General features: G+C 66.3%; 53 protein-coding genes. 35 read left to right on the forward strand and 18 right to left on the reverse strand.

All coding sequences use genetic code 11. The features are described from left to right. The 5 genes from ACIQ09_RS07200 to ACIQ09_RS07220 form a co-directional block, all read right to left on the reverse strand. A partial coding sequence (locus tag ACIQ09_RS07200; protein WP_398307771.1) for a biotin carboxylase N-terminal domain-containing protein occupies positions 1 to 320 on the reverse strand: 320 nt, incomplete at its 3' end. 9 nt (positions 321 to 329) lie between these two features. Then, complete coding sequence (gene accB, locus ACIQ09_RS07205) at positions 330 to 782, reverse strand: acetyl-CoA carboxylase biotin carboxyl carrier protein (protein ID WP_398307676.1); 453 nt, start codon at positions 780 to 782, stop codon at positions 330 to 332. Between the two features lie 58 nt (positions 783 to 840). After that, positions 841 to 1,338, reverse strand: a complete 498-nt coding sequence (aroQ, locus tag ACIQ09_RS07210) for a type II 3-dehydroquinate dehydratase (protein ID WP_398307678.1) — start codon at positions 1,336 to 1,338, stop codon at positions 841 to 843. Positions 1,339 to 1,398: 60 nt separating this feature from the next. Further along, complete coding sequence (locus tag ACIQ09_RS07215) at positions 1,399 to 1,944, reverse strand: TlpA family protein disulfide reductase (protein WP_398307680.1); 546 nt, start codon at positions 1,942 to 1,944, stop codon at positions 1,399 to 1,401. Next, positions 1,941 to 2,501, reverse strand: a complete 561-nt coding sequence (locus ACIQ09_RS07220; protein ID WP_398307773.1) for a hypothetical protein — start codon at positions 2,499 to 2,501, stop codon at positions 1,941 to 1,943. The genes ACIQ09_RS07215 and ACIQ09_RS07220 overlap by 4 nt, the downstream gene beginning before the upstream one ends. 148 nt (positions 2,502 to 2,649) lie before the next feature. On the opposite strand from ACIQ09_RS07220, the gene mpl reads away from it, so the two are divergent. Continuing rightward, complete coding sequence (gene mpl, locus ACIQ09_RS07225) at positions 2,650 to 3,996, forward strand: UDP-N-acetylmuramate:L-alanyl-gamma-D-glutamyl-meso-diaminopimelate ligase (protein ID WP_398307682.1); 1,347 nt, start codon at positions 2,650 to 2,652, stop codon at positions 3,994 to 3,996. Between the two features lie 6 nt (positions 3,997 to 4,002). Here the strand turns inward: mpl and ACIQ09_RS07230 are convergent, their stop codons facing one another. Continuing rightward, entirely contained in the window at positions 4,003 to 5,937 is a 1,935-nt protein-coding gene (locus ACIQ09_RS07230; protein ID WP_398307684.1) for a sigma-54-dependent Fis family transcriptional regulator, read from the reverse strand. 265 nt (positions 5,938 to 6,202) lie between these two features. Between ACIQ09_RS07230 and ACIQ09_RS07235 the strand changes: the two genes are divergently transcribed. From ACIQ09_RS07235 to ACIQ09_RS07245, 3 genes are all read left to right on the forward strand, one after another. Beyond that, positions 6,203 to 8,329, forward strand: coding sequence for a PQQ-dependent dehydrogenase, methanol/ethanol family (locus ACIQ09_RS07235; RefSeq protein ID WP_398307686.1), 2,127 nt, complete (start codon positions 6,203 to 6,205; stop codon positions 8,327 to 8,329). Between the two features lie 150 nt (positions 8,330 to 8,479). After that, positions 8,480 to 9,337 carry a transporter gene (locus tag ACIQ09_RS07240; protein WP_398307688.1) on the forward strand — a complete coding sequence of 286 codons (858 nt, stop codon included), beginning with the start codon at positions 8,480 to 8,482 and terminating at the stop codon, positions 9,335 to 9,337. Between the two features lie 21 nt (positions 9,338 to 9,358). Then, entirely contained in the window at positions 9,359 to 10,861 is a 1,503-nt protein-coding gene (locus ACIQ09_RS07245) for an aldehyde dehydrogenase family protein (protein WP_398307690.1), read from the forward strand. A gap of 12 nt (positions 10,862 to 10,873) precedes the next feature. Here ACIQ09_RS07245 and ACIQ09_RS07250 read toward each other — a convergent pair whose 3' ends face one another. From ACIQ09_RS07250 to ACIQ09_RS07265, 4 genes are read right to left on the reverse strand one after another with little or no spacing between them, the layout of a single operon-like run. Continuing rightward, the gene (locus tag ACIQ09_RS07250; RefSeq protein WP_398307692.1) at positions 10,874 to 11,914 is read right to left on the reverse strand and encodes a heme A synthase; all 1,041 of its coding nucleotides are present in this window, start codon (positions 11,912 to 11,914) and stop codon (positions 10,874 to 10,876) included. Positions 11,915 to 11,936: 22 nt separating this feature from the next. Continuing rightward, the gene (gene cyoE / locus ACIQ09_RS07255; RefSeq protein WP_398307694.1) at positions 11,937 to 12,836 is read right to left on the reverse strand and encodes a heme o synthase; all 900 of its coding nucleotides are present in this window, start codon (positions 12,834 to 12,836) and stop codon (positions 11,937 to 11,939) included. Positions 12,837 to 12,870: 34 nt separating this feature from the next. Further along, complete coding sequence (locus tag ACIQ09_RS07260; RefSeq protein ID WP_398307696.1) at positions 12,871 to 13,422, reverse strand: hypothetical protein; 552 nt, start codon at positions 13,420 to 13,422, stop codon at positions 12,871 to 12,873. Next, on the reverse strand, positions 13,422 to 14,156 hold the full coding sequence (locus ACIQ09_RS07265) for an SURF1 family protein (protein WP_398307698.1): 735 nt from the start codon (positions 14,154 to 14,156) through the stop codon (positions 13,422 to 13,424). The genes ACIQ09_RS07260 and ACIQ09_RS07265 overlap by 1 nt, the downstream gene beginning before the upstream one ends. A gap of 28 nt (positions 14,157 to 14,184) precedes the next feature. Between ACIQ09_RS07265 and ACIQ09_RS07270 the strand changes: the two genes are divergently transcribed. Then, entirely contained in the window at positions 14,185 to 14,379 is a 195-nt protein-coding gene (locus ACIQ09_RS07270; RefSeq protein ID WP_398307700.1) for a twin transmembrane helix small protein, read from the forward strand. A 16-nt stretch (positions 14,380 to 14,395) separates the two neighbouring features. Here the strand turns inward: ACIQ09_RS07270 and ACIQ09_RS07275 are convergent, their stop codons facing one another. The 5 genes from ACIQ09_RS07275 to ACIQ09_RS07295 all read right to left on the reverse strand — a co-directional run bounded on the left by ACIQ09_RS07275 (position 14,396) and on the right by ACIQ09_RS07295 (position 19,294). Then, a complete protein-coding gene (locus ACIQ09_RS07275) occupies positions 14,396 to 15,268 on the reverse strand; it encodes a cytochrome c oxidase subunit 3 (protein ID WP_398307702.1) in 873 nt (290 codons plus the stop codon). A 28-nt stretch (positions 15,269 to 15,296) separates the two neighbouring features. Continuing rightward, positions 15,297 to 15,851 (reverse strand): cytochrome c oxidase assembly protein, encoded by a 555-nt coding sequence (locus ACIQ09_RS07280; protein ID WP_398307704.1) that lies wholly within the window; start codon positions 15,849 to 15,851, stop codon positions 15,297 to 15,299. Between the two features lie 135 nt (positions 15,852 to 15,986). Beyond that, positions 15,987 to 17,594: a cytochrome c oxidase subunit I gene (gene ctaD / locus ACIQ09_RS07285; RefSeq protein ID WP_398307706.1), complete on the reverse strand. Its 1,608-nt coding sequence runs from the start codon at positions 17,592 to 17,594 to the stop codon at positions 15,987 to 15,989. A 10-nt stretch (positions 17,595 to 17,604) separates the two neighbouring features. Then, positions 17,605 to 18,780: a cytochrome c oxidase subunit II gene (gene coxB, locus ACIQ09_RS07290; protein ID WP_398307708.1), complete on the reverse strand. Its 1,176-nt coding sequence runs from the start codon at positions 18,778 to 18,780 to the stop codon at positions 17,605 to 17,607. Between the two features lie 46 nt (positions 18,781 to 18,826). Next, a complete protein-coding gene (locus tag ACIQ09_RS07295; RefSeq protein WP_398307710.1) occupies positions 18,827 to 19,294 on the reverse strand; it encodes a DUF2244 domain-containing protein in 468 nt (155 codons plus the stop codon). A 130-nt stretch (positions 19,295 to 19,424) separates the two neighbouring features. Between ACIQ09_RS07295 and ACIQ09_RS07300 the strand changes: the two genes are divergently transcribed. After that, a complete protein-coding gene (locus tag ACIQ09_RS07300) occupies positions 19,425 to 20,045 on the forward strand; it encodes an SCO family protein (protein WP_398307712.1) in 621 nt (206 codons plus the stop codon). Between the two features lie 66 nt (positions 20,046 to 20,111). Here the strand turns inward: ACIQ09_RS07300 and rpoH are convergent, their stop codons facing one another. Both rpoH and ACIQ09_RS07310 read right to left on the reverse strand, forming a co-directional pair. After that, on the reverse strand, positions 20,112 to 20,966 hold the full coding sequence (gene rpoH / locus ACIQ09_RS07305) for an RNA polymerase sigma factor RpoH (protein ID WP_398307714.1): 855 nt from the start codon (positions 20,964 to 20,966) through the stop codon (positions 20,112 to 20,114). A gap of 132 nt (positions 20,967 to 21,098) precedes the next feature. Next, on the reverse strand, positions 21,099 to 21,935 hold the full coding sequence (locus ACIQ09_RS07310; RefSeq protein WP_398307716.1) for a class I SAM-dependent methyltransferase: 837 nt from the start codon (positions 21,933 to 21,935) through the stop codon (positions 21,099 to 21,101). A gap of 435 nt (positions 21,936 to 22,370) precedes the next feature. Between ACIQ09_RS07310 and ACIQ09_RS07315 the strand changes: the two genes are divergently transcribed. The 23 genes from ACIQ09_RS07315 to ACIQ09_RS07425 all read left to right on the forward strand — a co-directional run bounded on the left by ACIQ09_RS07315 (position 22,371) and on the right by ACIQ09_RS07425 (position 44,118). Then, positions 22,371 to 23,138 carry a GntR family transcriptional regulator gene (locus ACIQ09_RS07315; protein WP_398307718.1) on the forward strand — a complete coding sequence of 256 codons (768 nt, stop codon included), beginning with the start codon at positions 22,371 to 22,373 and terminating at the stop codon, positions 23,136 to 23,138. A 3-nt stretch (positions 23,139 to 23,141) separates the two neighbouring features. Further along, positions 23,142 to 24,902, forward strand: a complete 1,761-nt coding sequence (locus tag ACIQ09_RS07320) for a fumarate reductase/succinate dehydrogenase flavoprotein subunit (RefSeq protein WP_398307720.1) — start codon at positions 23,142 to 23,144, stop codon at positions 24,900 to 24,902. A 15-nt stretch (positions 24,903 to 24,917) separates the two neighbouring features. Then, the gene (locus tag ACIQ09_RS07325; protein ID WP_299869445.1) at positions 24,918 to 25,163 is read left to right on the forward strand and encodes a ferredoxin family protein; all 246 of its coding nucleotides are present in this window, start codon (positions 24,918 to 24,920) and stop codon (positions 25,161 to 25,163) included. A 40-nt stretch (positions 25,164 to 25,203) separates the two neighbouring features. Continuing rightward, positions 25,204 to 26,619 carry an ABC transporter substrate-binding protein gene (locus ACIQ09_RS07330; protein WP_398307723.1) on the forward strand — a complete coding sequence of 472 codons (1,416 nt, stop codon included), beginning with the start codon at positions 25,204 to 25,206 and terminating at the stop codon, positions 26,617 to 26,619. Further along, positions 26,616 to 27,410 (forward strand): ABC transporter permease, encoded by a 795-nt coding sequence (locus tag ACIQ09_RS07335; RefSeq protein WP_398307725.1) that lies wholly within the window; start codon positions 26,616 to 26,618, stop codon positions 27,408 to 27,410. Before ACIQ09_RS07330 ends, ACIQ09_RS07335 begins: the two co-directional genes overlap by 4 nt. After that, positions 27,407 to 28,288: an ABC transporter ATP-binding protein gene (locus ACIQ09_RS07340; RefSeq protein ID WP_398307727.1), complete on the forward strand. Its 882-nt coding sequence runs from the start codon at positions 27,407 to 27,409 to the stop codon at positions 28,286 to 28,288. The genes ACIQ09_RS07335 and ACIQ09_RS07340 overlap by 4 nt, the downstream gene beginning before the upstream one ends. A 27-nt stretch (positions 28,289 to 28,315) precedes the next feature. After that, the gene (locus ACIQ09_RS07345) at positions 28,316 to 29,302 is read left to right on the forward strand and encodes a HEAT repeat domain-containing protein (RefSeq protein ID WP_398307729.1); all 987 of its coding nucleotides are present in this window, start codon (positions 28,316 to 28,318) and stop codon (positions 29,300 to 29,302) included. A gap of 447 nt (positions 29,303 to 29,749) precedes the next feature. Beyond that, positions 29,750 to 30,859, forward strand: coding sequence for an amidase (locus ACIQ09_RS07350; protein ID WP_398307731.1), 1,110 nt, complete (start codon positions 29,750 to 29,752; stop codon positions 30,857 to 30,859). A gap of 25 nt (positions 30,860 to 30,884) precedes the next feature. Then, positions 30,885 to 32,048: an acyl-CoA dehydrogenase family protein gene (locus ACIQ09_RS07355; RefSeq protein WP_398307733.1), complete on the forward strand. Its 1,164-nt coding sequence runs from the start codon at positions 30,885 to 30,887 to the stop codon at positions 32,046 to 32,048. A 26-nt stretch (positions 32,049 to 32,074) separates the two neighbouring features. Continuing rightward, positions 32,075 to 32,434: a hypothetical protein gene (locus tag ACIQ09_RS07360; protein WP_296406707.1), complete on the forward strand. Its 360-nt coding sequence runs from the start codon at positions 32,075 to 32,077 to the stop codon at positions 32,432 to 32,434. 19 nt (positions 32,435 to 32,453) lie between these two features. Then, positions 32,454 to 32,975, forward strand: a complete 522-nt coding sequence (locus tag ACIQ09_RS07365) for a nuclear transport factor 2 family protein (protein ID WP_324461440.1) — start codon at positions 32,454 to 32,456, stop codon at positions 32,973 to 32,975. 45 nt (positions 32,976 to 33,020) lie between these two features. After that, positions 33,021 to 34,286, forward strand: coding sequence for a Rieske 2Fe-2S domain-containing protein (locus ACIQ09_RS07370; protein ID WP_398307736.1), 1,266 nt, complete (start codon positions 33,021 to 33,023; stop codon positions 34,284 to 34,286). Between the two features lie 16 nt (positions 34,287 to 34,302). Next, complete coding sequence (locus tag ACIQ09_RS07375; RefSeq protein ID WP_398307738.1) at positions 34,303 to 34,791, forward strand: aromatic-ring-hydroxylating dioxygenase subunit beta; 489 nt, start codon at positions 34,303 to 34,305, stop codon at positions 34,789 to 34,791. A gap of 10 nt (positions 34,792 to 34,801) precedes the next feature. Continuing rightward, positions 34,802 to 35,542 carry an SDR family NAD(P)-dependent oxidoreductase gene (locus ACIQ09_RS07380; RefSeq protein ID WP_398307740.1) on the forward strand — a complete coding sequence of 247 codons (741 nt, stop codon included), beginning with the start codon at positions 34,802 to 34,804 and terminating at the stop codon, positions 35,540 to 35,542. A gap of 37 nt (positions 35,543 to 35,579) precedes the next feature. Next, positions 35,580 to 36,542 (forward strand): PDR/VanB family oxidoreductase, encoded by a 963-nt coding sequence (locus ACIQ09_RS07385; protein WP_398307742.1) that lies wholly within the window; start codon positions 35,580 to 35,582, stop codon positions 36,540 to 36,542. Between the two features lie 23 nt (positions 36,543 to 36,565). Next, a complete protein-coding gene (locus ACIQ09_RS07390) occupies positions 36,566 to 37,069 on the forward strand; it encodes a flavin reductase (RefSeq protein ID WP_398307744.1) in 504 nt (167 codons plus the stop codon). Then, positions 37,066 to 37,536 (forward strand): tautomerase family protein, encoded by a 471-nt coding sequence (locus ACIQ09_RS07395; RefSeq protein ID WP_398307746.1) that lies wholly within the window; start codon positions 37,066 to 37,068, stop codon positions 37,534 to 37,536. The genes ACIQ09_RS07390 and ACIQ09_RS07395 overlap by 4 nt, the downstream gene beginning before the upstream one ends. A 371-nt stretch (positions 37,537 to 37,907) precedes the next feature. Then, positions 37,908 to 39,053 (forward strand): ABC transporter substrate-binding protein, encoded by a 1,146-nt coding sequence (locus ACIQ09_RS07400; RefSeq protein ID WP_398307748.1) that lies wholly within the window; start codon positions 37,908 to 37,910, stop codon positions 39,051 to 39,053. Between the two features lie 106 nt (positions 39,054 to 39,159). Beyond that, positions 39,160 to 40,197 carry a branched-chain amino acid ABC transporter permease gene (locus tag ACIQ09_RS07405; RefSeq protein ID WP_296406687.1) on the forward strand — a complete coding sequence of 346 codons (1,038 nt, stop codon included), beginning with the start codon at positions 39,160 to 39,162 and terminating at the stop codon, positions 40,195 to 40,197. Further along, positions 40,194 to 41,996 (forward strand): ATP-binding cassette domain-containing protein, encoded by a 1,803-nt coding sequence (locus tag ACIQ09_RS07410; RefSeq protein ID WP_398307751.1) that lies wholly within the window; start codon positions 40,194 to 40,196, stop codon positions 41,994 to 41,996. The genes ACIQ09_RS07405 and ACIQ09_RS07410 overlap by 4 nt, the downstream gene beginning before the upstream one ends. Beyond that, positions 41,996 to 42,754: an ABC transporter ATP-binding protein gene (locus ACIQ09_RS07415; RefSeq protein ID WP_296406683.1), complete on the forward strand. Its 759-nt coding sequence runs from the start codon at positions 41,996 to 41,998 to the stop codon at positions 42,752 to 42,754. The genes ACIQ09_RS07410 and ACIQ09_RS07415 overlap by 1 nt, the downstream gene beginning before the upstream one ends. Before the next feature lie 22 nt (positions 42,755 to 42,776). Further along, entirely contained in the window at positions 42,777 to 43,376 is a 600-nt protein-coding gene (locus tag ACIQ09_RS07420) for a hemerythrin domain-containing protein (protein ID WP_398307753.1), read from the forward strand. A 268-nt stretch (positions 43,377 to 43,644) separates the two neighbouring features. Beyond that, positions 43,645 to 44,118: a MarR family winged helix-turn-helix transcriptional regulator gene (locus ACIQ09_RS07425; protein ID WP_398307755.1), complete on the forward strand. Its 474-nt coding sequence runs from the start codon at positions 43,645 to 43,647 to the stop codon at positions 44,116 to 44,118. Between the two features lie 13 nt (positions 44,119 to 44,131). Here the strand turns inward: ACIQ09_RS07425 and ACIQ09_RS07430 are convergent, their stop codons facing one another. Next, the gene (locus ACIQ09_RS07430; protein WP_398307757.1) at positions 44,132 to 44,767 is read right to left on the reverse strand and encodes a YitT family protein; all 636 of its coding nucleotides are present in this window, start codon (positions 44,765 to 44,767) and stop codon (positions 44,132 to 44,134) included. A gap of 172 nt (positions 44,768 to 44,939) precedes the next feature. Here ACIQ09_RS07430 and ACIQ09_RS07435 point away from each other — a divergent pair, with 172 nt between their 5' ends. From ACIQ09_RS07435 to ACIQ09_RS07460, 6 genes are all read left to right on the forward strand, one after another. Further along, complete coding sequence (locus tag ACIQ09_RS07435) at positions 44,940 to 45,266, forward strand: hypothetical protein (RefSeq protein WP_398307759.1); 327 nt, start codon at positions 44,940 to 44,942, stop codon at positions 45,264 to 45,266. A 54-nt stretch (positions 45,267 to 45,320) separates the two neighbouring features. After that, a complete protein-coding gene (locus ACIQ09_RS07440; RefSeq protein WP_398307761.1) occupies positions 45,321 to 46,151 on the forward strand; it encodes a DUF692 domain-containing protein in 831 nt (276 codons plus the stop codon). Then, positions 46,148 to 46,882, forward strand: coding sequence for a DUF2063 domain-containing protein (locus ACIQ09_RS07445; RefSeq protein WP_398307763.1), 735 nt, complete (start codon positions 46,148 to 46,150; stop codon positions 46,880 to 46,882). Before ACIQ09_RS07440 ends, ACIQ09_RS07445 begins: the two co-directional genes overlap by 4 nt. Next, positions 46,879 to 47,544 carry a sigma-70 family RNA polymerase sigma factor gene (locus ACIQ09_RS07450; RefSeq protein ID WP_398307765.1) on the forward strand — a complete coding sequence of 222 codons (666 nt, stop codon included), beginning with the start codon at positions 46,879 to 46,881 and terminating at the stop codon, positions 47,542 to 47,544. The genes ACIQ09_RS07445 and ACIQ09_RS07450 overlap by 4 nt, the downstream gene beginning before the upstream one ends. Further along, positions 47,538 to 47,726, forward strand: a complete 189-nt coding sequence (locus tag ACIQ09_RS07455) for a zf-HC2 domain-containing protein (protein ID WP_398307767.1) — start codon at positions 47,538 to 47,540, stop codon at positions 47,724 to 47,726. The genes ACIQ09_RS07450 and ACIQ09_RS07455 overlap by 7 nt, the downstream gene beginning before the upstream one ends. 210 nt (positions 47,727 to 47,936) lie before the next feature. Next, positions 47,937 to 50,258, forward strand: a complete 2,322-nt coding sequence (locus tag ACIQ09_RS07460) for an acetate/propionate family kinase (protein ID WP_398307769.1) — start codon at positions 47,937 to 47,939, stop codon at positions 50,256 to 50,258. Positions 50,259 to 50,623: the final 365 nt, after the last annotated feature.

A 50,623-nucleotide genomic window follows, 5' to 3' on the forward strand; every position in this document is an offset into this window, starting at 1 on the left:
GCGCGGGGGCCGATGAAGACGAAACCGGATTGCTCGACCCGCTCGGCGAAGTCGGCGTTTTCGGACAGGAAACCGTAGCCGGGGTGAATGGCTTCGGCGTCGGTGACTTCGGCGGCTGAGATCAGGGCCGGGATGTTCAGATAGCTCAGGGTGGACGAAGCCGGGCCGATGCACACGGATTCGTCGGCGAGCTTCACGTACTTGGCTTCGGCGTCGGGCTCGGAGTGCACGGCGACGGTCTTGATGCCCAGCTCACGACAGGCTCGCAGCACCCGGAGGGCAATCTCGCCCCGGTTGGCGATGAGGATCTTCTCGAACATGGCCATGACTTAGCCGATGATGAACAGGGGTTCGCCAAACTCCACGGGCTCGCCGTTCTCGACCAGGATGGCCTTGACGACGCCGGTGGCGTCGGCTTCGATCTCGTTCATCAGTTTCATGGCTTCGATGATGCACAGGGGCTCGCCGGCAGACACGCTCTGGCCGATCTCAACCAGGGGCTTGCCGCCCGGGGCGCTGGAGCGGTAGAAGGTGCCGACCATCGGCGATTTGACCACATGGCCTTCCGGCAGGCTCGGCTCGGCGGCCGCGACGGGCGCAGCGGCAGGCGGCGCGGCGGGGGCCGGTGCGGCAGCGGGGGCATGGGTCACGTAGTTCACTGGCGCGGGGCCGGCGATGTGCTTGGCGATACGGACTTTCTCCTCGCCTTCGGTGACTTCCAGCTCGGAGATGCCGGATTCCTGGACCAGATCGATCAATTTCTTGAGCTTGCGAAGATCCATAGTATTCCCCTTGATGTATGCGGCAGCCCGCCGGACGGCAGGCCTGCCTGTGTCTGGTTTAGCCGCGCTCGGCGCGGAGACGGGAGAGGGTGAACTCGAGAGCGAGTTGATAGCCTTGGGCTCCCAGCCCGCAGATCACCCCGACAGCCTTGTCGGAAAAATAAGAGTGGTGACGGAAGGGCTCGCGGGCGTGGACATTGGAAAGATGCACTTCGACGAACGGAATGGCAACGCCGGTAAGGGCGTCACGCAGGGCCACGCTGGTGTGGGTGTACGCAGCCGGATTGATGACGATGAAGTTGACGCCTTCGGTGGCGGCAGCCTGCACCCGGTCGACCAATTCGCCTTCGTGATTGCTCTGGAAGGATTCCAGCAGCACCCCATCTGCCTTGGCACGGCTCTCCATGGCCTCATGGATGTCAGAAAGCGTGGTGAGCCCGTAGATGCCGGGTTCCCGGCGACCGAGCAGATTGAGGTTGGGGCCATGCAGAACGAGAATGCGGCTCTGCGGGCGGTCCTCGGCGGTGGCTTCCTGGGGGCGATTTTTCCGCGTCATGTGTGCAAGTTTGCCGTAGTTTGACGCAATTTGTCCACCGCACGGGGTAGCTGCAGGCGCTCAGCCCTTGCTGAGTTCGGCCAGCTTGCGGTCGAGTTCTTCTTCCGAAAGGGTGCCCAGCTTGACCAGGCCGATGCCGCCCTTGCGGTCAAGGATCAGGGTGAAAGGGAGGCCCTGGGAGGCGTTGCCGAGCTCTTCGGTCAGGCTGACCACCGACGGCGAGGCAATTACCAACGGGTAGGCCACCTTCTGGGCGGCCTGGAAATCCACCACGTTCTTGGGTGTGTCGATGCTGATACCGACAAACTGGACGCCCTTGTCGGCGTATTTGCGGCTCATCGCCGAGAAAGCCGGGATCTCCTTGCGGCAGGGAGGGCACCAGGTGGCCCAGAAGTTCACCACCAGTACCTTGCCTTGCCATTGGGCGAGGGGCTGCTGCTTGCCTGTGCTGTCAGGCAGGTCCAGGGCCATCAGTTTGCCCACGGCGGCGTTCAGGGCCGGCGTGACCGCGGGTGAGGCGGGGCTTTGGCGGGCGGCGTAAAGGCCGGCCGCACCGGCCGCGAAGGCGACGATGACGACAAGAAGGAAGTGGATGCCACGTTTCATGGGGGGAGTTCGGCAGGCGCCGGTGTTTCGTTGATGAGGGCTTCGACGACGGACAGGCGCGCCCGTTCCATCTGACGCGATCCATGGGCGCCGCGACGATGCAGGCGCTCCACGTCCGGCGAGTAGATGCGCAGCTTGACCGGCACATCGTCCCAGTCGAAGACGAGGATCGCCTCGGGGCCGTCTGGCTGGTTGCGGCGCGGCTCCCGGTGCTCGTAGGCCACGTTATTGTTGAGGAAGAAGATCTCCACTTCCTTGGCGCTCTCGGGGAAGAGATCGATCTCAACGTCCGAGTAGCGTCCGGCGGTGCCTTCCAGTACGGCACCCGTCAGGTAGGGGCGGAAGGCTTCCAGCTCGCGCATGATCTCGGCCGCGGCGATGCGCATGGCGTGCTGGCGTTCCAGGTGCTCGTCGTCCTGGAAGACGGCCAGGTAGGTGCGCACCTCGGCTTCGATCTCGGCGTTGTTGGGCAACTCGTCGGCATTGACGGCGCCCAGCTGGCGGGCGGCCTTGCGTTTGGCAAAGCCGTAGTCGGTGATCCCGTCCTCGGCGATCATGCGGGCTGCCAGGGCGGCGATTTCACGGCGCAGGTTACTGCGATGGGGAACGGTAGGGCGCGGCATGGGCGGTCGGAGCTCCCCGTTCGATTAGAATGCCAACCATTCTACACACGACTATTGCGGCGCTGTTTCTGCCTTCCGGACTATGCATATTCACATTCTTGGTATCTGCGGCACCTTCATGGGCGGTATTGCCCTGCTGGCTCGGGCGGCCGGCCACACCGTGACGGGCTGCGATGCCAACGTCTATCCCCCCATGAGCACCCAACTCGAGGAGCAGGGCATCCGCCTCGTCGAGGGCTACGGTGTCGATCAGCTGGGCCTGAACCCGGATGTCTTCGTGGTGGGCAATGCCATTTCCCGGGGCAATCCGCTCCTCGAGGAGATCCTCGACAAGGGGTTGCCCTATGTGTCCGGGCCCCAGTGGCTGGCCGAGAACGTGCTGCAGGGGCGCTGGGTAATGGCGGTGGCCGGGACCCACGGCAAGACCACCACCACCTCCTTGCTGGCGTGGATCCTGGAAGATGCCGGGCTCAAGCCGGGCTTTCTGGTCGGCGGCGTGCCCAAGAATTTCGGGGTCTCGGCGCGCCTCGGTGAGACGCCCTTTTTCGTCATCGAGGCCGACGAGTACGACACGGCTTTTTGTGACAAGCGCTCCAAGTTCGTCCATTACCGTCCGCGCACGGCGATCCTGAACAACCTGGAGTTCGACCACGCCGACATCTTCGCCGATCTGCAGGCCATCGAAACCCAGTTCCACCACCTGGTACGGATCATCCCGCGCAGCGGGCGCATCGTCGCCAACGCTGCCGAGGAGACCCTGCCGCGGGTGATCCAGCGCGGCTGCTGGTCGGAGCTGGAGTGGTTCAACGATGCGGCAGGCTGGTCGATATCCGAAGGGGCGGTCGAGGACGAGGTGGTGGTGCGCCACCTGGGCAAGGAGATCGGTCGCAGGCGTCTGCCCCTGTCGGGCCGCCATAACCGGGCCAACGCCCTGGCGGCCATTGCCGCGGCGCGCCACGTGGGCGTGACACCCGAGGTGGCCCTGGATGCCCTGACCCGCTTCGAGGGCGTCAAGCGCCGGCTCGAGCTGCGTGGCACCGTGCGCGGCGTGGCGGTTTACGACGACTTCGCCCACCACCCGACGGCCATCACCCTGACGGTCGAAGGCCTGCGCCGCCAGGTGGGCGATGCGCGCATCCTCGCCGTGCTGGAGCCCCGCTCCAACACCATGAAGCTGGGCGTGATGAAGGACCAGTTGCCGGCCAGCCTGACCCAGGCAGACAAAGTGTTCTGCTACGGGGCCAACCTGGGCTGGGACGCCCGGGCCGCCCTTCAGCCCATCGCCGCCAAAACGGTGGTGGAGGATGATCTGGATGCCCTGGTGGCGGCCATCGTCGCCGAGGCCCGGGATGGAGACCGCATCCTGGTCATGAGTAACGGCGGCTTTGGCGGCATCCATGGCAAGCTGCTGGCGGCCCTGGCCGCCTGAGCGGCCTCAGGCCAGCATTCCGAACTGCTTCAGCTTGCGATAGAGGGTGGCCCGGGCCACCTTCAGGCTGCGGGCAGCGGCCGACACGTTGCCTCCGCAGCGGGCCATGGCGGCCTTGACGGCTTCGAGCTCCAGCTCGCGCAGGCACATGCTGCGTATGTCCGGCCTTGCGGCACTATGGGCCGGGATGGCGGCCTGACACTCCAGCAATTCCTCCGGCAGGTGTTCTGGGCGGATCTCCGTATCGTCTTCGGCCAAGGTCAGGGCGAGACGCAGCACATGGCCGAGCTGGCGGATGTTGCCCGGCCAGGAGTAGGTCATGAGAATGTGCATGGCTTCCGCTGACAAGCGGGGGGCCGCCATGGCCGTGCCGGCCTCCCGGGCCAGCATGGAGTTGATCAGCGCGGCCCGGTCGCCGCGATCCCGCAGTGTAGGCAGGCAGACCTTCACCCCCTTGATGCGGTAGTACAAATCCTCCCGGAACAGCCCTTCGGCGACCCGCCCCTCCAGGCTGCGGTGGGTGGCCGTGATGATTCTTGCGTCGAAGCGGATCGGGCGGGCCCCGCCCAGGCGGGTGAAGTTGCGCTCCTGCAGCACGCGCAGGAGGCGGCCCTGGAGTTCGAGGGGCATGTCGCCGATCTCGTCGAGAAAGAGGGTGCCGCTGCGGGCGAGTTCGAACTTGCCTGGCGCACCGCCCCGGCGTCCCCCCGTGAAGGCGCCGTCCTCGTAGCCAAAGAACTCCGACTCAATCAGCCCGGCCGGCAGGGACGAGCAATTGATCGCCACGAAGGGGCCGGCGGCGCGGTCGCTCTCGTCGTGCAGGCGGCGGGCCAGGACCTCCTTGCCCGTGCCGGTCTCGCCGTTGATGAGCACCGGGATGTCCCGTTCGAAGGCCCGGCGCGCGATGTGCAGGGCCCGCCCGGCGGTGCCGTCCGTGTCGGTGCCGGCGGGGGCCGGGCGACTTTCTTCGGTGCTGCGCAGGGTACGGACAGCATTGCCGATCCGGGCCATCAGCGAGCTCCGGTCGCGGGCCTCGAAGCGGGCCTCGAAGCCCAGCCCGTCATCGTTCCACAGCGTGCCCTGGGTGAGGCGCCCTGACAGGGCCTGATTGAAGGTCTCCGCCGGGCAGTCGAAGAGCTGGGCGAAGTTTGGGCTACCGTCCGATTGCGGGATGAGGTGCAACAACTGGCGGGCCGCCTGATTGGCACCCAGCAGGTGCCCGGTGTCATCAAAGACCATCACGCCCGCCAGCGGGGTGGCGAGCAGCTCGGCGCGGGTGTGAAAACAGAGCCGCAGAGAGCCCGCCAGATCGTCCAGCATGCGGTTCTCGATGGCGCGGGCCGCGATGGCCAGGGGTTCGAGCACCGTGATCGGGCTGCCGTCGCAGTAGCGCGTCGCGTCGAGGATGCCCGCAATCCGGCCTGCCGGGTCGAAGAGGGGCACCGAGGCACAGGCAAAGGAACGGATCTCGTCGAGGAAGTGCTCGGCCGCCCGGATCACGATGGGCTGGCGCTCGATCAGGGCGCAGCCCAGGCCGTTGGTGCCGATGTCAGCCTCCAGGATGGAGCGGCCGACCTGGAAGATCTGATTCAGCCCGTCGAACGAGGTGCCTGTGCCGCACAGGGCCTTGACCACCCGGCCGTCCGGGTCGGTGCACACGATGCCCCAGTGGCCCCGGGCCATCATCGTGCGCAGCCTTTCCATCTCGGGCAACGCGCAGGCGACAAGGCGGTGGTTGCGCTCGGTGACAGCCTGTACCTGATCCCGCGATATGGGGCTCAACACCCTGGCGTCGCCGGTCTGCAGACCGTGAGTGACGGATCGTTCCCACGAGCGGATGACGGGCGGGCTGACGAGTCCGGCAGGGGAATGTCCGTGTTCGAAGAATTGCCGGCGTCCCTGTTCCAGTCGCGCCTCGAATGATGCGAGCTGCTCTCCCATTGTGTCTCCTCCATGTGGCCAGTTGCGAGTCAACCGGTGACACCGGTGTTGACTCGTTTCAAGTCAGTCCTGCCTGCCCGGGATGGTCGGGGAAGGGCTGGCATTTTTGGCCAAGTGCCTGATTGTTATTGGTTGTTTTGTTGTTTTCCGGGGCGGCACGCTTGCTGCTGATGAGTTCTTGCTGGTCCGGAATGGTGTTTCACGGCGCTGTGAAACGCGTTCCACATTAAAGAACTTCACCGAACGAAGTCAATCTGGAGACAACATGCAATCCACTTTCCCCCGCGGCCGCCAGGCTGTGATCGGGCTCGCCGGCCTGCTGGCCGGCGCCCTCGTCTGTCAGGCGGCCCTGGCCGCACCCAAGGGCTCCCCGGAACACATCGCCGCCGTGACGGCGCGTATCGATGAGAAAGCCATCCGTGCCAATGCTTCCCGCACGGCCGACTGGCCAGCCTACGGCCTCGATTATGCCGAGACCCGTCACAGCAAGCTCACGGGGATCGATGCCGGCAACGTGAATCAGCTCGGTCTGGCCTGGACCTACAACCTGGAGTCGTCCCGGGGCGTGGAGGCCACGCCCCTGGTGGTGGACGGCATCATGTACGTCACCGCGTCTTGGAGCGTGGTCCATGCGGTGGATGTGCGCACCGGCAAGCGGCTGTGGTCCTACGATCCCAAAGTGCCGCGTGAATATGCCCAGAAGGGCTGCTGCGACGTGGTGAACCGGGGTGTTGCCCTGTACAAGGGCAAGGTCTTTGTGGGTACTTTCGACGGCCGCCTGGTGGCGCTGGACGCGGCCACCGGCAAAACCGTGTGGGAAAAGGATACGGTTGAGGACCGCAGCCGGCCTTATACCGTGACCGGTGCGCCGCGGGTCATCAAGGGCAAGGTGATCATCGGCAATGGCGGGGCCGAATACGGGGTGCGCGGCTATCTCACCGCCTACGACGCCGAGACCGGCGAACAGAAGTGGCGCTGGTACACCGTGCCGGGCGATCCGGCCAAGCCCTTCGAGAACGAAGCCATGGCCAAGGCCGCTAAAACCTGGGACCCGGCCGGCCAGTGGTGGGTGGCGGGCGGCGGCGGCACGGTCTGGAACAGCATGACCTACGACCCCGAGCTCAACCTGATGTACGTGGGCACGGGCAACGGATCCCCCTGGAACCATCGCAAGCGCAGCCCCAAGGGCGGTGACAACCTCTATCTCGCCTCCATCGTCGCCCTCAACCCCGACACCGGCGAGTACGTCTGGCACTACCAGGAAACCCCGGGCGACAACTGGGACTACACCTCGGTGCAGGACATGATCCTCACCGACCTCAACATTGCCGGCAAGAAGCGCAAGGTGATCCTGCACGCGCCCAAGAACGGCTTCTTCTTCGTGATCGACCGGACCAATGGCCAGTTCATCTCGGCCAAGCCCTTCACCGAGGTGAACTGGGCCACCGGCTACGACAAGAAGGGCCGGCCCATCGAGACGCCGCAGGCCCGCTCCCGGGAGGCCTTCGACAGCGTGCCCGGCCCCTTCGGTGGCCATAACTGGCATGCCATGTCCTTCAACCCGAAGACCGGCCTGGCTTACTTCCCGGTGCAGAACGTGCCCGTCAATCTGGCTGAGGACAAGGACTGGCGCTTCAACGCCAACACGCCGGGCCAGCCCCAGTCGGGTACCGGCTGGAACCTGGGCATGCAGATCAACAGCCAGCCGCCCAAGAGCAAGGCCTTCGGCCGCCTCGTGGCCTGGGACCCGGTGAAGCAGAAGGAGGTGTGGCGTCAGGAATATGCCTCGCCCTGGAACGGCGGCACCCTCACCACCGCCGGCAACCTGGTGTTTGCCGGTACCGCCGACGGCCGTTTTGCCGCCTACAGCGCCGACAAGGGCGAGAAGCTGTGGGAAGCGCCCATCGGCGTCGGCATGGTGGCGCCGCCCGTGACCTACGAGGTGGATGGCCGCCAGTACGTGTCGATCGCCGTGGGCTGGGGTGGCGTGTTCGGGCTGTTCCAGCGGGCCACCGACAAGCATGACCTGGGGCGGGTCTACACCTTTGCGGTCGGGGCCAGCGCTCCCCTGCCCAAGGTGCCCGACTATCCCCTCGGCAAGCTCATCTCTGGCGTCAAGTACGACCCGGCCCACATCCCCGACGGCACCAAGCTCTACGTGAGCAACTGCGTCTTCTGCCACGGCGTGCCGGGTGTGGACAAGGGCGGCAACATTCCCAACCTGGGCTATGTCCCCTCCGCCGACATCGAGAACCTGGCGGACTTCGTCTTCAACGGCCCCTTCGTGAAGAAGGGCATGCCCGACTTCACCGGCAAGCTCAGCCGTGAGGACGTGGAGAAGATCAAGGCCTTCATCCAGGGCACCGCCGACGCCATCCGGCCCAAACCCTGACCCAAGCCTGACACCCTCCGGAGCCCTGCCTCCCTCTTGCCGTGACCACCGCTTCACCCCCTCCCCTTCCGGGTGGTCACGGCCCTTTTTATTCCGGACCGGACGCGGCGACGTCCGACCACTCTCGTTGCACACCATGAGGAGACACCCATGAAGATGACCCGCTCCATTATCGCCGGCGCCTGCGCCGCCGCCCTCCTGACCCTGGCCACCTCCGGCGTGCGGGCAGATGTCCGCCCCGATCCGGGCGACTACACCGGCCTGCCGGCCGGCACCAACCTGCTGCTGGCCTACGCCCAGTTCCCCCGGGCCGACAAGGTCTACAGCAACGGCAACAAAGTGGTGGACAACCTGGATCTGTCGGTCAATGCCGGCATCCTGCGTTACGTGCACTTCATGAAGCTCGGCGACTACATCATCGACCCGCAGATCATCCTGCCTTTCGGCAGTCAGAAGATCGGCTTGTCGGATAGCAAGAGCAGCGGCATCGGTGACGTGATCTTCGGCGGCACCCTGTGGACCATCGCCGATCTGGCCAAGGGCGAGCACCTGGGCTGGTCGGTGTTCTTCACCGCCCCGACCGGCAGTGACAAGAACCAGGGCTTCGCCCTCAGCAACAACCGCTGGGCCACCGATCTGCAGGTGGGCTACATCCGCAAGCTCTCCAACAACTGGACGGTGGATCTGATCGGCGAGACCGAGTTCTACCAGGACCAGCGCGACACCAAGTCACAGAAGGATCCGCTGTTCCAGGCCCACGGTCACCTGCGCTACCACCTCAGCGATGCCACCTACGTGGCCGCCACCTACCGCCACGCCTGGGGCGCCAGGGAAACCCTCAACGGTGCCGACATTGCCGGGCGCAAGAACAACGGCACCACCATGCTCACCTGGGCGTCCTTCGTGGACAAGCAGTGGCAGGTGCAGCTCCAGTACGTCCACGACCTGAAGGTGGAGGAGGGCCCCAAGATCAGCGCCCTCCAGGCCCGCCTGCTGTATGTCTATTGACCCCCATTCCAGGAGACATTCATGAACCGTTTTCACGGCATTGAACTGAACCCCGGCACCGCGGCCTTCCTCGCCCGCACTCAACGTATGCTGATCGGTGGTGAGTGGGTCGAGGCGTCCTCCGGGGCCAGCCTGCCCGTCATCGATCCGGCCAGCAATGAAGCCTTCTGCCACGTACCCGCCGGCGATGCGGCCGACATCGAGCGGGCCGTGGCTGCCGCCCGCCAGGCCTTCGAGTCGGGCGAATGGCCGCGTCACCGCCCGGTGGACCGGGAGCGCCTGCTGCTGCGCCTGGCCGATCTGCTGGAGGCCCATGCCCAGGAGTTTGCCGAACTGGAGGCTCTGGACAATGGCAAGCCGGTGATGGTGGCGCGCCACGTGGACGTGGCCCTGTCCATCGACTTCATCCGCTACATGGCTGGCTGGGCCACCAAGATCGAGGGGCACACCATGGAGCTGTCGGTGCCCCTGGTGCGCGAGCGGGAGTTCTTCGGCTTTACCCGTCGCGAGCCGGTGGGCGTGGTGGGCGCCATCATCCCGTGGAATTTCCCCCTGCTGATGGCCGTGTGGAAGGTAGCGCCGGCCCTGGCCGCCGGCTGCACCATGATCCTCAAGCCCGCCGAGGACACCCCGCTCAGCGCCCTGCGCCTGGGCGAGCTGGCCCTGGAGGCGGGCTACCCGGCTGGCGTACTGAATGTGGTCACCGGGTTGGGCCACACAGCTGGCGCTGCCCTGGCGGCCCACCCGGGTATCCAGAAGATCGCCTTCACCGGCTCCACCGAGGTGGGCAAGCTGGTGGGCAAGGCGGCCATGGAGAACATGACCCGCGTGTCCCTGGAACTGGGGGGCAAGAGCCCGGTGATCGTGCTGGACGATGTGGATCCGGCCACCGCGGCGGCGGGGGCGGCCCAGGCCATCTTCTTCAACCAGGGGCAGGTGTGCACTGCCGGCTCCCGCCTCTACGTCCACAAAAGCCGCTTTGATGCGGTGGTGGAGGCCCTGTCCGGCATTGCCGCGGGCATGCGCCTGGGCCCCGGTATCGACCCGGCCACCCAGATCGGCCCGCTGGTGAGCAAGGTGCAGCAGGGCCGGGTGATGGACTACGTGAAAAGCGGCTTTGCCGAAGGCGCCCGGGCGGCGGCGGGCGGGGCGGTGGGCGAGGGCCCCGGCTGCTTCGTGCAGCCCACCGTGCTGGTGGACGTGCGCGAGGACATGCGCGTGGTGCGGGAGGAGATCTTTGGCCCGGTGGTGGTGGCCCAGCCCTTTGACGACGTGGAGGAGATTGCCCGGCGGGCCAACGACACGCCCTACGGTCTCGCGGCCAGCATCTGGTCCAACGACCTGTCGCGGGTGCATCGCCTGATCCCGAAGATCAAGGCCGGTACCGTGTGGGTGAACTGCCACAACATCATCGAGAACGTGATGCCCTTTGGCGGCTTCAAGCAGTCGGGTATCGGCCGTGAGGCCGGACGTTCGGCCCTGGAGCTGTACACCGAGCCCAAGTCGGTGATCATGATGCTGTGACCGGGCAGGCCCTCAGCGCAGGGCCTGCAGCCGCCTGGGGAAGCCCGCCGCCTGAAAGGGCTGGCGGGCTTCGCTGCGCCGGAAGACGCGAAAAGTGGCGGCCAGGGTGGCACACAGCAACAGGGCCGCCCCCGTGTTGTGGGCGACGGCCAGGGCCAGCGGAAGTTGCAGCAGCACGTTGGCAATGCCCAGGCCGACCTGAAGCAGCAGGGCGGTGAGCAGGCATTGGCCGTATAGGCGGGTTTCGGCCCGGGCCAGCAGGCGCAGGCCGAAGCCGCCAGCCAGCAGCAGCACCAAACCGGCAAAGAGGCGGTGGGTCCAGTGGATGGCGGTCAGCGCGGCGCCCGACAGCAGCGCACCGCTGGCGGTGGCTCCGAGCTCCCGATCCAGGGTGAAGGCGTGGTGCGTGTCCATCTCCGGCCACCAGCTGCCCTGGCAGGTGGGGAAGTCGGCGCAGATGGCGGCGGCGTAGTTGCTGCTGACCCAGCCGCCCAGGGCAATCTGGATGAAGATGGCCAGCAGCGCGAGAGTCGCCAGCAGGCGCAGCCCACCTGGCAGCGCTGTTGGCTGCGCACGTCTTGGGGCCAGGTCGCGCAACACCAGCACTGCCAGCAGGGCCAGGGTGCTCATGCCCCCAAGCAGGTGGCTGGTGACGATGACGGGCTTGAGCAGCCGTGTGACGGTGAGCATGCCCAGTACGGCCTGACCGGCGACAACGGCCAGCAGTAGCACCTCGAGCCACGGGCTGCGCCGCTCGCGCTGGCGCCAGGCGAGCACGGCCAGGGCCAGGATGGCCAGGCCCAGCAAGCCGGCGGCGTAGCGGTGGATCATCTCCTTCCAGGCCTTGGGTGCCTCCACGGGCTGCCCGAAGCGATGCTCGGCGGCATGGATCTCATGGGCCTCATCGGGAACGCCCACCAACTGGCCGTAGCAGCCGGGCCAGTCGGGGCAGCCCAGCCCGGCATCGGAGAGGCGTACATAAGCCCCCAGGGACACCACCACCAGGGCCAGGAGCAGGGCGGCGAGGGCGAGCCGTCGATAGGTTCGGGTCATGGGCGGCGTCTCGGATCCGGGTTCAGGCCAGGCGGTCGAGGAAGAGGGCGGCGAACAGCCCGGTGAGGTAAATCAGGGAATAGCGGAAGGCATGACGGGCGCGGGCATCGGAGTAGTCGCGCCACAGCACCCAGGCTTCCCGTAGGTAGCCCAGGTTGAGCAGGGTGACCAGAGCGGCGTATACCGCACCGGACAGGCCAAGGGTGCAGGGCAGGTAGGACACGGCGGCGAGCAGCACGGTATACAGCAGGATGTGCAGGCAGGTGAGGGGTACGCCGTGGCTCACCGGCAGCATGGGGAGGCCGGCGCGGGCGTATTCCTCGCGGCGGTAGCAGGCCAGGGCCCAGAAATGGGGTGGGGTCCACAGGAAGATGATGAGGAACAGGGCCAGCGCCGGCAGGCCGATGCTGTCGGTCATGGCGGCCCAGCCGAGCACCGGTGGCATGGCCCCGGAGGCGCCGCCGATGACGATGTTCATGGGCGTGGCGGGCTTGAGGATCAGGGTGTAGACGATGGCGTAGCCGAGGAAGGTGGCCAGGGTCAGCCACATGGTCAGGGGGTTCACCGCCACGTGCAGCAGCCACAGGCCGGCGCCGCCGGTGAGGCAGGCCAGGGTGAGGGTCTCGGTGGGCGTGATCAGGCCCAGGGGCAGGGCGCGGCCGCGGGTGCGGGCCATGCGCGCGTCAATGGTGCGCTCGACCAGGCAGTTGATGGCTGCCGCCGCGCCGGCCACCAGGGCGATGCCTGCGGTGGCGGCCAGCATCAGTCCGGCAGGCGGCCAGCCCGGAACGGCGAGGAACATGCCGATCATCGCCGTGAACACGATCAGGCTGTTGACCCGCGGTTTGCACTGGGTGGCAAAAGCCGCCAGACGCAGGCCGAGGGGAGTGGGGGCGGTGGTGCTGCGAAGGAGCGTCGGCATCGGGGGTCTCCGGGGAAGGGGGCGGTGCGTCTTGTCAGCCTGCCCACGCATAGCGCAGCAGGCGTTCCATGTCCTTCAGGATGCCGCGGGGGTCGGCATCGGGGGCATAGCGCAGGATGATTCTGTCCTGGGGGTCGATCACGTACACCCGGTGTCCGCGGCTTTCCAGGTCGAAGGCGGCGCGGGAGGCCGCATCGGCGGCGACGGCGGTGTGCAGGTCGGGCTGGAGGGTGAGGAGGGCGGCGTCATCGGGGCTGGCCTGGTCGGTGAGCCAGGTGCGCTGGACCCGCGACATCTGCTTGTACAGCGCCACATGTACCTGGCGGGTCAGGACGATCCACTTGCGGCAGGCGTCGTCACAGGGGCCGGCGCCGGCAACCACCAGCCGCCAGTGGGGGCTGGTATCGCTCGCCAGAGGCGCACCCTTGGCGTCGACCAGGGGCGGCAGGGGGCGCGGCGGGGACAGAAGCTCGCCGTGATTACCCGCGCTGTCCGGATGCCAGCCCACCGCGTAGAGGGTCGCGGCCACGACAAAGGGCAGCAGGAGCAGACCGAGGACCAGCACCAGGGTACGGTTTCCGCGCATCACCGGGGCCTCCAGCCGAGGGCCAGCCAGATGAGTACGGCGGAGGCGGCAAAGCCGTACCACTGCCAGGCGTAGGACAGGTGACGCTCGAAGCGCTCGTCAGGGCGCGGCCACTCCCGGGCAAAACCGGCAGGCGCATCGGGGGCCAGCTGGAGCACCACCGGTTGCAGCGGCCACGGCGCCAGCCGGGTGAAGCGGCTCAGGTCGAGGTTCTGCCACACGGGCTGCCAGCCTTCGCCGACAGGTTCGCTGCCCAGGGTGAAGAAACGGGTGCCCGGCACCACGGCCGTACCATGCAGGGCCACCGGGCCGGTGGGGGTGTCCACTTGCGGCAGGTCGCTGTGCAGGGCCGAGGCCGCGATCCAGCCCCGGTTGACCAGCACGCGCATGTCGCTGCCTTCGATGTGCAGGGGTGTGATGACGTGGTAGCCGGCCTGCTCCCGGTGAATGCGGTTGTCGAGCAGGATCTGCTGGGCGGTGTCGAAGCGGCCACGCACCACCACCGGGCGGGAGCGCAGGGCTTCGGCATCGACGAGGGCTGCACCCAGGCTCACCGGCATGTCGGTGCCCCGTTGGTCGAGCAGTGCCTGGGCTGCCTGCTTGCGGTCGGCCTTGGCATGCTGCCAGTTGCCCAGCTGGATGCAGCCGGCCGCGACCACGATGGCCAGTGCGCCGCCCCACACGGACGGGCGAAAGCGCCGGCCGCTTGTGGCGGCCTGAAGGCGGGCGCACAATCGGTTGAAGACTCTGGAGGAGCGCGCTGTGCTGTTCAAGTTGGCAGTGGTATTCATGCTGTTGCTGGTCATCGGCAGCCTCTTTTCGGGCCTGCTCTTTCTTTATCGCGACAAGGGCCACGGCGACCGGGTTGTGCGGGCGCTTACCTTGCGCATCTCCCTCTCCCTCTTGCTCTTTGCCGGCCTGCTGCTGGCCGGGCGTTTTGGTGGCTACGCCGTGTGAGCCCGGCGGTTTGCGCCTAAATCCAGTACACCACGACGAACAGCAGCAGCCACACCACATCCACGAAGTGCCAGTACCAGGCCACTGCCTCGAAGGCGAAGTGGCGCTTGGCGTCGAAGTGCCCCGACAGGCTGCGCCCCGCCACCACGGCCAGCATGATGGCGCCGAGGGTGACGTGGAAACCGTGGAAGCCGGTGAGCATGAAGAAAGTGGCGCCATACACCCCTGCCCCCATGGTCAGGCCCAGTTCGGTGTAGGCGTGGTGGTATTCCCAGGCCTGGAAGCCCAGGAAGATCACGCCGAGTAGCACCGTCAGGATCAGGCCCAGGTTGAGCTGGCTGCGCTTGCCCTTCATCAGGCCCCAGTGGGCCCAGGTGAGGGTGACGCCCGAGGTGAGCAGCAGGGCGGTGTTGATGGCCGGTACGCCCCAGGCACCCATCGGGGTGAAGCTGGCACCCTTGGGGCCGGAGGTGGGCCAGGCGGCGGTGAAGCCCTCATGCAGGGTGAAGGTCGGGTCCATGCCTGCCAGGGCGGGTACCGAGATGAACCGGCAATAGAACAGGGCGGCGAAGAAGGCGGCGAAGAACATCACCTCGGAGCCGATGAACCACACCATGCCCTGGCGGAAGGACTTGTCTTCCCAGTCGGTGTAGTCGCCGCGCTGGTTTTCGGCGATCACCGCGCCGAACCACTTGAACAGCACGAAGATGATCACCGCCGTGCCGGTGCCCATGACCCACGGCCCGGGGGCGAACTTGTTCATCAGCAGGATGAAGCCCAGCGCCAGCAGGAACATGCCCCCCGACAGGAAGATCGGGTACAGGCTGGGCTGTGGCACGTAGTAGTGCGTGGCGTGGGGCGCGGCGGTGGTGGCGTGCGAGGCGTTCAAGGCGTGCTCCCGAGGGCAAGGGTTTGAATCACGGTTTCGGCGGCGCGGGGAAGAAGGCGTAGGCCAGCGTCAGCTCGGAAATGTCCTTGCTGATGCCGCTGTCCACGACGAAGGTCAGGGCCATCTCACGGCTTTCGCCCGGGGCCAGGGTCTGCTGGGTGAAGCAGAAGCAGTCGAGTTTCTGGAAGCTGCGCGCGGCCACCGTGGGCGACACGCTGGGCACGGCCTGGCCGACGATGGTCTGGTCGGACAGGTTGCGCACCAGGAAACGGGTGGTGCGCAGTTCGCCCGGGTGCAGTTCGATGGCCGGCTCCAGGGGGCGGATCTCCCAGGGCAGGCCGGGCATCAGGGTGGAGGTGAATTGCACACCCAGCTTGCGGCTGTAATCCACCGCGCTGGGCGGCAGATCCTTTGTCTGGGTCGCCTCGCGCAGGGTCTTGCCGTTGAAGCCGACGGCTTCGCAGAAGGTGTCGTAGAGCGGCACCAGAGCAAAGCCGAAGGCGAAGAAGGCCACCGCCAGCAGCAGCAGGCGGACCACCAGGCGGCCGTGCTTGCGGGGTTGGGGCAGGGCGGCTTCGTTCACGGTGATGCCTAGCGCTGGATGAAGAAGCCGACGATGTAGAGGCCGGCGGCCACGGCGCCCAGCACCCAGGCAAAGCGGGCCGAGGCGCGGCGGCGCAGGGCGAGATCGGTGTCATCGAGGTGCATGTGAGCCTCCTCAGGTGCTGGACTTGATGACGGGCTGGGTGTCCCAGGAGTGGTAGGGCGGCGGTGAGCTGAGCTCCCACTCCAGGCCGCTGGTGCCCTCCCAGACCTGGTCTGTGGCCTTGTCGCCGCCCTTCACGCAGCGCCAGATGTTCCAGGCGAAGAGCAGCTGCGACAGGCCCAGCACGAAGGCGCCGACGGTGGAGATGGCGTTGAACTCGGTGAACTGCAGGGCGTAGTCGGGGATGCGCCGGGGCATGCCGGCCAGGCCCAGGAAGAACTGGGGCATGAAGGTGAAGTTGAAGCTGACCACGGTGAGCCAGAAGTGCAGCTTGCCGAGGCGCTCGCTGTACATGTGGCCGGTCCATTTGGGCAGCCAGTAGTACACGCCGGTCATCACCCCCATGATGCCGCCGGCGAACAGGGCGTAATGGAAGTGCGCCACCACGAAGTAGCTGTGGTGATACTGGGCATCGGCGGCCACGTCGGCCAGCACCAGGCCGGTGAGGCCGGCGATGCCGAACAGCACGATGAAGCCGATGGCGAAGAGCATGGGTGTCTCGAAGCTCATCGCGCCGCGCCACATGGTGGCGATCCAGCAGAAGAACAGCACCGCCAGCGGCAGGGAGATGGCCATGGTGCTGTACATGAAGTAGAGCAGGGCCGGCACCGGCAGGCCGGCGGTCATGAAGTGGTGGGCCCACACGACGAGGCCCAGCACGCCGATGGCGATGAAGCCATAGACCTGCGCAGTGTGACCGTAGATGGGCTTGCGGGTGAAGGTGGACAGCACGTGGGGCATCAGGCCCCACACCGGCAGCAGCAGGATGTACACCTCCGGGTGGCCGAAGAACCAGAACAGGTGCTGGAACAGGATCGGGTCGCCGCCACCGGCTGCGTCAAAGAAGTGGGTGCCGAAGTGCCGGTCGGTGAGCAGCATGGTGACACCGCCGGCCAGCACCGGCAGGGTGATGATCAGCAGCACCGCGGTGACCAGCCAGCCCCAGCAGAAGAGGGGCATCTTCATCAGGGTCATGCCGGGCGCACGCATGTTGAGCAGGGTGGCGATGATGTTGATCGAACCCATGATGGAGCTGATGCCCAGGATGTGGATCGAGAAGATGGCGAAGTCCACCCCGATGCCGCCCTGCACCGACAGGGGCGCGTAGAGGGTCCAGCCGGTGGCCACGGCCCCGTCACCGATGCCGAAGAGGGCCAGGATGAAGGGCATGGTGAGCAGCAGCGCGGCCGGCGGCAGCAGCCAGAAGCCCCAGTTGTTGAGGCGCGGCAGGGCCATGTCGGGGGCGCCGATCATCAGCGGGATCATCCAGTTGGCAAAGCCGGTGGCGGCCGGCATCAGGGCCGCGAAGATCATCACCAGGGCGTGTACGCCGATCAGCTGGTTGAAGAACTCCGGCTGCATAAGCTGCAGGCCGGGCTGGAAGAGCTCCGCCCGCACCGCCAGGATCATCGCCCCGCCGAGGAAGAACATCAGCAGGGAGAAGGTCAGGTACATCGTGCCGATGTCCTTGTGGTTGGTGGTGGTCAGCCAGCGCATCAGCCCGGTGGGGTGATGGGCATGGCCGGCATGGGGGTCGAGGGTGTGGGTGGCGGTGTTCATCCGATGCTCCTCAGCGAAGGGCCTTGATCTGGGCGGGCTGGATCATGTCGCCCTTGTTGTTGCCGAAGGCGTTGCGCTCGTAGGTGATGATGGCGGCGAGGTCGGCGTCCGACAGGGTGGCCTTGAAGGCCTGCATGGCCGTGCCGGCCTTGCCGTTGAAGACCCGGTCTACATGGCTGTCGGGGATCAGTTTGCCTTCCGGCGAGAGCAGCGGGCCGGTGACGATCTTGCTGCCCGCCAGGGCCGGGAAGGCCGGCGGGATGCCTTGCCCTTCGGCTTGGTGGCAGGCGGCGCAGTTCTTTTCGTAGCCAGCCTTGCCGGCGGCCATCAGTTCGTCCTTGGTCCAGGCCCGGTCGCTGCCGGCTGCCGCCGCGGCCATCTCGGTCTTCTTCTTGTCCACCCAGGCGACGTATTCGGCTTCGGGCACGGCGCGCACCACCACGGGCATGAAGCCGTGGTCCTTGCCGCACAGTTCGGCGCACTGGCCGCGATACACCCCGGGCTCCTCGATGCGCACCCAGGTCTCGCGCAGGAAGCCCGGAATCGCGTCGCGCTTGACGCCGAACTGGGGCACCCACCAAGTGTGGATCACGTCAGTGGAGGTGAGCAGCACGCGCACCTTCTTGCCCACCGGCAGCACCACTTCGTTATCCACCTCGAGCAGGTAGTTCTCGCCCTTGGCCTCCTTGCCCTCGATCTGCTCGCGGGGGGTGGACATGGTGCTGATGAACTTGATGCCGGAGTCGGGGTATTCGTACTGCCATTTCCACTGTAGCCCGGTGACCTTGAGCACCATGTCGGCCTTGGTGCGCGTGTCCTCCATCTCGATCACCGCGTGGAAGGCCGGTATGCCCATCAGCACGAAGTCGATGAAGAGAAGGATGCCAAACGGCACCAGCACCCAGAACCACTGAAAGGCGCCGGTGGGGCCGGTGAAGGTGGCGGGTGCGGCGCCGTTGCTCTTGCGGTGCTTGAGCATGGAATAGACCATGATCGAGAACACCACCACGAAGAGCACGGTGATGATCACCATGAACTCATTGTGGATGTGGAGCGTGTCCCGGGCGATGGGGGTGACCGGGGTGGGGAAGTTCCAGGTGTAGTCGGCGAGAGCGGTGCCGGCGGCGAGAAGGAGGCTGAGACCTGCGAAAAGCCTGCCAGGGGGTCGGGGGTTGAGTCGGGTCAAGTCTCGGCCTCGTCTTTTCGTGGGATGATCAATTCGGCTTCGCGGTCTAGCTGCGCAGCCGCCTGGAGAGATCGGAGAAGAACTGGTGCCGCTGGGGCGGAGTCATCAGGTGTCCCACGTGGCAGCTGCGGCCATGGGAGCGGATGCAGATCAGCGGATCGGGAGCATCGCCGGCCTCAAGACTGACACGGGCCCAGGCGGTGGAAAAGCTCTGCTGCCGGTCCTGGCCGAGGAAGCGGGTGGTGACGGTGAGGCGATCGCCCTCAAGGCGTATGGTTTCACTGGCCGAGTCAGCGTGATCAAGCGCGCGCAGGGCAATATAGAGGGCGGCGAGCTCGAGGCCCGCAAAGGGAAGCACCAGCCAGGCGCCGGCAAGCAGGAAGCCGCCGCTCACGAGCAGGCTTGCTGCAAGAATGCCGCAGACGAGATTGCGGCGTGCTGTCGGGGTCAGGGAGCAGTTGGGACGCGCAGTCCATTCCTGCGCGCCCGCTGCCTCTGTTTTTGTCATAGCCATGGCGTCTCCTCCAGGCCCTGTCTGCGGCTATTTGACGCAGATCAAATTGTGGGCTCAGTGTAGCATCGGCGTTTCCTTTTGCAGTGCACTTGATGTGTCTGTAAATGATTGAATAAACAGGACTAATCAAATGATTTCGTTGCTGCGTTGCAGCACTGCCGCCTTGGCGGCGCTGATGGTGGGGCTGGGGGGGCTGACGGCCTGTTCGCCGGCCGGAGACGGTGGTGCCAACGTCGGCTTTGCCAGCACTGACATCACGGGTGCCAATTATGCAAAGGGCTTTCAGCTCACCGACCACACAGGGGCAGCGCGCAGCCTGGCCGACTATCGGGGCAAGGTGGTGACCCTGTTCTTCGGCTATACCCAGTGTCCGGACGTTTGCCCGACCAATCTGCTCGGGATGTCGGAAGTCATGCGCCAGCTGGGGCCGGATGCCGACAAGCTGCAGGTGCTGTTCATCACCGTGGATCCGGAGCGCGATACCCAGGCGCTGCTTGCCGAGTATGTACCGGCCTTCGACCCGCGCTTCACCGGTCTATACGGTGATGTCGCCACGACGGCCGCCGTGGCCAGGGACTTCAAGGTCTTCTATCAGAAGCAGGGGGATACCAAGGGCGCCGCCTATACGGTCGATCACTCTACCGGCACCTACGTCTTCGACCCTCAGGGGCGGCTGCGCCTGTACGTGAAGCACGGAGAGAAGCCGGAGGTGATCGTCGGTGATCTGCGCAAGCTGCTGGCGGGCAAATAGCTTCCCGGCGCGCTGAAAAACAAAAGGGCAACCCGCGGGTTGCCCTTTTTTCCGGGAGGATGGCGCTCAGGCCAGCGCGGCCAGCTGGGTGCGCATCTTCTGCATGGCCTTGGCCTCGATCTGGCGGATGCGCTCGGCGGATACGCCGTACTCGGCGGCCAGCTCATGCAGGGTGGCGGCATCACCCTCGGTCAGCCAGCGGCGCCGCACGATGCTGGCGCTGCGTTCGTCGAGGGTCGCCAGGGCGTGGTGGAGGCCTTCGTCCTGCAGGCGGGCAGCCTGACGGCGGGCCAGCACGTCGGACGGTTCGGCGTGGGGGTCGGCCAGGTAGGCGATGGGGGCGAAGCGCTCCTCGTCATCGTCGCTGCCACCTTCCAGGGCCATCTCCTGCCCGGACAGGCGGGTTTCCATTTCGCGGACTTCTTCAGGCTTGACGCCGAGCTGCTGGGCCACCGCCAGCACTTCCTCGCCCTGCAGGGTGCTGCTGCTGCTCTTCATGCTGCGCAGGTTGAAGAACAGCTTGCGCTGGGCCTTGGTCGTGGCGATCTTGACCAGCCGCCAGTTCTTGACGATGTACTCGTGAATCTCGGCCTTGATCCAGTGGATCGCGAAGGACACCAGACGCACGCCCCGGTCGGGGTCGAAGCGCTTGACCGCCTTCATCAGGCCCACATTGCCTTCCTGGATCAGATCGGCGTGGGGCAGGCCGTAGCCCAGATAACCGCGGGCAATGGCCACCACCAGCCGCAGGTGGGAAAGCACCAGCTTGCGCGCCGCTTCCAGGTCTTCGTTTTCCCGGAAGCTGTGGGCGAGGTCGGACTCTTCCGTCTCGGTCAGCAGCGGGATGCGATTCACGCTCTGGATGTATTGATCCAGGCTGCCAACCGCGGACGGGACGGGAAACGACAGGGTATGGGACATCTTGCAACTACCTCCTTGACGCCAATGTTAGCACTCCCGGCCTGTGAGTGCTAAGGGGGCGGATTGGTTCCCCGGCGATGATTTTGATGATGGGTCTGCGCCCCGCATGGTGGCGGGGAGTCAGGATGGATGTCACAGGCCTGCCCGGATGTAGCGGTGGGTGAAGCGGTCGGACTCCCCGATGGCCAGGAAGCGCGCCTGATCCACCTCGCCCCCGCGCAGCGTCGGGGGGAGCGACCAGACACCGTTGGGGTGGTCGCGGGTGTCCGTCGGGTTGGCATTGATCTCGCTGCGGGCGGCCAGTTCAAACCCGGCGGCCCGGGCGCGCTCGATCAGGAAGGCCTCGGTGACGTAGCCGCTGCGCTTCATCGTCTCCAGCGAGCTGCCCGGTGCGGCCCGGTGCTCTTCGACGCCCAGCACGCCGCCGGGTTTGAGGGCCCGCGCGAAGGCCTGCAGGCTTGCATCCAGGTGGCCGGCCTCGATCCAGTTGTGCACGTTGCGGAAGGTCAGCACTAGGTCGGCGCCGCCTTCGGGGGCAATGCCGCCCAGCGTGTCGGTGGTGGTGAACAGGCCCATCCTGACCCGGTCGTAGAGATCGGGGCGGCTGGCCAGCCTCGCATCGAAGCCGCGGCGCAGATTGCGGCGGTATTCCAGGGGGGTGTCGTAGCCGTAATGGGCGGCGTAGTACTCGCCGTGTTCGCGCAGGTAGGGTGCCAGGATCTCGGTGAACCAGCCTGCACCTGGCGCGATCTCGATCACCTTGTGCCCAGGGCGCAGGCCGAAGAAACGCAGGGTCTCGTAAGGGTGGCGGGCCGTATCGCGGGCCCGGTTGGCAGCGCTGCGGTGACTGCCGGCAATGACGGCGCGCAGTGCCGTGTCTTCGTCGGCAGTGGTGGCACGCAGGGGCAGGGGGCCGCACAGCAGGGGCAGCGCAGCCAGGTGATTCAGGAAGCGGCGACGGTCGGGCATGGCAGCCGGGGCTCGAAAAGACATGCGGCAGGTGGGTGTTTGCAGGATGGGGCAGGCATCTTCGCAGAACCTGTCACCGATCGGTGGCTGTCGGGTGGCGCGTCGTGCTGGTGACGCGAGGCCGATTGTTGTGTTGCCTGAGCAGTTTTCGCGCCATGTCCGAACAGGATGAAATGGGCCGGAAAGATGGCTATGGACGGTTGATTTTCCAATTGAAATATAAAGATTGGCCGATTTTCCGCAATTGCCTGCGTGAGAGCTGTTGAAATTCAAACACTGTGGTGTTGATTATTCAACAGCCCTTCGGGTGGCGCCTTATTCAATAACAAGAAAAAAGGCCCATTGATCTTTCTTGTATATCGATCCCATTTATTTTCATTTCCCAATATTGATCCAGATCAATAGATTGCACTCATCTTGTTATGACAAGTTGAGATGCTCGATACCGATATTCAAGCTTCACCCGCGCCTTTGTCCGAAGCCCCCCTTTACCGGCGGATTCATCAGGCCCTGCGTGAGCGGATCCTGGATGGCGATTGGCCACCGGGGCTGCGGCTTCCCTCGGAAAGCGCGCTGGGCACGCTTTTCGAGGTCAGTCGCATCACCGTGCGTCAGGCCCTGGGGGCCCTGCAGAGGGAAGGGCTGATCTATAGCCAGCAGGGCCGCGGCAGCTTTGTCAGCCGCCCCAAGGCGGTCCAGAACGTGACCCGCCTGCAAGGCTTTGCGGAGCAGATGGGGGCCCATGGCTACGAGGTGCGCAACCGCCTGCTGGCGCTTTCCGAGGTGTCAGCGGACCAGAAGGTGGCCTCACGCCTCGGCCTGCCGAAGGGGGCGCCGGTGGTGGAGATCCGTCGCCTGCGCCTGCTCGACCGGGAGCCGGTTTCCATCGAGCTCACCTGGCTGCCGCTGGACATCGGGCGTCAGGTGGCCCGAGCCGATCTGGAAGTGCGTGACATCTTCGTGATTCTGGAGAACGACTGCGCCCTTCCGCTGGGCCAGGCCGACCTGGCCCTGGATGCGGTGGCCGCCGACGCCGAGCTGGCCGCCCGCCTGAACGTGCCCGAGGGGGCACCGCTGCTGCGCGTCGAGCGATTGACTCATGACAGCACCGGACACCCGGTGGATTACGAATTCCTCTATTTCAGGGGCGACACCTTTCAATACCGATTCAAGGTGGACCGCAGTCCATCGTCAGTGGAGTGACTCATGTCTTATCAATTGGATACACGCGAAAGCGAATACGACATCGTGGTGGTGGGAGGCGGCACCGCCGGCCCCATGGCCGCCATCAAGGCCAAGGAGCGTAATCCAGAATTGCGCGTGCTGCTGCTGGACAAGGCTCACGTCAAACGCAGCGGCGCCATCTCGATGGGCATGGACGGCCTCAACAACGCCGTCGTGCCGGGCTATGCCACACCCGAGCAATACACCAAGGAAATCACCATCGCCAACGACGGCATCGTCGATCAATCCACGGTGTATGCCTACGCGAAGCACAGCTTCACCACCATCGAGCAGCTCGATCGCTGGGGCGTCAAGTTCGAGAAGGATGCCATCGGCGACTACGCCATGCGCAAGGTGCACCATATGGGCACCTACGTGCTGCCCATGCCCGAGGGGCATGACGTCAAGAAGGTGCTCTACCGCCAGCTCAAGCGGGCGCGGGTGGAGATCACCAACCGCATCATCGCCACCCGCCTGCTCACTGCGGCCGACGGCAGCGTGAACGGCGTGATGGGCTTTGATTCCCGCACGGCCGACTTCCACGTGATCCGCGCCAAGGCGGTGATCCTGGCCTGCGGGGCGGCGGGGCGCCTGGGCCTGCCGGCATCCGGCTACCTGATGGGCACCTACGAGAACCCCACCAACGCCGGGGATGGCTACGTGATGGCCTATCACGCCGGGGCCGAGCTGGCCAACCTGGAGTGCTACCAGATCAACCCGCTGATCAAGGACTACAACGGTCCGGCCTGCGCCTACGTGGCCGGGCCCATGGGGGGCTACACCGCCAACAGCCGGGGCGAGCGTTTCATCGAGTGCGACTACTGGAGTGGCCAGATGATGCTGGAGTTCTACCAGGAGCTGCAGGGCGGCAATGGCCCGGTCTTCCTCAAGCTCAATCACCTGGCCGAGGAAACCATCCAGACCATCGAGACCATCCTGCACAGCAATGAGCGCCCCAGCCGGGGCCAGTTCCATGCCGGCCGTGGCACCGACTACCGCCACCAGATGGTGGAGATGCACATCTCCGAGATCGGCTTCTGCAGCGGCCACAGCGCCTCCGGTGTGCATGTGAACGCGCGGGCCGAGACCACCGTGCCGGGTCTCTATGCCGCCGGCGACATGGCTGCCGTGCCCCACAACTACATGCTGGGCGCCTTCGCCTACGGCTGGTTCGCCGGGCACAGCGCGGCGGAGCGGGCCAGCAGCCTCGACTTCTCCCCGGTGGATGCGGAGCAGGTGGCCCGCGAGCGGGCGCGCATCTATGCCCCGCTGCTGCGCGACCATGGCCTGCCGCCCCTGCAGGTGGAATACAAACTGCGGCGCTTTGTTAACGACTACCTGCAACCGCCCAAGGTCACCCGTAAATACGAGCTGGCCCTCGACCGCTTTGCCGAAATCGGCGAGGACCTTGAACACCTGCACGCCAGCGACGCCCACGAGCTGATGCGCTGCGCCGAGGCCTCGGTGATCCGCGACTGCGCCGAGATGGCCGCCCGTGCCTCGCTCTTCCGCACCGAGAGCCGCTGGGGCCTCTACCACCTGCGGGTGGACTACCCGGAGCGTAATGACGCCGAGTGGTTCTGCCACGCCCATCTGAAGAAGGACGAATCTGGCCGGATGAGTCACCACAAGCGGCCCGTCGAACCCTACATCGTCCCCATCGCCGAACAGGAAAGGGATGCCTACGACCGGCTGCGTGTCGCGCCGAAGGCCCCCACCGAAAACACGGCCGCCACCGTCTGACCCCTGGAGAAACCCATGGCATTCCAACCCCGCAGCATCGCCCAGTTCAGTGAGGCCGCCGTCACCGTGGATCTCGACAAGTGCATCGCCCACAAGGGCTGCACCGTGTGCATCGACGTCTGCCCGATGGACATCCTCGAGATCGACCCCCAGACCGGCAAGGCCTTCATGAAGCGTGACGAGTGCTGGTACTGCCTGCCCTGCCAGAAGGACTGCCCGACCGGCGCCATCCACGTCGCCATTCCCTACCTGCTGCGCTGATTTTCCGCTTCACCCCATACATATATAGAGAGAGCTTTCCATGCGATTTTCGAACCTCACCCGGCTCGCGGCCTCGGCCCTCGTCACCATGACAGTCAGCCTCGGCGCCCACGCCGAAACCCTGCGCCTGGCCATCGGCACCCAGGACACCACCATCAACTGCGCCACCGGCGGCCTGTTGATCCGCGAGCTCAAGCTGCTCGACAAGTACCTGCCCAAGGACGGCAAGTACAAGGACGTGCAGTACGACATCCAGTGGAAGAACTTCACCTCCGGCGCCCCGCTGACCAACGAGATGGTGGCCGACAAGCTGGACATCGGCACCATGGCCGACTTCCCCGGCTCAGCCAACGGCGCCGCCTTCCAGAAGGCCGGCAAGAAGAGCCTGTTCATCACGGTGCTGTCGGGCAGCACCCAGGGCAGCGGCAACGGCGTGGTGGTGCCCAGGGATTCCAGTGCCACCACCCTGGCCGAACTGCGTGGCAAGACCATCTCGGTGCCCTTCGCCTCCGCCGCCCACGGCATGCTGCTGCGCGCCCTCAAGCGCCAGGGCCTCGACCCCGAGAAGGACGTGAACATCATCACCCAGGCGCCGGAGGTGGCCGGCCCGGCGCTGCAGGCCGGCAAGATTGACGCCCACGCCGACTTCGTGCCCTTCGCCGAGCTGTTCCCCTACCGGGGCTTCGCCCGCAAGATCTATGACGGCGTGCAGTCGGCCACTCCGACCTTCCACGGTTCCCTGGTCAATGCCGAGTTCGCCCGCAAGTACCCCGAGGTGGTGGTGGCCTTCCTGCGCGCGGCCATCGAGGCCGACCGCCTGTTCGCCAGCGATCCCGAGAAGTACAGCGAGCTGATCGAGAAGCACACCGGCATCGAGGCGCCGGTCAGCTACCTGTTCCACGGCCCCCTGGGCCTGCAGACCCGGGACTTCACTTGGAAGCCGGAATACCGCCAGGCCCTCAAGACCTCCATCGACACCCTGCACCTGATGCGCCGTATCGAGGTGACGCCCGATCCGGCCACCTTCATCGATGACCAGTACATCCGCGCCGCCTTCAAGCAGTCCGGCCTCAACTACGACGCCCGCCTGAAGAACTACGACAAGCTGCCCCTCAAGGCCAACGATGCCGTCACCGGCAAGCCCATCACCGACACCCGCCGTCTGGCCGGCCTGTGGGTGGCGGGCGAGCCCAGGGTGCGTCACTACGCCACCATCGCCAACGCCTTCCAGGACCTGCGCAAGCTCGAACAGTCCGGCAAGGCGGTGCGGGCGGTGTATGTGCATGACCTGATCCACGGCATCAAGCTGCTGGCGCCCCAGGCCTGGTTCGCCCGGGATGCCCAGGGCGAAGTCAGCGCCTTCCTGCAGAAGGACGCCGCGGTCGCCTACGCCTCGACCAACAAGGGCCAGTTGCTCGACTTCGCCGCCCTCAAGACGTCGGGAGCCGGAAGGTGACAGCCCACGGACAACAATCGGTCGCACGCCGCGTGCTGCCCTTGCTGTCGCTGCTGGTCTGCGTGGCGCTCTGGCATTTCGCCTCGTCCAGGCACATGAACCTGGGCCTGGTGACCTTCCAGAACGTCCCGCAGCCCCTCGAGGTGGTGCATGCAGCCTGGGATCTGCTCCAGTCGCCCAAGCTGCAGAATCACCTGGGCAGCAGTCTCAGCCGTGTGGCCTTCGGCTTCCTCATCGCCGCCCTTGTCGGGGTCTCGCTGGGGCTGGTGATCGGGCGCTTTCGCTGGGTCCGGGAAACCCTGATGCCACCCCTCGAGGTGGCCCGGCCGATCCCGGCGGTGGCCTGGATACCCCTGTCGATCCTGATGTTTCCCTCCTCCGAGGGCAGCATGATCTTCATCACCTTCATCGGCGCCCTGTTCCCCATCCTGCTCAACACCATCCACGGGGTGCACGGGGTCGACCCGCGCCTGATTGCTTCGGCCCGCAGTCTGGGCACGCGCCGCTGGGCGGTGTTTGCCCGGGTCATCCTGCCGGCCGCGGCGCCCTCGGTGCTGACCGGCCTGAGCATCGGCATGGGGACCTGCTGGTTCTGCCTGGTCACTGCCGAGATGATCTCGGGCCAGTACGGCATCGGCTACTACACCTGGGAGTCCTACACCGTGCAGAACTACGCCAACATCATTGTCGGGATGCTCCTGATCGGCATGCTGGGCATGGGCAGCAGTGCCCTGCTGCATCGTATCGGCCATGCCCTGATGCCCTGGTACAGCCCTGGAGGCCGCTCATGAACGCCATCCTCTCCCTGTCCGAGCTCGCCCCGGCTGCCGCGTCCACGGGGCGCCTCGACATTGACCGGGTTTCCATCGACCTGGGGGCCGGGGCCGACCGCTTCACCGCCCTGCAGGACGTGTCGGTGCACATCCGGCCGGGCGAATTCGTCTGCCTGCTGGGCCCGTCCGGCTGCGGCAAATCCACCCTGCTGGGGGCGCTGGCCGGCCACCTCACACCGTCCCGCGGCAGCCTGCTGCTCGACGGGCAGCCCATCGGCTGCCCCGATCCCGAGCGTGGCCTGGTGTTCCAGCACCACACCCTGTTTCCCTGGCTGTCGGTGCGCGACAACGTCGCCTACGGCCTGCGCATGCGCGGGGTGGGGCGGGCGGAGCGCCACCGGCAGGCCATGACCTGGCTGAAGGAGGTGGGCCTGGAGGGCTTCGAGCATCACTACCCTTCCGCCCTGTCCGGCGGCATGCAGCAGCGGGTGGAGATCGCCCGGGTGCTCATCAATCAGCCCCGGGTCCTGCTGATGGACGAACCGTTCGGCGCCCTGGATGCGCTGACCCGCCTGAAGATGCAGGAGCTGCTGCTGGCCCTGTGGACCAAACGCCGCATGACGGTCGTGTTCGTGACCCACGACATCGACGAAGCCCTGTTCATGGCCGACCGCATCCTGGTCATGAGCGCCCGCCCCGGGCGGGTGATCGAGGAGATCCGCGTGCCCGCCGGGCGTCCGCGCACGGCCGAATGGCTGACCGGCGCCACCTTCGTCGACTACAAGCGCCACTGCCTGGCCCTGCTGCGTGACCCCGAAGTGACGGTGCCCCTGGCCCGCCTGTCGCCGCTGAGCTCGGCGAGGGTGGCCGATACCGATGCCGCCTATCCAGACTGACCCCCGAACTGCTGACACTCCATTCCGATGACCTTGCCACTTCCCCCCATTGATGATGCCGATCTGGCGCAGCTCCACCCCCGCCTGACGGCTGACGACCCCACGGTGCGCCGCCTCGCCCTGATCGAGCTGGCCGAGCTGGAGAACGAGGACCACGCCCCCTGGCTGGTGGCGGCCCTCTCCGACCGAGAGCCCGAGGTCCGCGCCGAAGCCGCCGGCCGCCTGGCCTACTGGGAGAGCCCCGAAACCGTCACCGCCCTGCTGGCCAGCCTGGGCGACGCCGATGCCGGCGTGCGCGAGGCGGCGGCCCACAGCCTGACCGAGATCCGTCTGCCCGGGAGCGGCCGCCTGCTGGTGGCTGCCCTCGGCCAGCAGGCCGCGTTTGTCCGCGCCAGCGTGCTGCGTGCCCTGCGCGAGCTGCGCCTGCCCGAGAGCTTCGAGCCGGCCCTGGCCGCGGCGCTTGCCCCCGAAGCGGTGGTGCGCTTCGAGGCTGTGGGCGTGCTGGGATGGCTCAAGCACCCCGACGCCCTGCCGGTGCTCACCCGGCTCGCCGAAGGTGACGCCGAAGCGGAGGTGCGTCGCGCCGCCGTGGGTGCCCTTGGCCTGGCCACCGATGCCAGCGTGCTGCCAGCCCTGCTGAGCGCGTTGCGCGACCCCGTCTGGCAGGTGCGTGAAGAGGCCGCCACCACCATCGGCAAGCTCCGTCTGGCCGAAGCCGCTGCCGCGCTGATCGGCGCGCTGGAAGATGACTACTGGCAGGTCCGCCAGCGGGCGGCGCGTACCCTCGGTCGTCTCCGGGACACCCGGGCAGTTGCCCCGCTGGCGGCCTTCGCCCTGGGCCATTCGTCGGCCAACCTGCGCAAGGAGGCCGCCATCGCCCTGGGCGAAATCGGTGCCCCCACGGCCCTCGATGCCCTCGCCGGGGCGACCCGCGACGCGGACCCCGAAGTCCGCAAGTCGGCGCGCCTGGCGATCGCCCAGATCCAGGGCGCAAGCATCGTCGGCGCGTCCTGAGTTCTTTCACGGCGTATCCGGGCAGATCCGGACCTCAGGGGGATCACCTCCCCAGGGCCGCAGGCGGAAAAATGGGCACTCCCTTCCCGGGGTGCCCATTTTTTCGTTTCGGGAGCGCACCAGTGCAGTGCACCACGCATCGTAAGGGTGCAAAAGCTCCTGTTTGTTCCTGGTTTAATGGTTGATTAATCACGCAAATTTTTCTGGCACGCTCTGTGCATTGGAGGTTTTTAGCTGTTTTCCATGAAGGGCTTGGAGCAGATGCAGCACTGGCCAGAGAGGCGTTCGACAAGAGAGTTTTTTGGAAAATTACTTGAACATTCACGTGAAATTTCCGTTGACATCGGAAATTAGCAAAACTAATCTTTGCATCAGTGATTGTTATTCAAAGGCCCTGGCGGGCGGCTTGGAGCCGGCAACCGGGTTCTCTTTTCAAGGGGGGGCGGGATGAACATGTTTGTGAAGACCCTGAACCTGGGCGGTACCGGCCCGGCCGTGGCGATCAAGGATTCGATCGACGTGGCCGGTGTGCCGACCCAGGCGGGCAGCCAGGCGCTGGCTGATGCGGCTCCGGCCGCGCGCAACGCCGAAGTGGTCGAGCGGCTGCTCGCTGCGGGCTACCGCATCACCGGCAAGGCGACGATGCACGAGCTGGCCTTCGGCACCACCGGCATCAACGCCTGGGCTGGCACGCCGGTGAATCCCCGTTTTCCGGATCTCGTTCCCGGTGGTTCGTCCAGCGGATCTGCCGCGGCGGTGGCGGCGGGGGTGGTGGATGTGGCCCTGGGTTCCGACACGGGCGGCTCCATCCGCATTCCCGCGGCCTGTTGCGGCGTCTTCGGGCTCAAGCCGAGCTTCGGGCGGGTCAGCCGTCAGGGCGTGATGCCGGCGGTTACCAGCCTGGATTGTGTAGGGCCGTTTGCGGCCGACATGGACAGCCTGATTGCCTGCATGCGGGCCATCGACCCGAGCTTCGGCGCGCTGCCGGGGCTGGAGGAGGTGTCCATCGGCCTGGTGGATGTCCCGGCAGTGGCGGAAATCCGCCAGACCGTGGCCGGGGTGGTGGCCGGTAGCGGCTTGCCGGCCGGGACGGTCCGGCTCGCCCATTTCGATGCGGCCTACCAGGCCGGGCTTGCCGTCATCAACGCCGAAACCTGGGCGGCCTGTGGCCACTTGGTCGAGACCGGCAAGGTGGGCGCCGACGTGGCCCAGCGCTTGATGGCCGCCTCCCGCACCACCCCGGCCGATGTGGCGGCCGCCAACGCCGTCCGCGATGCCTTCACCGCGGAGGTGGATGCCGCACTGGAAAGCTTCTCCGTGCTCGCTCTGCCGACCATGGCCGATGCCCCGCCCAGCCTGGACCAGGCTGCCGATACCTCCCGGCTGGTCAGCATGACCTCGCTGGTGCGCCCCTTCAATCTGTCCGGCCATCCGGCCATTGCCATCCCGCTGCCAGCCCGGAGCGGTTTCCCCGTCAGCCTGCAACTGGTCGCGGCCAGGGGGCACGACGAATTGCTATGTGCCGTGGCCCGGCATGTGGCCAGTCGGTTGCAGTGACACCAACTCTCAAGCGGAGACACCCATGTTAGTGGCTATGAAAGAGACCCGGGAAAGTGACGCCGCCCATCCGGCGGCCGCCCTGGAGGCACTGCTGCCGGAAATCAGGCAGCGCCGGAAGGAGTTTGAAAAACAGCAGCACATCTCGCCGGACATCATCCAGCGCTTCAAGGAAGTCGGGGTGTATCGCGCCCTGGTGGCCAAGCGCTTCGGTGGTGACGAGAAGTCGCCGGCGGAGTTCTGCCAGCTGATCGAGAGGATCGCCGAGGCGGACGGCTCTGCCGGCTGGGTGGCGAGTTTCGGCATCGGGGGCGTCTACCTGGCGGCCCTGCCCCTGGCGACCCTGGAAAAGCTCTACGCCAACGGCCCGGATGTGGTCTTTGCCGGCGGCATCTTTCCGCCCCAGCCGGCCGAGCTGGTGGAGGGCGGCTTCAAGGTGAGCGGGCGCTGGAGCTGGGGCAGCGGCAGCATGGGCGCCGAGGTGGTCGGCGCCGGCATTCTGCCGAAGAACGCCGAGGGTTCCGGGCTGCCGCGCATGGCCGTGATGCCGCGGGAGAAGGTGCAGATCGTGCCCAACTGGGATGTGATGGGCCTGCTTGGCACCGGTAGCCACGACATCGTGGTGAAGGACGTGGTGGTGCCCGAGGAATGGACCTTCGTGCGGGGCGGCGCCGCCTCCCTCGACACGCCCCTCTACCGCTACCCGACCCTGTCTTTCGCCGCCCAGGTGCTCACCGTGGTGGGCCTCGGCATCGGCCGTGCCGCCATCAACGAAGTGCTGGGCATGGCCGCCGGGCGCGCCTCCGTAACGGGCGCCCCCAACCTGGGTGAGCGCATCTATGTGCAGCTCGAGATCGCCCGGATCGAGGCCGAACTACGAGCGGCCCGCGCGTGGTTCTACGAGGCCATCGACGATGTGTGGCAGGTGCTGCTGGCCGGTGGCACGCCCACCGATCACCAGGTGAGCATGCTGCGCCTGTCCACCACCCACGCCTCCCGCGTCGGGGCCGACGTGGCCCGCCGCGCCCAGATGCTCTCCGGCGGCACCGGCGTGTATGAGTCGAGCCCCCTGGCCGCCCAGGTCCGCGACGCCCAGATGATCACCCAGCACGCCTTCATGGGCGATATCACCTACCAGAACGCCGGCGCCATGCTCTTCGGGCACAAGCCGCTGCCGGGCTACCTGTAACACCCAACGATCCACGGGAGATAGAGATGAGTGACAAGAAACCGCTGCGCGTGCTGTTCTGCATGGGCGTCAATCAGAACTTCATGGATGGCACCGCCGACGAGATGAAGGACGTGTGGGGCGCCTTCGTGGCCATGATGCAGGGCATTGCGCGCCTGCCCGGCGTGCGCGTGCTGGGCAACATGGACGACGACCAGATCATGGTCGGCCCCTCCGTCGCCTTTCCCTGGACCACCTACGTGCTGGCCGACGTGCCCGACCTGGAGACGGTCACCGCCGCCTGCAACCTGTTCCGCGCCACCCCGGTGGGCGACGGCACCTACAAGCTGTGGAAGTACATCCGCGTCGAGGCCCGAATCGGCCGCGAGCTGGTGATTCCCGAGTAAGGCCGCCGGGGAGCCGACCATGACCGACCTTGCCCACCTCCGTCAGCTCGAGGCACGCCTCGACCGCCTGGAAAGCGAAGGCGCCATCCGCGCCTGCATCAACCGCTACATGTTCCTGTGCGACTACCTCGATGCCCGCACGCCCCTGGATGAACTGGCCGGGCTGTTCACCGTGGATGCGGTGTGGGAAGGCATTGGCGAGAAGTACAAGGGCACCTTCGGGCGCATCGAAGGGCGCGAGGCCATCGCCGCGATGATGGCCAAGTACATGGTCGAGCCGGCGCACTTTGCTCTCAACGTGCATTTCCTGACCAGCGAGACGATCCGCGTGCATGCCCCGGATGCGGCCACTGGCGCGTGGGTCATGCTGCAGACATCGACTTTCGCCAGCGGCGCCTCCCACCTCAACGCGGCGCGTCTGAGTATCGACTTCGCCCGCCAGGACGGCGTCTGGCGGATGGCCCATTTCCGTACCGAGAACCTGTTCAGCCGTCCGGTGACGGCCTGGAACGCCAGCGCGGCCCTGCCGGTGCCGCGCTAGCCCCCCGTCCCTCTCATCAGATCGAGAAACAAGGAAGACAACACCATGACAAGCCAAACCACCAGCAAGGGCCACACCCTGGCCGACCTGGTCCAGCACGACCGGGTGCATACCTCCCTCTACACCGACCCGGCCATCTTCGAAGACGAGATGGACAAGGTCTTCGCCAACACCTGGGTGTGGGTTGCCCACGCCAGCGAGATCCCCGAGGCCGGTAGCTACAAGACCGGCTACATCGGCCGCCAGCCGGTGGTCACCGTGCGCGACCGCAAGCAGCAGGTGCATGTGCTGCTCAACCGCTGCCGCCACCGTGCCGCCACCGTCTGCGAAGGCCACAAGGGCAAGACCAACAGCTTCGTGTGCCCCTACCACGGCTGGAGCTACTCCCTGGACGGCGCCCTGCGCGGCGTGCCCAGCCCGGAGAGCTACGGCGACCTGCTGGACAAGGCCGACTACCCGCTGGTCAAGCTGCGCGTCGAGGAGTACGCCGGCATGATCTTCGCCACCTTCAAGGACGACATCGAGCCCCTGGTCGACTTCCTCGGCCCGGCCAAGAAGTGGATGGACCTGTTCATGAAGCAGGGCGGCGGTTTCCCGATCAAGGTGGGCGGCGAGCACCGCTTCCGCTTCCCGGGCAACTGGAAGATCCAGCTCGAGAACACCACCGACGCCTACCACTTCCCGCTGGTGCACAAGTCCTTCCTGTCCTCGGTGGACAAGCAGACCGAAGAGATGCTCGACTTCGTCGAAGGTCCGGGCTTCGTGGAAGACCTGGGCAACGGCCACAGCGTGATGGTCATGATCCCCGACCTGGTGGATCTGGAGGCCAACCTGGACGCCCCCATCCCCGAGCGCTTCGCCGCGCTGGCCGAGGAGCTGCGTGCCGACTACCCCGAAGACCAGGTGCGCCGCATCGTGCGTGCGGTGGGCGGGTCCGGCTTCAACCTCAACATCTTCCCCAACATCGCCTGCTCCATGGCCTTCTTCCGGGTGCTGCGTCCGGTGTCGGTGACCGAGACCGAGATCCACCACGCGGTGATCACCATGGACGGCGGCCCCGAGGCCGGCAACCGCGCCCGCCTGCGCATGCACGAACACTTCCAGGGCCCCATGGGCTTCGGCACTCCCGATGACTCGGAAGCCTGGGAGCGCGTGCAGAAGGGCTCAAACGCCGGCACCGACCAGTGGATCCTGCTCAACCGCGGCCTGGCCAAGGAACAGGAGACGGCCGACGGCCGCCGCAGCGACGTGAGTGCGGAAACCGGCATGCGTGCCGCCTACCGCCAATGGAAAAAACTGATGACCGCCTGAGGCGGAGGACGAAGCCATGAACATTGAACTGCTCAACCAAGCCAGCGCCTTCATCTGCCAGGAGGCCGACATGCTCGACCACGGCGAATACGCCGAATGGCTCGCCCTGTGGGAAGAGAAGGGCCTCTACATCGTGCCCATCAACCCGGACGAAACCGACTTCGCCAACACCCTCAACTACGCCTGCGACGACGCCAAGATGCGTAACCTGCGCGTGGCCCGCCTGGGCAGCGGCGAGTCCATCTCCACCTCCCCGGCGCCGCGCACCATCCGCAGCGTGTCGCGCTTCCGCATCCTCGCCGATGACGGCAAGACCGTCACCGTGCGCTGTGCCCAGAACCTGCGGGAGTTCCGCAAGGAGATCCAGAAGCACTACACCGCCAACCTGACCTACACCCTGGTCCGCACGGGTGACGCCGAGGGTGACAGCTTCCGCATCCAGCAGAAGGTGGTGCGTCTGCTCAACTCCTCCGATGCGCTGCAGTGCATCGGCTACATCCCCTAAGGAGCGCAGCATGAACCAAGTCGCCCTCGTCACCGGTGCCGCCCAGGGCCTCGGCAACATCATCGCCCGGCGCCTGCATGCGGCCGGCTACAAGCTGGTCCTCACCGACCGGACCGAGGACATGGCACGCACCGCCGCCGCGCAGCTGGATGCGAGCGGCGACACGGTTCTGCCGCTGGCCCTGGACGTGATGCAGAAGGCCGCCTTCGAGGCCGCTCTGGCCGCCGTGCGCGAGCGCTGGGGCGGGCTGCATGTGGCGGTCAACAACGCCGCCATCACGCCCACCACGCCGGTGATGCAGATCACCCCGGAAGAATTCGACACGGTGCTGGCGATCAACCTGCGCGGCACCTTCCTGGGCTGCCAGGTGTTCGGTGCGGCGATGGGCGCGGCCGGCTATGGCCGCCTCATCAACGTGGCCTCCCTGGCTGGGCAGAACGGTGGCACCGCGTCCGGTGCTCACTACGCCGCGTCGAAGGGCGCCATCCTGACCCTCACCAAGATCTTCGCCCGCGAGCTCGCGGCCTCCGGTGTCACCGTCAACGCCATCGCCCCGGGCCCCATGGAGCTGCCCTCGGTGCGTGCCGCCGTGCCCCCCGAGCGTCTCGAGAAGCTCATCGAGATGATCCCGGTGAAGCGCCTCGGCAACCCCGAGTTCGTCGCCAGTCTGGTCGTGCAACTGGCCTCCGCCGAAGCCGACTTCGCCACTGGTGCAGCCTGGGATGTGAACGGCGGCATCTTCATGCGCTGACTGGCGAAGCGAAACCAACAGAAGGGAAAACACAAAAATGTCTGAAGAAACGCTCCGGGTTGTCGTACGCCGCAGCGAGTCCCAGGGCCAGGGCGTTCTCGTCCTCGACCTGGCGCCCGCAGACGGTGGCGAGCTGCCCCCCTTCGAGGCGGGGGCCCACGTGGACCTGCATCTGGGCGAGGGGCTGGTGCGCCAGTATTCCCTGTGCGGCAATCCCGCCGACCGCCAGGTCTACCGCCTGGGCATCCTCAAGGACCCGAATTCCCGCGGCGGTTCCATCGCTGCCCACGAGCGCCTCAGCGAAGGCACCGTGGTGGAGATCGGGGTGCCGCGCAACCTCTTCCCGCTGGAGGCCGGCGCACGCCGCAGCATCCTGGTGGGCGGTGGGATTGGCGTCACGCCCATGATCGCCATGGCGCATACCCTGTCGGCCCAGGACAAGCCCTTCGAGCTGCATTACAGCGGGCGCACCCGTTCGTCCTGTGCCTTTCTCGATGAGCTCGCGGCGGCGCCTTTCAGCGCCCAGGTGCACACCCACTTCGACGACGGTGCGGTGGAGCAGCGCCTCAACCTGGTCGAAGTGCTGACCGGCGCCGATGCGGGCACCCACCTCTACGTCTGCGGCCCCTCCGGCTTCATGGACTGGGTCATCGCCGAAGCGGGCCGCCTGGGGCTGTCCGCCGGGCAGATCCACAAGGAGTACTTCCAGGTCGAGGCGCCTAGCGCGGGCGGCAAGGCCTTCGACGTGGCCCTGAAGAAATCCGGCAAGACGGTGCATGTGGCCGAAGGCCAGACCATCGTCGATGCCCTGGCCGGTGTCGGCATCAAGATCAAGGTGTCCTGCGAGCAAGGCGTCTGCGGCACCTGCCTGTGCAACGTGCTGGAGGGCACCCCCGACCACCGGGACGTCTTCCTGACCGACGGGGAGAAGGCCGACAACGACCAGATCCTCCTGTGCTGTTCCCGCGCCCTCAGCGACACCCTGGTGCTGGACCTCTAGCCGGATCATCCCCAAGGAGAGACATGATGATCGATACCCATGAATTCCGTAACGGCATGGCCATGCTCACCGGCGCCGTCAATGTGATCACCACCGCCGGCGCCGACGGGCTGGCCGGCTTCACCGCCACGGCGGTGTGCAGCGTCACCGACCAGCCGCCCACGCTGCTGGTGTGCATGAACCGTTCGTCCTACGCCCACCGCTTCTTCACCGCCAACGGCGTGCTCTGCGTCAATCTGCTCGGCGGCGACCAGCAGGATCTGTCGGGCCTGTTTGCCGACCGCAACGTGAGCATGGAGGAACGCTTCCAGCGCGCCCGCTGGCAGGCCCTGGCAACCGGCAGCCCGGCCCTGGACGACGCCCTGGCGAGTTTCGACTGTCGCATTGCGCAGATCCACGACGTCGGTTCCCACAGCATCTTCTATTGCGAGGTGGAGCAGATGCGTCAGGGCGATCAACGCCCCGGCCTGGTGTATTTCAATCGCAATTACCACCGGGTCGGTGACGAGAGCCGTGCGGCCGGGTGAATGCCGGGTCCAAGTTTATTGCTTTTGAATTCGCCGATTCATTACCCAATTGGGCTGAAGCCATGCCAAACCTGAATGTCTATCTGCTTGAAGGCCATTCCGACGCACAGAAGGAATTGCTGCTGGCGCGCATGACCGATGCCGTCGTGGACAGTATTGCCGCACCGAAGGCTTCGGTCCGGATCTTTCTGATCCAGTTGCCCCGGACTCATGTCAGCGTGGGCGGGGTCTGCCTGGCGGCCGCCGCGCGGGCCGGTGAGCCGGTTCCTGCAGGCGGTCCGACCGTCCATGTGTTCCTGATTGCGGGGCGTAGCGAAGCGGCGAAGGAAGTCCTGATCGGGCGTCTCACCGGCGTGATCGGCGAAGTGCTGGACATCCCGCCGGCGCCGGTACGCATCATGATCTTTGATGTGGCCAATACCGATTTCGGCATGGAGGGAAAGACCGCCCGGGCCATGGGTCGCTGAGGGCGTGATTGGGCCGCTATTGGGCACGTAATTGGTGCGAAATGGGCGGTCACTGCACTGCAATATGGCAATTTTGAAAAAGGGGTTTTTTCCCGGATTCACCCAGGGCCCTGAAATGGCCCCGGGCGCCTGAATCCCGCCAAACAGGCGGAAATGGCATGAAGAATGCTCTTGAATAGTGTCCGTGATGCGCTGCAGCGAATGGACCCATTCGGAAGTCGTCCTTCAAAACCAGGCAGTGCAAGCGGCTTTATTTTTGGATATAAACGTGAAAAATCACGTGAATAGATTTGTGAATCGTGTTTTTCCGGACGGAAGCTCACGAAATCTCGATGCAGGCAGTGCCATTCTTTGACTGGAGATTGAACATCATGAAATTCAAGCGTCTCGTAGCGTCGGTAGTGATGGGTGCCCTGTTTTCCGGGGCCGCTTTTGCGCAGGTCAAGGTGGGCGTGATTTCGTCCTCCACGGGGCCCATCGCCATGGTTGGCATTCCCCAGAAGAACTCCGTCCCCCTGATGCCGACCAAGGTCGGCAACCTCACGGTGCAATACATCCCCCTGGATGATGGCAGCGACCCCACCGCCTCGGTGGTGGCGATCAAGAAGCTGATCAGCGAGGAGAACGTGGACGCCATCATCGGCCCCTCCGGTTCTCCCAATGCCATGGGCGTGATCCAGTTTGCCGCCGAAGCCGGCGTGCCCCTGTTGGCCCCGGTCGGCACCGCCGCCGTGGTGCTGCCGATGGACGACAAGAAGAAGTGGGTCTTCAAGACCACCCAGAACGACCAGCTGATCGCCGACGCCCTGGTGGGCCACATGGCCAAGCACGGCATCAAGACGGTGGGCTTCATCGGCTCGTCCGACCCCTATGGTGAAAACTGGGCCAAGGTGTTCACCGAGAGCGCCGGCCGCAAGGGCATCAAGGTGGTGGCCAGCGAGCGCTTCCAGCGCAGCGACAGCTCCGTCACCGCCCAGGGTCTCAAGCTGCTGATGGCCAAGCCCGACGCGGTCTTGATCGCCGCCCCCGGCACGCCTGCCGTGCTGCCCCAGATCACCCTGCATGACCAGGGCTACAAGGGCAAGTTCTACCAGACCCACGGTGCAGCCCTGCCCGAGTTCCTCAAGCTCGGCGGCAAGAAGGTGGAAGGCACCGTGCTCGCTGCCAGCCTGATGCTGGTGCTCGATCAGGTGTCCGATGCCCACCCCTCGCGCAAGATCGCCATCGACTACGTGAATGCCTACGAGAAGCTCCACGGCGTCAAGCCGGCGACCTTCGGCGGCAACGTCTTCGATGCCGGCCTGCTGCTCAAGACCGCCATTCCCATTGCTGCGGCCAAGGGCAAGCCCGGTACGCCGGCCTTCCGTTCGGCCCTGCGCGACGCCCTCGAGCAGACCAAGGACATGCCCGCCACCCAGGGTGTGTACAACATGTCGCCGGCTGACCACAGCGGCTTTGACGAGCGTGGCCGCGAGCTGATCACCGTCAGCGGCGGCAAGTGGACCCTGATCCCCTGATGCCCACGGGCGGAGGCCGGGGCAACCTGGCTTCCGCGGGCTGGCGCTCCGTCCGGCGCGCCCTGCTTTTCCGCCCCCGGGCGGTGTCTTGTACGAGGGTTTTCCCATGGAATTTCAGATTGCGTTGATGCTCGTGCAGGACGGCATCACCAACGGTGCGATCTACGCATTGCTGGCCTTGGCCCTGGTGCTGGTGTTTGCGGTCACCCGGGTGATCTTCATTCCCCAGGGCGAGTTCGTGGCCTACGGGGCCCTGACCCTGGCCATGCTGCAGGCCGGCGTGGTGCCGACCACCGTGTGGCTGCTGGTGGGCCTCGGGGTGGCGGTGACGGTGGTGGATGGCGTGCCGGCTCTCCGTTCGGGCCGCCCCGGGCGCCTGCTCGGCGTGGCCGGCTGGAACCTGGCCTACCCCCTGGGGGTAGCCGCGCTGGTATCGGTGCTGCCTCTCCAAAGCCTGCCGCAGCTGGCCCAGGTGGCCCTGGCCCTGGCCGTCGTGGTGCCGATGGGGCCGCAGATGTACCGGCTGGTGTATCAACCCATCGCCTCGGCGCCCATCCTGATCCTGCTGATAGTGTCGGTGGCGGCGCACCTGACCATGGTGGGCCTGGGTCTGCTGTTCTTCGGTGCCGAAGGCCAGCGCACGCCGGCCTTCTCCGACGCTTCCCTGGAGCTTGGCCCGCTCACCGTGCCCGGCCAGACCCTGGTCATCGTCGCCGTGTCGCTGGCGCTGATCGTCGCCCTGTTCCAGTTCTTCGAGCGCACCCTGTACGGCAAGGCCTTGCGGGCCACCGCCATGAATCGGGTGGGCGCGCGCCTGATGGGGATTTCACCCGCCCTGGCCGGCAAGCTCACCTTCTTCCTGGCGGCCTTCATCGGCGCCCTGTCGGGGGTGCTGATCGCGCCCATCACCACCGTCTATTACGACACCGGCTTCCTGATCGCCCTGAAAGGCTTCGTGGCCGCCATCATCGGCGGACTGGCCAGCTATCCGCTGGCGGCCGTCGGCGCCCTGCTGGTGGGCCAACTCGAGTCCTTCTCCTCCTTTTGGGCCAGCGCCTACAAGGAAGTCATTGTCTTCACCCTGATCATCCCCGTGCTGCTGTGGCGCTCCCTGACCAGCCGCCATGTGGAGGAAGAAGAATGAACGCCAAGCTCTCGCCGCGCCTGGTGCTGGGGGGCTTCCTGGCCCTGCTCGCACTGGCGCCCGTCGTCCTGTCACCCTTTTCGGTGACCCTGCTGAACTACATCGGCCTGTATGCGCTGGTGGCCCTCGGGCTGGTGCTGCTCACCGGGGTGGGTGGCCTCACCAGCTTCGGCCAAGCGGCCTTCGTGGGCCTTGGCGCCTACACCACCGCGGCCCTCACCACCCTGCCTTCCCTGCCGGGCTGGATTGCCTGGGTGGGCTCCTCCCCCTGGCTGACCCTGCTGGCCGGCCTGCTGCTGACCACCGTGGTGGCGGTGCTGCTGGGCTCCCTGACCCTGCGCCTGTCGGGCCACTTCCTGCCCCTCGGCACGATGGCCTGGGGCATGAGCCTGTACTTCCTGTTCGGCACCTCTGAGAGCCTGGGCGGGCATTCCGGCCTCAATGGCATTCCGCCGATCAGTCTCTTCGGCCTGAGCCTGGATACCGGCGAGCGCATCTTCTACCTGATCTGGGCCTTCGTACTGGTGGCCGTCCTCACCACCCAGAACCTGCTGGACTCCCGCGAGGGGCGGGCCATCCGTGCCCTCAAGGGCGGCATCGTGATGGCCGAGGCGATGGGCGTGGATACCTCCCGCTCGCGCATGGTGATCTTCCTGATCGCCGCCCTGCACGCCTGTGCCTCGGGCTGGCTGTATGCCCACATGCAGCGCTTCGTCAATCCGACGCCCTTCGGCCTGCACATCGGCATCGAGTATCTGTTCATGGCCGTGGTCGGCGGTGCGGGGCATGTCTGGGGCGCCCTGGTGGGTGCCGGGGTGATCACCCTGCTCAAGCAGTGGTTGCAGGACATCCTGCCCAAGTTGCTGGGGCAGGCCGGCAACTTCGAGGTGATCGTCTTCGGTCTGATGATGATCGTCGTGTTGCAGCGTGCCCGTGGCGGCCTGTGGCCCTTGCTGTGCCGCATCGTGCCGGTGCGGGTGGACACCAAGACCATCGACGCAGCGGCCGACGCACTGCCGCGCCGCACGCCGCCGAAGGCGGGCGAGGTGATCCTCGAAGCGCGCAACGTGACCCGCAAGTTCGGTGGCCTGGTGGCCAACAACAACATGAGCCTTTCCGTCAGGGCTGGTGAGATCCTGGCCCTGATCGGCCCCAACGGCGCCGGCAAGAGCACCATGTTCAACCAGCTTTCCGGGGTGGATACGCCCACCTCGGGCGAGGTGTTGTTCCTGGGGCAGCCGGTGGCCGGCAAGGATTCGCGCCAGATCGCGCGCATGGGCATGAGCCGTACCTTCCAGCACGTCAAGCTGCTGCCCGCCATGAGCGTGCTCGAGAACGTGGCCATCGGCACCCACCTGCGCGGTGAAAAGGGCGTGCTGTCGGCGGCCTGGCGCCTGGACCGCACCGAGGAGGCACGCCTGCTCAAGGAGGCCGCCCGGCAGATCGAGCGGGTCGGGCTGGGTGAGTTCATGCACGCCGAGGCGGGCAGTCTGGCCCTGGGCCAGCAGCGCATCCTGGAGATCGCCCGGGCCCTGTGTGCCGACCCTTGTCTGCTCCTCCTCGACGAGCCGGCCGCCGGCCTGCGTCACAAGGAGAAGCAGGCCCTCGCCGACCTGCTGCGCAAACTGCGCGCCGAAGGTCTGGCCACGCTGATCGTCGAACACGACATGGACTTCGTGATGAACCTGGTGGATAGGGTGGTGGTGATGGAGTTCGGCCAAAAGATCGCCGAAGGCCTGCCCGACGAGGTGCAGCAAAATCCGGCAGTGCTCGAAGCCTATCTGGGAGGGGTGGAGTGATGGCAAATCCGAACAACACCGTGCTGGAGATCCGCGACCTCAGCGTCTCCTATGGCAAGGTCGAGGCCCTCAGCAATGCCAGCCTGACCGTGGGCGAGGGCCAGATCGTCACCGTGATCGGCCCCAATGGTGCCGGCAAGACCACCATGCTGTCGGCCATCATGGGGGTGCTCGAGTCGAAGGGGCAGGTGGCCTTCGACGGCAGCATCGAGGTGGTGCCCGAAGTGGAGCGCATGGTGGCCCGGGGCATGAACCTGGTGCCCGAGAAGCGCGAGCTGTTCAGCGAGATGAGCGTGGAGGACAACCTGCTGCTCGGCGCCTTCCAGCGCTACCGCAGCGGCCTGCGCGACCATGCCAATACCATGGAGGAGATCTACACCCTGTTCCCGCGCCTCAAGGAGCGGCGCAGCCAGCTGGCCGGCACCCTGTCGGGGGGCGAACGGCAGATGCTGGCGGTGGGCCGCGCGCTGATGGCCAAGCCCAAGCTGCTGATGCTGGACGAGCCCAGCCTGGGCCTGGCGCCGCTGATCGTGCGCGAGATCTTCCGCATCATCGCCGAGCTGCGCCGCCGCGGCGTGTCGATTCTGCTGGTGGAGCAGAACGCCCGCGCCGCCCTGCAGGTGGCCGACTATGCCTATGTGCTTGAGACCGGCCAGATCGCCATGCACGGCCCGGCCCATCAGCTCGCCGACGACCCCCGTGTGATCGACGCCTATCTGGGTCTCGGCAGCAAACACCAGGCGATGCTCGCCACCTGAGCGCAATCAAGGAGACACACGAATGGAAGCCCTGCGCATCATGATCGACGAACATCAGTCCCTGGCGGCCATCCTGCACGCCATCCGGCTGATGCTCCGGGACATCGGCTCCGGCACCCTGCAGCCCGACATGGGCCTGCTGCGGGCCATGGTTCATTACCTGGACGCCTACCCCGAGAAACGTCACCACCCCAAGGAAGACCAGTTCATCTTCGCCCTGCTCAAGCAGCGCACCGCCGAGGGGGCCGAGGCCATCGCCCGCCTGGAGGAGGAGCACGCCCGGGGCAACGACCGCATCAAGGCCCTCGAGGCGGCCGTGCAGCGCTATGCCGACGGCGCGCCCGGCGCCTTCGAGGATTTTGTGGCCGCCTTCGAGGCCTTCGCCGCGTTCTATCGGGAGCACATGATGCGCGAGGAGCGGGAGATCCTGCCCCTGGTGCACAAGTACTTCACTGCCGAGGACTGGGCCATCGCCAACGCCGGTTTTGCCGGCACGGTCGACCCCATGAGCGGCACCCGTCCGCCCGATGGCCCGGAGGACTTTACGCGCATCTTCTCGCGCCTGGTGGCCGCCGCCCCCGAGCCCATCGGCCTGGGGGCCGGCCCCTACAAGGCGGACTGAGAGGGTGTGAATAAATCTACTGCGCGGCCCGATTTCGCCCCTGCGATGCTCACCGTACTCTTGTACGGCTGCGCTTCTCCGGGCGAACTCGAACCGCTCGCTACGATTTCTTCACACCCTCTGAGGGCAGGGCAGGGCAGGGCAGGGCAGGGCAGGCGCGGGCGTCTTCCGGCGCTGCCGGACAGGCGCCCGAGCGGGTATCATGCCCGATGCCGGTGGCCGGCCTGGCCGACTCCGGGTTTCAAGGGCTTCAAACCGTTATTCCGATATGCCACGCGCAAAAAAGAACAGCCGCTTCCTGCCGACCAGCGAGAACTTCCGTTACGAGGAGTTTCCCTTCTACTGGCTGGCCCGGGTCAATGCCATCTACACCCAGCAGATGGAGCAGATCCTGAAGAAACTGGGCACCGACGTTCCGACCCGGCGCGTGCTCCACCTGCTGAAGAATCACGGCACCCTCAGCGTTTCCGAGATCTCCACCCACGCCATCATCAAGCTGTCCACCATCACCCGCATCGTGCAGCGCATGCGTGACGAGGGCCTGGTGCACACCGCCACCAACCCGGACGATGCACGCATCACCGACGTCGCCATGACGCCCAAGGGCGAGACGCTGTTGGCCGAGATCCAGCAGGCCACCAGCAAGATCTTCGTGCGTGGCTACGGCGACCTCAGCGAAGCCCGCTTGATGCGCATCAGCCAGGACCTCGAAGAGATCTTCAACAACCTGGCGGACCACTGAGCCGTCACACGCCTCAGGCCCCGAAATAGCGTTCCGGCCGGTGATTGATGGCGATCACCAGATTGAGGGCGCCGGCTGCCAGCACCGACAGGCCCACCTGGCCGGGCGACACCACAAACAGGCCCAGGGCCAGGATCAGGCAGTCGCCGGCCATCTGCACCGTGCCGGCGCGCCAGCCGCGGGTCTTCTGCAGATAGATCGCGAGCACCCCCAGCCCGCCCAGACTGGCGCCGTGGCGGATCAGGATGAGGATGCCGATGCCCGCCAGCAGCCCGGCCATGACCGCCGCAAACACCGGGTCGATGCGCTCGAAGGCAATCAGGCCGGGCAGCACCTCGGTGTAGACCGACAGCACGCCCACGGCGCAGAAGGTCTTCAGCGTGAAGCTGCGCCCCATGGCCCGGTAGGCGAATACGTAAAAGGGCAGATTGACGGCAAACAGCACCGTGCCCAGCCGCCACCCGCTCAGGTAGTGGAGCAGGAAGGCCAGCCCGGCCGAACCTCCCAGCAGCAGGCGGCTTTCCCGGAAGATCAGGATCGCCAGGGCCACGAACAGACAGCCGGTGAGCACCCCCTGTACGTCTTCAAGGGGACTATGGCGCATGGCCTGCAGGGCGCTGGGGCGGGGCTCGGCGGGGGAGGAGGGCATGGCGGGCTTGTAAGAGGGCGGTACGCCGCCGATCATACCCGTCCGCCCACAAACTTTTTTTGAAGGGCCATGTAATAAGGGCGCGTGTCGGCCGACCAATGGCCAGCACCAGGTATTTGCGTGGCCCGTCGGCCACCTGCCGGCGCCCCCGATTCCAACAGGAGAGATCATCATGAAAAAGACCACTTCCGGCCTGAGCGCCGCCGCCCTTGCCGCATCCCTGGCCCTGGCCGGCGCCGCCCATGCCGGCGAGAACCCCTTCGCCGCCAAGTCCCTGGAGGGCGGCTATCAACTGGCCCAGGCCGACACCAAGGCCAAGGACGGCAAGTGCGCTGCAGACAAGAAGATGGACGGCAAGTGTGCCGGCGACAAGAAGGCGGAGGGCAAGTGTGCTGCCGGCAAGAAGGCCGATGGCAAATGCGCCGCCGACAAGAAGAAGGACGCCAGCTGCGGCGGCGACAAGAAGATGGACGGCAAGTGCGCCGCCGAGAAGAAGTAAGACGCATGGCGGCACGGGGCCGGGCTGCCTTGCCCCGTGCCGGGAGACCCTGACATGCACGCACGCCTGCCCATCGGCGCCGGGCTGGGCTTTCGCCGGGAGCTGCTCCCCGAGCTGGAAGCCGGTGTTCCCGAGGCCGTGCAGTTCTTCGAGCTGGCCCCCGAGAACTGGGCCGGCATGGGCGGGCGCTCGGCCCGCCAGCTACACGCTTTCACCGAACGCTATCCCTTCGTGTGCCACGGCCTGTCCCTGTCGGTGGGCGGCCAGCGCCCCCTCGATACCGATCTGCTCCTGCGCACCCGCGACTTCATGGCTACGCACGGCATTGGCCTGTACACCGAACATCTGTCGTGGAGCAGTGATGACGGCCAGCTCTACGACCTGCTGCCCCTGCCCTGCACCGGCGAGGCCGTGCGCTGGGCCGCGGCCCGCATCCGCCAGGCCCAGGACCTGCTCGGCTGCCGTATCGGCATCGAGAACGCCTCCCGCTACGTCACCCCGCCCGGCGCCGAGATGGACGAGGCCAGCTTCATCCGCGCCGTCGTCGAAGAGGCCGACTGCCTGCTGCACCTGGACGTGAACAACATCCTGGTCAATGCCCGCAACTTCGGCTTCGACCCCTTTGATTTCCTCCACGCCCTGCCTCTGACGCGCACCTGCTACATCCACGTGGCCGGCCACCATGTGGAGGACGACGGCCTGCTCATCGACACCCATGGCGCGCCGGTCATCGACCCGGTGTGGGATCTGCTGGCCGAGGCCTATCGCCACACAGGCCCGGTGCCCACCTGTCTGGAGCGGGACTTCGGCTTTCCGCCCCTGGCTGAATTGGCCGAGGAGGTGGCTCGCATCGCCCGCCTGCAGGCTGCAGGAGCCGCCCGATGAGCCGCCTGCGCGAGTTCCAGCTGGCCTTTGGCCGGCGCCTCCGGGCCGGAGCAAGGGCTCCCGTGCCGGCCGGCGTGCCGCGCCAGCGCATGGCGGTGTATGAGGAACTGCTCTTCAACAACCTGCGCAGCTTCCTCGACCGCTGCTTTCCGGTGGGGCGGGCCTGCCTCGGTGAGCTGCGGTGGACACGCCTGTGCCGCGCCTTCTACCGGGACTGGCCGTGCGCCACCGCCTGGTTCCGCGAGATCCCGCGGGAGTTCGTCGACTACCTGGAGGCGGGCTCCCGCCAGCGCCTGCCACGCTGGTTCGCCGAGCTGGCCCGCTACGAATGGGCCGAGCTGGCCGTAGACGTGATGGACGTGGCACCACCCGCTGGCCTGAGTGACGGGGATCCCGTCGAGGGCTGCCCTGTTGTCAATCCGGCCCTGCTGTCCCTGGCCTTCCAGTGGCCGGTGCACTGCATCGGGCCGGATGCCCGTCCCCGCCGCCCGGCGCCGGTGCAGCTGCTGGTGTTCCGCGACGCCGCCGACGAGGTGTGTTTCGTCGAGACCAACCCGGCCACCGCCCGCCTGCTGGTGCTGCTGGAGGCCGGCGGCGTGTCCGGCCGCGAGGCTCTGGCACAACTCGCAGCCGAACTCGGCCGGGCGCCGGACGCGGCCTTCATGGACTTCGGCCGCCACAGCCTGGCCGACCTGCGCCGTCTCGGCGTGCTGCTGGGGACGGCAGCGTGAGCTTCCCTGCTATGCTGGATGGCGTGGCCCGGCGCCCGGCGCCGCCCCTCACCACCCGGACGCTTCCGCCTGCCATGACCCCCACCCCCCACGCCGAGCTCATCTCCGGCTTCCGCCCCCAGCTGCTCAAGTTTGCCCGCCTGCAACTGCACGACGACGCAGCCGCGGAGGACGCGGTGCAGGAGGCCATCGAGGCTGCCCTCAAGGGCATCGAGCGCTTCGCCGGCCGTTCCGCCCTGAAAACCTGGCTGTTCACCATCGTGCGCCACAAGGTCATCGACTTCCTGCGGGAGCGCGGGCGCACGGTGCAGGTCTCCAGCCTTGAGCGCGACGAGGCCGACATGGACGAAGCCTTTGACGCCCTGTTCCGGGAGAACGAGCACTGGAGCCCCCTTAGCCGCCCGCGGCCGTGGGGCAACCCCGAGGAGGCCCTGGAGCAACAGCAGTTCTGGCAGGTCTTCGAGATCTGCCTGGAGGTGCTGCCGGCGCGAACCGCCCGGGTGTTCATGATGCGGGAGTTCCTGGGCCTCGAAACCGACGAAATCTGCACCACCCTGGCCCTCAGCGTCAGTAACTGCAACGTGATCCTGCACCGGGCCCGGGCCGGCCTGCGGCAGTGCCTCTCCGAAGGCTGGTTTGGTGGAAAGGCCGCTCCATGCTGACCTGCAAGCACACCACCCGGCTTCTTTCCGAAGCCCTGGATCGCCCCCTCAGCGGGCGGGAGCGCCTTGCCCTGCGCCTGCACCTGGTGTTCTGCCGGGGCTGCCGGGCCTTCCGGCAACAGATCGATTTCCTGCGCCGCGCCAGCCGTGCTTTCACTGGTCACGACGACAGGGCGCCCTGACCCTTCAGCTGACCCTTCAGTTTTCCCGCGAATGACCGTCACAGGAGACGCGTAGTCTGTTGCGCTGCGATAACGGCGCTGTCCGTCGCCATCCTTTCCTGGCAAAGAAATGAGGCGTGTACGTGCCTGTGAGGCGAATGTGCTTTGCTGCATCGCAGCAGCGGGACTATCCTGTCGGTTACGGCACCACCCCATGAAGCGAGAATCAGCGTGAGTGAAATCGATCTGAAACGGTTCTTCCTCGAACAGGTACGCCTCTTCGAGCACTTCCCGGCCGACAAAGTCGAGGAAATCGTCAGCCAGGGCCAACTGGCCAGCTACGAGGGCAACGAAGCCATCCTCGAGACCGGCGACGACAGCAAATACATCGGCGTGCTGATCACCGGCCACGCCGAGATCTCCATCACCGACAACACCGGCACCCGCTCGGTGCTCAGCCAGCTCGGGCCGGGCGACGTCTTCGGCGTCATGTCCATCCTCACCGGCGAGCGCCTGTCCGCCGATGTGATCGCCGGCAACCGCTGCTACGTGCTGCTGATCCCCCAGGCGGTCTTCAACGCCCACATCCTCACCAACCCGAAGGCCATCGCCTACCTGTCGCGCCTGCTCCTCGACCGCATGCGCAACATGAGCCTGGACATCGTGGCCGGCCAGACCGCCAGCACGGCCAAGTCCGACGACCCCTACGCCCTGTCCCTGCTCACCGGCCAGCCTGGCAAGGTGGTGGCCCTCAACGTGGGCGTCAGCCAGATCCATTTCGGCATCTACGACACCAAGGACAGTGGCGCCGACGTGCATGGCATCGTCGACAACGCCGACCCGGCCGTGGTCTGCATCACCGTGATGGTGGGTACCCAGGTCAAGACGCAGATGCGCGAACCCTTCCCCATCACCGAGCTGTTCCGGGTGATGCAGGAAGCCACCCGTCTGCTCGGTGACGCCTTCACCTTCCATGCCGAAGAGGTCGTCGCCATCGGTCACCGGGTGGTCCATGGGGGCAGCAAGTTCTCCAGTGCCGTGGTCATCACCCCGCAGGTCATCACCGAGATCGAAGCCCTCTCGGTGTTCGCGCCCCTGCACAACCCGGTGAACGTGGAGGGCATCCGCATGGCCATGAGTCAGCTGCCCGGTGTGCCCCACGTGGCGGTCTTCGACACCGCCTTCCACCAGACCCTGCCGCCCTACGCCTACCTCTACGGTCTGCCTTACGACCTTTACAAGCAGGAAGGCATCCGCCGCTACGGCTTCCACGGTACGTCCCACCGCTACGTCTCCCTGAAGGCCGCCGAAGTCGTCAAGCGCCCCCTCGGCGAGCTCGAGGTGGTGTCCTGTCACCTGGGCATTGGAGCCTCCCTGTGTGCCATCGACCATGGCCGCTCGGTGGACACCACCATGGGCATGACCCCCACCGACGGCCTGATCATGCCCAGCCGCTCCGGCAGCATCGACCCCGCGGTGATGATCCACCTGATGCAGCACCAGGGCATGTCGCCAGAGGCGCTCTCCAGCCTGATCAACACCGGCAGCGGCCTGAAGGGCATCTCCGGCATCTCCAGCAACATCCACGACATCGAGACCGCCGCCAGCAACGGCCACCACCGGGCCCTGCTGGCCCACAAGGCCTTCTGCTACCAGGTGCGCAAGAACATCGGCGCCTACGTGGCTGCCATGGGCGGCATCGACGTGCTGGCCTTCACCGGCGACGTGGGCGAGACCAGCGCCACCGTGCGCAGCCTGGCCTGCCAGGGTCTCGGCTACATGGGCATCAAGCTCGACGAGGAGAAGAACCGCAATCTCGGCCTGGTGGGCTCCCACGCCATCATCTCCGCCGACGATTCGCCGGTCACCATCCTGGTCATCACCAACGACGACGAACGCCTGGTGGCCTGGGAAACCCTGCGCGCCATCGAGCGTAACCAGCTGCTCCTCGAATCCCGTGCTGAAGAAGCGCCGGCCATTCCCATCGAGATCTCGGCCCACCACGTGCATCTGTGCCAGGCCGACGTGGAAAAGCTCTTCGGCCCCGGCCATCAGCTGACCCCCGAGCACGAACTGTCCCAGCCGGGCCAGTTTGCCTGTGCCGAGAAGGTGCACCTGGTCGGCCCCAAGGGGCGCATCGCCAACGTGCGCGTCCTCGGCCCGACCCGCAAGGAGACCCAGGTCGAGATCGCCATGACCGAGCAGTTCAAGGTCGGCATTCAGCCCCCCATCCGCGAGTCCGGCGACCTGGTGAACACCCCGGGCATCACCCTCGAAGGCCCGGCCGGCAGCACCACCATCGAGCGCGGCGTCATCTGCGCCCAGCGCCACATCCACATGACCCCCGAAGACGCCCTGCGCTTCCGCGTGCGCGACAAGTACATCGTCCGTGTGCGCATCGAGGGCGAGCGCGAGCTGATCTTCGGCGATGTCGTGGTGCGTGTGAACCCGGCATATCGCCTGGCCATGCACATCGATACCGATGAAGGCAATGCGGCCAACATCCGTACCGGCATGCAGGGCTTCATCGAGGAGATCCAGAGCCGGCTCTGAGGGCAGGGGGGCTGGCCCCCTTTTCGGCATACAAGGGGCGGCTTCGGTCGCCCCTTGTGCGTTCAAGCGTGGCCCGCCGGGGCGCCGCGGCCTTTGTGGGGTCGAATTGAATGGCGATGTTCGCGTTAAGTGTGGAAAGCGTTTTCGCTTCGACAGGTAAGGCTTGAGCTCTTGCTTACGGGCTTTCCGTTGCGTGGCGTTACATTGGCCGGGAATTCGCCCCGGCGGGCGACCTTCTTCTTTGCTTCGCCAAAGAAGAAGGCAAGAAAGGCGACCCGGCCACCCCGGTCATTCGCTGCGCGAATGACTGCCCTGCGCTGCTCCCAGCAGGCGGCCGGCGCGGAACTCGCCCTTCGGGCTCAGAC

This window comes from Zoogloea sp., assembly GCF_044344315.1.
Classification (GTDB): Bacteria; Pseudomonadota; Gammaproteobacteria; order Burkholderiales; family Rhodocyclaceae; genus Zoogloea.

Excerpts from the sequence above, each read along its gene's own strand:
- ACIQ09_RS07250 (WP_398307692.1), bottom strand. The coding sequence starts at position 11,914 with ATGACCCGAACCTATCGACGGCTCGCCCTCGCCGCCCTGCTCCTGGCC.
- ACIQ09_RS07455 (WP_398307767.1), top strand. The coding sequence starts at position 47,538 with ATGCTGACCTGCAAGCACACCACCCGGCTTCTTTCCGAAGCCCTGGAT.
- ACIQ09_RS07355 (WP_398307733.1), top strand. The coding sequence starts at position 30,885 with ATGTTAGTGGCTATGAAAGAGACCCGGGAAAGTGACGCCGCCCATCCG.
- ACIQ09_RS07405 (WP_296406687.1), top strand. The coding sequence starts at position 39,160 with ATGGAATTTCAGATTGCGTTGATGCTCGTGCAGGACGGCATCACCAAC.
- ACIQ09_RS07360 (WP_296406707.1), top strand. The coding sequence starts at position 32,075 with ATGAGTGACAAGAAACCGCTGCGCGTGCTGTTCTGCATGGGCGTCAAT.
- ACIQ09_RS07365 (WP_324461440.1), top strand. The coding sequence starts at position 32,454 with ATGACCGACCTTGCCCACCTCCGTCAGCTCGAGGCACGCCTCGACCGC.
- ACIQ09_RS07435 (WP_398307759.1), top strand. The coding sequence starts at position 44,940 with ATGAAAAAGACCACTTCCGGCCTGAGCGCCGCCGCCCTTGCCGCATCC.
- ACIQ09_RS07440 (WP_398307761.1), top strand. The coding sequence starts at position 45,321 with ATGCACGCACGCCTGCCCATCGGCGCCGGGCTGGGCTTTCGCCGGGAG.
- ACIQ09_RS07430 (WP_398307757.1), bottom strand. The coding sequence starts at position 44,767 with ATGCCCTCCTCCCCCGCCGAGCCCCGCCCCAGCGCCCTGCAGGCCATG.
- aroQ (WP_398307678.1), bottom strand. The coding sequence starts at position 1,338 with ATGACGCGGAAAAATCGCCCCCAGGAAGCCACCGCCGAGGACCGCCCG.
- ACIQ09_RS07340 (WP_398307727.1), top strand. The coding sequence starts at position 27,407 with ATGAACGCCATCCTCTCCCTGTCCGAGCTCGCCCCGGCTGCCGCGTCC.
- ACIQ09_RS07390 (WP_398307744.1), top strand. The coding sequence starts at position 36,566 with ATGATGATCGATACCCATGAATTCCGTAACGGCATGGCCATGCTCACC.
- ACIQ09_RS07245 (WP_398307690.1), top strand. The coding sequence starts at position 9,359 with ATGAACCGTTTTCACGGCATTGAACTGAACCCCGGCACCGCGGCCTTC.
- ACIQ09_RS07310 (WP_398307716.1), bottom strand. The coding sequence starts at position 21,935 with ATGCCCGACCGTCGCCGCTTCCTGAATCACCTGGCTGCGCTGCCCCTG.
- mpl (WP_398307682.1), top strand. The coding sequence starts at position 2,650 with ATGCATATTCACATTCTTGGTATCTGCGGCACCTTCATGGGCGGTATT.
- ACIQ09_RS07320 (WP_398307720.1), top strand. The coding sequence starts at position 23,142 with ATGTCTTATCAATTGGATACACGCGAAAGCGAATACGACATCGTGGTG.
- ACIQ09_RS07400 (WP_398307748.1), top strand. The coding sequence starts at position 37,908 with ATGAAATTCAAGCGTCTCGTAGCGTCGGTAGTGATGGGTGCCCTGTTT.
- ACIQ09_RS07385 (WP_398307742.1), top strand. The coding sequence starts at position 35,580 with ATGTCTGAAGAAACGCTCCGGGTTGTCGTACGCCGCAGCGAGTCCCAG.
- ACIQ09_RS07375 (WP_398307738.1), top strand. The coding sequence starts at position 34,303 with ATGAACATTGAACTGCTCAACCAAGCCAGCGCCTTCATCTGCCAGGAG.
- ACIQ09_RS07300 (WP_398307712.1), top strand. The coding sequence starts at position 19,425 with ATGATTTCGTTGCTGCGTTGCAGCACTGCCGCCTTGGCGGCGCTGATG.
- ACIQ09_RS07345 (WP_398307729.1), top strand. The coding sequence starts at position 28,316 with ATGACCTTGCCACTTCCCCCCATTGATGATGCCGATCTGGCGCAGCTC.
- ACIQ09_RS07420 (WP_398307753.1), top strand. The coding sequence starts at position 42,777 with ATGGAAGCCCTGCGCATCATGATCGACGAACATCAGTCCCTGGCGGCC.
- ACIQ09_RS07295 (WP_398307710.1), bottom strand. The coding sequence starts at position 19,294 with ATGGCTATGACAAAAACAGAGGCAGCGGGCGCGCAGGAATGGACTGCG.
- ACIQ09_RS07380 (WP_398307740.1), top strand. The coding sequence starts at position 34,802 with ATGAACCAAGTCGCCCTCGTCACCGGTGCCGCCCAGGGCCTCGGCAAC.
- ACIQ09_RS07370 (WP_398307736.1), top strand. The coding sequence starts at position 33,021 with ATGACAAGCCAAACCACCAGCAAGGGCCACACCCTGGCCGACCTGGTC.
- ACIQ09_RS07425 (WP_398307755.1), top strand. The coding sequence starts at position 43,645 with ATGCCACGCGCAAAAAAGAACAGCCGCTTCCTGCCGACCAGCGAGAAC.
- accB (WP_398307676.1), bottom strand. The coding sequence starts at position 782 with ATGGATCTTCGCAAGCTCAAGAAATTGATCGATCTGGTCCAGGAATCC.
- ACIQ09_RS07350 (WP_398307731.1), top strand. The coding sequence starts at position 29,750 with ATGAACATGTTTGTGAAGACCCTGAACCTGGGCGGTACCGGCCCGGCC.
- ACIQ09_RS07445 (WP_398307763.1), top strand. The coding sequence starts at position 46,148 with ATGAGCCGCCTGCGCGAGTTCCAGCTGGCCTTTGGCCGGCGCCTCCGG.
- ACIQ09_RS07415 (WP_296406683.1), top strand. The coding sequence starts at position 41,996 with ATGGCAAATCCGAACAACACCGTGCTGGAGATCCGCGACCTCAGCGTC.
- ACIQ09_RS07410 (WP_398307751.1), top strand. The coding sequence starts at position 40,194 with ATGAACGCCAAGCTCTCGCCGCGCCTGGTGCTGGGGGGCTTCCTGGCC.
- ACIQ09_RS07230 (WP_398307684.1), bottom strand. The coding sequence starts at position 5,937 with ATGGGAGAGCAGCTCGCATCATTCGAGGCGCGACTGGAACAGGGACGC.
- ACIQ09_RS07325 (WP_299869445.1), top strand. The coding sequence starts at position 24,918 with ATGGCATTCCAACCCCGCAGCATCGCCCAGTTCAGTGAGGCCGCCGTC.
- ACIQ09_RS07215 (WP_398307680.1), bottom strand. The coding sequence starts at position 1,944 with ATGAAACGTGGCATCCACTTCCTTCTTGTCGTCATCGTCGCCTTCGCG.
- ACIQ09_RS07315 (WP_398307718.1), top strand. The coding sequence starts at position 22,371 with ATGCTCGATACCGATATTCAAGCTTCACCCGCGCCTTTGTCCGAAGCC.
- ctaD (WP_398307706.1), bottom strand. The coding sequence starts at position 17,594 with ATGAACACCGCCACCCACACCCTCGACCCCCATGCCGGCCATGCCCAT.
- rpoH (WP_398307714.1), bottom strand. The coding sequence starts at position 20,966 with ATGTCCCATACCCTGTCGTTTCCCGTCCCGTCCGCGGTTGGCAGCCTG.
- ACIQ09_RS07240 (WP_398307688.1), top strand. The coding sequence starts at position 8,480 with ATGAAGATGACCCGCTCCATTATCGCCGGCGCCTGCGCCGCCGCCCTC.
- ACIQ09_RS07235 (WP_398307686.1), top strand. The coding sequence starts at position 6,203 with ATGCAATCCACTTTCCCCCGCGGCCGCCAGGCTGTGATCGGGCTCGCC.
- cyoE (WP_398307694.1), bottom strand. The coding sequence starts at position 12,836 with ATGCCGACGCTCCTTCGCAGCACCACCGCCCCCACTCCCCTCGGCCTG.
- ACIQ09_RS07220 (WP_398307773.1), bottom strand. The coding sequence starts at position 2,501 with ATGATCGCCGAGGACGGGATCACCGACTACGGCTTTGCCAAACGCAAG.
- ACIQ09_RS07260 (WP_398307696.1), bottom strand. The coding sequence starts at position 13,422 with ATGCGCGGAAACCGTACCCTGGTGCTGGTCCTCGGTCTGCTCCTGCTG.
- ACIQ09_RS07330 (WP_398307723.1), top strand. The coding sequence starts at position 25,204 with ATGCGATTTTCGAACCTCACCCGGCTCGCGGCCTCGGCCCTCGTCACC.